Origin of the sequence: Christiangramia gaetbulicola (assembly GCF_003054225.1) — a bacterium.
GTDB lineage: Bacteria > Bacteroidota > Bacteroidia > Flavobacteriales > Flavobacteriaceae > Christiangramia > Christiangramia gaetbulicola.
On sequence record NZ_QBKQ01000001.1, the window covers coordinates 461,372 to 519,042 of the forward strand.

Here is a 57,671-nt window from a genome sequence, read left to right on the forward strand (position 1 = left end):
CCCGAAAGTTCATTAGGCAAATGTCCAGACCAGTCGGCAAGACCAACTTTTTCAAGATAGCTCATTGCCCTGTCTGTTCTTTCACCGCGGGATAAGCCTTGATAATACAAAGGCAAGGCTACATTATCCAAAGCATTCTTGTATCCAATAAGGTTGAATGACTGAAAAATAAAGCCAAGAAATTTATTTCTATATTTAGCTGCAATCTTCTCATTAAGATTTTTGATGGGTACACCGTCCAGCACATAAGAACCTTCGTCTGCTTCATCGAGCATTCCAAGGATGTTCAGCAAGGTTGATTTCCCGGATCCTGAAGAACCCATAATGGAAAGTAATTCGCCTTCGGCGACCTTTAAATTGATGCCCTTCAATACGTGCAATGAATTGGCACCCATTTTATAGGACTTGTGAAGGTTTGAAATTTCAATCATGATTGATGGTTATTAAAGAGGGAAAATGACTCCCTATTAAATAAGACTGCTTAAAAATTAAATTGTTACATTAATCACATAAAAAATACAAAATCATTAGATAAAATCTCGTGATTTATATTTTAAGATTATATCAAATAACTTTTTCCAATATTATTTCCGGTCAAATAAGACCCCTTCCTGATCTATGCAAAAAGCTTTTTCTCTACTTTTTTTGATATTAGGTTTTAATTTATGTTTTGCTTTTCAAGAGGCAGAAAAAAATAATTCTATTGAAAACCTATATCTATCGGCCAGTTTCGGTGCTATTAATTATGATTACTCTAGCGAATTATTAAATGATAATTTTCAAACTACAGGAATTACAGGCACTAATACCTTTGCAGCCAGGTTCTCGGTTGGCTACCACCTTACAAGGAAATGGGATATTGAATTCAGCGTAATGCGTCCCAGAGCATGGGTGCAATATAATTTTGAATCACCTAATAAATTTGATAAGTCTGTTTGGACAAATATCTGGGCAATAAGCAGCAGAAGGAATTTTAAATTATTTGAAAGGACTACCCTTTATTTAGAGGGAGGGGTTAGCAATGTAGCTAGAAAAGGCTTTAACCTAAATGATGAAGTGGCTGTGCCTTCAGTTAGATATATATACCCAATCTTATCTACGGGGATATTACATCCTATTTCCTCTAAAATAGATGCCGCCGTAAATTTTACATTTTCACCAGCTAACAGCAATTATAAGCAACCTGCGACCCATTTTTTCGCCACGGGAATTGTATACCATGTTAGAGAACCTTCAGAACAGGTTAAAAAATCATATTCTAATACATCCCATTATTTCCCGAATCACTTATTCAACATAGGCTATGCTTCAGATTATGTAGGCTTTGATGCAAACAGGCAATTTTCGAAGGGATTAGACACAAGCATCCCTATCTTCTGGCTAGGAGACGTCTATGTAGAAGACGGATTTAATGCCTCCTATCAAAAAAATATCTTTCATACCAGGAAAAATTTCTCTCTGGACGCTGGAGCAAATATTTCCTATTACAACACGCAGGAGGACGAATCGTTTTTTGCTATTTCAGTATTTCCAGTTATCAAATGGTGGTTCTTAAGGACTAAGCCCGCTGACGTATATTTCAACTACTCCATCATAGGCCCGGCATATATTTCCTCCAGCGTTTTAGACAACCTGGACACAGGGGAAGAGTTTACTTTTCAGGATTTTATGGGAATAGGGTTTATATTCGGAAAAGAAAGAAATTATAACCTGGATCTAAAGATCGCACACTACTCCAATGGAAACATTTTTACGCAAAATCCAGGAGTTGCGGTACCTTTAAGTATCAATTTTGGGTATGCTATTTATTAAGAGATATCAGTTCTCTGAAGCTGATCCAGGCTTATTTTTTCTAGATCTGTAAATAAAGTAGCCAACACCCCCAATCAACAAATAAGGGAATATCATTAGATAGATAATGCCGTCATTAATCCCTTTCGCAGTACTTTGATCTGCTTCACTTTCCAAGACGGCCCTGCACATTGAGCATTGAGCTTCGGCAAGTTCAGGCACGAACAAAAGAATTAAAAGGATTAATCCCGCATATTTTAAATTCTCTCTCTTCATTTCCATCTAATTTAACCGACTCAAAATTAATCAATTATGACGAATTTTAATAATAAGGCATCATAAATAAAAATACCAGAACCCCCGTAACGGCAACATACAACCAAATTGGGAAGGTCCACCTGGCGATTTTAGCGTGTTTCCTATACTCGCCGCTTAAGCCTCTATACATGGTGAAAAGCACCAAAGGCACGATAATGCCCGATAATACAATATGGGTAATAAGAATAAAGAAATATACATATCTAAGCGTCCCTTCACCACCATAAGGAACCGGCTCATTACTTATTTTTGAAAGCACGTAACTCACCAGGAATATAGCAGATAGACCAAATGCCGCTATCATAGTATTTCTATGCTGAACATATTTTTCAGCTTTCATAAAGAAATAACCAAGGATCAATAAGATCGCCGTTAGAAAATTCAGGACGCCATGAAACAATGGAAAAGTCATGGAATCTGTACCAAAAATATTATATCGTTCTGGTAATAACATAAGCACCAAAACGATCACAGGAACGGCAATAGACAAGGCAATGATCACCGGCACTGCAACCTTATCCGAACTTTTTAAAGCTGTCTTCACAGTAATTTATTTATATCTTCTATTAATATCTCTATCTGTGGCCCTTCTTCTCCCTTAGCCACACTCTTGTTCTTTTCTACTGAACCGCGGTAATAGATCATAGGATTTCCAAACTGATCTTTTCTGGACCTTATATAACCTTCCTGATCTATCAGTGCAAACATGCCCTGATGAGCAAATCCACCTGCAGCATTGGCATCCTCCCCTGCATACAAACCAAAGCCCTGGTTCGCCAAAGCATAGATCTTTTCCCGGTCTCCCGTCATCAGGTTCCAGTTAGAACCATCAATCCCATAATTCTTAGCGTATTCAGCCAAAACTTCAGGAGTATCGTGGGTAGGATCTATCGTAAAGGAAGCGATAGCAAAATCGTCCTCTCCCTTGAATTCTTCCTGTATCTCTACAAGATTTTTATTCATGATAGGGCAAATTGTTGGGCAGGTAGTAAAAAAGAACTCTACCAGGTAAACTTTCCCTTTATAATCCTCATTAGAAATAGTATCTCCTTCCTGATTTACAAACTCGAATTGCGGAGCCTTTTTCTTTTCACCATCCAAAACTATATACGAAAGTGGTTCGCCTTTGTCTTTTGCAGAGTTTTCCCTTTTCTGATTAAGCCTGTCTGAAGTAACAACTTCATTATCGCTTATTCGGTCTACGATCTTTGGAATAAAGATGATCCCGAAGATCAGGATGACCAGAGAGATTCCTACGTATGAATAATTTTTCATTTCTATTATTTCTTTCGTTCAGGATTATTCCTTTTCAAGGCAAGACGATATTCGGCCAATATCACCTTGACATCATCATTCATTTTATTATTAAGCTCTGCTACATCCCTGGAATCATATCCATAAAGTTTCCCATACTCCTCATCATCATCCCTGCCACGAAGATTAGCATCTTTGTCAACTATAAACACATAAGGTGTATGACCACTTTCATCTAGTTTATGTGGAGTTTTAAAGCTTTCGAATACTTCCTGGATATTATCAATATCTGAATAAGCTATTTTCCACTTAGAAGATTCACTTATCTTTTTAAATTCCTCAACAAAAGCACTAGTTTCATCTTTCGCATCTTTTGGAAGAATGATCACGAATTGAAAATCATCAAAATCGTAATATTTCTCCAGTATCTTTTTATCGAGGTTAAAGGTATTGCCTTTGATGTTTTCAAGATCTGAACCAAAGAAGGCTACAACACTTATATGATCTTTAAAGCTAATAGGATCGCCCGTGTTGGATTCAAAGGCGGTGATATCCTGTACATTTTCAGTTAGCACAGGTAGCTTGGCAAAATTGTTCTTTCCAGAAGCAAAAAACAAGTATGCAGTGATAGGCAGAGCAAACAGTATTCCTAGTACCAGAAACTTTTTCATAAGCAGAAAAACCAGTTTTACAGGGGGCTACAAAAATAAAAAGACGGTTTAACAAAACCGTCTTTTCCAATGCTTTTAACTTTTGTTAAAAATCCCAGGCAACGTGGCCGGTCTGGTAAATATCGTGTATATATCCACCTTCAGTAAGAAGGATAAAGATCAAGTAAGAAATCAAAAAGATCGATGTCCAAACGATCGCTCTTCTTAGACCTTTTGTTTCATGCTCAAGGTGCATGAAAGCCCAGGCAATATAATAAGCTTTGTAAATAGTTAAGATTATAAAGATCCAGTTAAGCAATCTCATTCCTAAAAGATAAGTATCTGTTAAGAATGCTGGTTTAAGTATACCAAAGACAACCTCTACAATTGTTACTACCGAAAGTATTGCGAAAACTGTCCAGATCCTTTTAGTTGCTGATCCGTGTTGATGCGTAGTATCGTGAGCCATAATAGTTTATTTCTGAATTATACCAGGTAAAAGAATGTAAATACAAATACCCATACAAGGTCTACAAAGTGCCAGTAAAGTCCAACTTTTTCAACCATCTCATAACTTCCACGTCTCTCATAGGTCCCTATGATCACGTTAAAGAAGATAATGATGTTGATGATCACACCAGAAAATACGTGGAATCCGTGGAAACCTGTAATAAAGAAAAAGAAGTCTGCGAATAAAGGAGCTCCGTATTCATTCTGTACAAGGTTTGCACCTTCAACTGTACCAACAGCTTCGTTATTAAGTTTCATTAAGGATTCTTCACGGGAGAGAATTGTCTTCTGCCCGTCCTCTGTTAACTTCTGAGTTCTTATAAGAAGATCTTCATTCTGAATAAATCCTGCTTTAACTTCTTCAAGGCTGTATGTTGGAAGATCTTTCCCGGCATCAAACCAGATACCGTTATTAGCTTCATGCTCTACTCGCTCACCAGCAATAGGCACCGCGATCTCTGAAAGAGCTACGCGCTCGCCTTCAGCATCGATGAACTGAAGAATATTTCCTCCCTTGGTTGTTACAGCTCCATATTCTCCGCTAATGAAGTTTTTCCACTCCCAGGCTTGAGATCCTACGAAAACAAGACCACCAAGAATGGTAAGGAACATATAGATTGTAACTTTTCCTTTCTTCATATGATGACCTGCATCTACTGCAAGTACCATAGTTACCGAAGAAAAAATAAGGATAAATGTCATCAACGCCACATAGTACATAGGAGCATCTACTCCATGCAGAAATGGGAAGTGAGTAAACACCTCATCGGCAATTGGCCATGAATCGATGAATTTAAATCTTGAAAAACCGTAAGCTGCAAGGAATCCTGAAAATGTTAAAGCATCGGAAAGGATGAAAAACCACATCATCATTTTTCCGTAACTTGCTTTTAGTGGTTCATTACCACCACCCCAGGTTTTCCCTTCTGTGCCTGTTCTAACGACAGTCGCCTCCATAGAAGTATTTTAATGTTAAAGGATGCGCAAAAATACGCAATTTTATTATCTATAGAAATAGAAAAACAAAATCAAAAATATCCAAAGCGCATCTACAAAATGCCAGAATGTCTCACCGAGCTCAAACCCAAGCATTTGCCCCGCTTTGTAACGTTGTTTAAAATGGTTATAAATTAGCACCAAAAGCACTATAATACCTGCGAATAGGTGCGCTAAGTGCACACAAACAAGGATATATATAAAAGATGTAGTTACTGTACTTTCTGCCCCGGTAAACCAATATCCCTGGCTAAGTATATCACTAAACCCGTAAAATTGAAAAACAATAAAAAGTATCGCCAGGATCAATGTTCCTATTAAAAATGCACTGGCATTCTTCCTATTCCCGGCTAAGATCATTCGTTTGCTCAAAAAAAGCGTAACACTGCTGGCAATGATCACGATCGTACTCCAAAGGAATGCCATAGGAAGCTCAAAATCGTTCAGCCAGTCTGGCCTGTTCTTACTCACCACATAAGCACTGGTAAGACCAGCGAAGGTCATGGTCATACTTATAATCCCGAACCAGAGCATCATTTTCTTAGCCCGGCCATATTTCTTTTCGTCAGATCCCTGAGTTAAATCCATTGTCTAATAAATTTATCTAATACGTATACTATTTGCAGCAGCGTGATATAGGAAACACTGGCAAACATTAATTTTTTAGCAGCCTCGGCTGTCTTTTCTTTAAATAATCTTATCGCGTAATAAAGCATCCCCAATCCTAAAAGCAGGATGATAAGACCAGATACCGGTGTGAGATAAAGTTTCCCGGTAACTCCAAATACTGGGATCAGTGAAACCAGGATCGTCCAGCAGGTGTATAAAATTATCTGAATCGCAGTCCCACGGTCTCTTTTTCCTGTTGGCAACATAAAGAATCCGCCCTTTTTATAATCATCGAACAGCCACCAGCCAATAGCCCAGAAATGTGGGAATTGCCAGAAGAACTGTATCATGAATAAAGTTCCGGGTTCTATACTGAAGGTTCCCGTTGCCGCTACCCATCCTAACATGAAAGGAATAGCTCCAGGGAAGGCTCCCACAAAAACTGAAAGGGGAGTTTTTGTTTTTAGCGGAGTGTATATACTTACGTATAAAAATATGCTGATCGCCCCGAACATCGCTGTTTTTGGATTGATCACATAAAGCACCACCAAACCTAAAACGGTAAAGATACTTGCTATGGTAAAGGCCACTGTATTGGTCATTCGACCGGCAGGCAAAGGCCTGTTCTTGGTCCTGTCCATTAAGGCATCGAGATTCTTTTCGATGATCTGGTTATAGGCATTAGATGCTCCTACCATGAGGTAACCTCCAATTGCCAGCAAAGTAACCACTACGAAATCTATATTGTCTGCCCCCAGAAAATAACCCGCGACAGATGAAAAGACTACGCTAATAGCAAGCCTCATCTTGGTTATTTCCTTAAAATCTGACAGAATGGAAGCGCTGGAAGTATGTACGCGAGTGTTGCTCAAAAAAAGCTTTTTTTTAACTGGCGCAAAGATACTTCTTAATTAGGTTTTAACAAGGAAGGCAATGTGTTAATTTTCAGAGATAAAAATCACTAATAATCAAAGTACCAGTTAAAAATGTCGGTTCTCAAGCCAAAATTGATCCAGGTAGTGGAATTATCAAAGTTTGCCGTGGTTTTGGTCTGCACGTCAAAATCGCGATAAATAAAACTTGCGAACAACTTCAGGTTTGTGGTTGGATTAACTATATAACCTGCCTCTAATTCAGTATAAATTGAATTGGTTGTATTCCCCTGACCAATCTTCACCCCTGTATCGAAAGGACGATCCTCTTCATTTCTATAAATATCCTGACCGTAATAATCACCGGTTTCAGAAAAATCGAAACCACGTTCACCAAAGATCAGTTTTGCTGAACCATACATTCTGTCCTGCTTATACCGGGCAACACCAATGAACTCTCTGAAATTCGCACCCCAGAAATGAGCCATGGACTGGTTGTTATGCCCGTAATTAAGAGTGATAGAGTTATGTGAATAGGTATATGGCCTCACCTGATTATACTCTGCCTGTAAAAACAGATTCTCCACATTAAAGGCATTAAAATATTTTAAACCTGCCTGAAAGCCCAGTTTGTTTTTCCAGCTGCCTTCACCGCCAAAAACATCTCCCGATGAAAATTCATCGATAAGCCATTGCCCGTAAGCATACATTTGATTGGAGAACTTATACTTCCCGGTAAGACCTATAATAGCGTTACCCCCATCTGCTCCGGTGGCGAATTCGATCGCGCGGTAGAAAATAACCGGATTCAGATAATTGATATCAAAACCACGATCATTGTCATTTTCCCACATCACAGACTCAAAGAATCCTAAATTCAGTCTCTTGGTGACATTCAGGCTTAAGTAATGGTTTGCGATATATTTTGTTCTATATGAACCGCTATTAACCACCGCTGGCCTCACATCCCGCAAAGACATCCAGGTATTGGTGTATTTTAATTTCCAGAAATTAGTGTTCAGCTTTAAATAAGGATAAGGCGAAGCATTGTCACTTAAGATCAAAGACCTGTATCCATCTCCTATAAAATTTTTGCCATGTCCAAATTGAATATTTATAAATTCAGCGGGGGTAAATGACAAATATCCCTCGGCTACAGGATAATCGTAACCTTCATCCATAAAGGTTTTCGCCACTCCTCTTCCCGGAACAATCGCCGGATCACCGCCGGCCGGTCTTATCGATTCAGCATACCGGTTATAATATTCAGCAAATCTCCCCTGGCTTTCGTAGACCACAGAGTAAAAATTGAATTTTTTACCCAGTCCTCCCTGAACTATGAACTGACGACCATTGTTATAGGTAAAATCATGCTCTGTCTGCTCAAAATCTTTCCCGATCTGAAGGTCGAAACCAGGATCTATGGCAAACCAGTATTTATCTGTTTGAAATCTTACCAAATGCTCATTCCAGAGTTTTCTGCCTGCCCAGGTAGACCTGTCCTGCAACAATTCATCTCGCTGCTCCTCAAAATCGTAATACCTGTTCACTTCACTATAAATCAATGGCTTGGAAGCAGAATGTGTATTGGTCCCTATCTGGTTGAATTGAGCATCGAACCTGGCATAATATTCATGAGATAACGGAATATTTAGCTCACTGGAATATTCGGGACTGGTAAATTTATCTGATTTAATTTTTTCGTATTCGGTTAGGATATTTTCTTCTTCCGTCACTTCTACGGAAGAGCCTTCAACTTTAAGGGCAATCTCCTCTTCCTTCTCAAGGGGCTGCAAAACGACATTATCTTGCAGCGGAATCCTTAATGGCATTTTGAACTGCATATGGATGGGACGACCATTGTAAGTAGCCGGCTTAATAATTGGAAGACTTTCAAAGACTCTTTTTACCTCCTCTTTAAGCTCCTCATAGGCCGCGTCCAGATAAATTAACTGAAACTCACCTTCTTCATCTACCTCGAAAATGATCGTAAGCTGCCCTTTGTAGTTTTCGGTTATAACAATTTCAGGTAACTGAAAATTAGAAGTTATATAACTGATAAGGGTTCTGTCGAAACATTGCGCCTGATCCTGATAATCTACATTTTCACATTCAGGAAATTCAGGATATATCTCTGAAGATAAATTAACATCCTGTGCGGTGATCTGAAAACTTACATTTATAAAAAGAAGAAGTAAGATATACTTCATACGTTCGGGGGCCTATTATTTATTGGTGTAATATACAGTTTTTCAGAAAGTGAATTTACACAAAATAAAAAATCCCGACCAATTAATGGTCGGGATTTAAATATTATAATAAGGAAACCTAGTCCTGCACTTTGAAGGCAATAGGAAGAGAGTACATAACTCCTACCGGCTTACCACGCTGCTTACCTGGTTTCATTTTAGGCAGACTGTTGATCACTCTCGCAGCTTCCTGCTCAAGTCTAGGGTGTGGAGCACGAGCTCTTACCTGACCAATATTACCTTTTTCATCAATTCTAAACTGAACGATCACACGGTTAATTCCGCTTAATCCAAGTTCGGCTCCAAGATCTGTATCGAACTCTTTGTTCACATACTTAGAGATCTTTTCACTCATACACTTTTTACGCTCGTCATTATTTCTAAGATTCTCACAACCTGGGAAGATCGGCACATCTTCGATCACCGCGAACGGTACATCTGCAACCTCTTCTTCTTCAGGAGCCTCAACAACTTCTTCCACTTCCACGATCTCGTCAAGATTAGTTTCAGTAGACTGAATTTCGTCTTCTTCAACCTCTTCTTCATCTTCCACTACCTCGATAACCTCTGGTGCTGGTGGTGGTGGCGGTGGCGGTGGTGGCGTATTCTGCATTTCAGTAATCGGCACATCCTCTTCATCAAGGGCGTCCATATTTACCTGTCCTATATCTATATTGTCTGGGTCATAAGTTTTCCACTCAATCGCCCTCCAGGTAATAAATAGAACTACTACAAGACCAAGTTGAAGAAACAATACTCTGTTTCTATTCAAATTAGCCTTTGGATTTTTCTTAGGTTCCATAATACGTTATATTGTTAAGGGTTGCTAAAATAAAGATTTTTTCCAAAAAACTAAATTTATCTGGAATAATAAGTAATTAAAACTACGGTAAATTTCTAAACCTCTCACAATCATTCCTGAACTTTAAACCGAATAGGTATGGTATAAGATACAGGAACAGCCATTCCACCCTGTTTACCCGGTTTCATTTCGGGTAATTTCCCAATAACTCTTCTGGCTTCCTCTTCGAGTTTAGGGTGAGATGCTCTGGTTTGAATATTTTCAACCAGGCCATGCTTATTAACTACAAACATTACAAGCACAAGATTCGTACCAGTAAGACCAAGTTCAGCGCCTAATCCAGTATCGAACTCTCTATTTACAAAGTTACTGATTTTTGAACTCATGCATTTTTTACGCTCACTATTCCCGTTTAGATCTTCACAACCGGGAAACAAAGGCACTTCTTCTATAAAGTCGAAAGGAACATCTACAGGTTCCTCGGGTCTCTCCGGCTCCACGATATCATCGGGTTCGGGCAGGTCCTCGAGATCAAAATCTGTTGGAGCCACCGCATCTTCTATAATTTCCTTATCATCTGGAACCTCATCGATCTTATCTACGATGGTTTTTGGTGGTGGCGGAGGTGTTATTTCGGGAATAATAGTTATAGGTGGAGTCTCTTCTTCCAGGTTATCTACAACGATCTTATCATCTTCTGATGGTTTTGCATCATAGGTTTTCCACTGAAAGGCCTGGAACGTTAAAAATAGTACAAGGATAAGTCCGATTTGAAGAAAAAGGACCCATTTCCGGCGAAGGTCTGCCTTCGGGTTTTTCTTAGGTTTCATAAATTAGATAGTTAATAAAGGTTATAATTTAGCTAGGCAACTTTCTGTTTTAGCTTTTTCACCGTCGGCGCCATGACCATGAAAAATAAAACAGCAAGTACTACACCAGTAGAATTTGCCAGAACATCCCACCAATCGGGTGTCCTGTAACTGGTTAGGGTTCCCTGCAAAACCTCAATTAACATACCAAAAAGAAAAGAAGCGAATGCCACCCATAATAAATTAGAGGTATATCGCTGAAAATCAGAGTTCTTAAATAAGAAATATAGCTTCCACAAGAAAGCTAAAAACAAATATGCTCCGGCATGGAGCATTTTGTCTGTTGGATCAAATCCAGCTACACTAACCTTAAAGTCCATTACAATCAAAGAGAAATACGTAATGGCACTGGTATAGATCAGCGCAATAAAAAGTAAAATCTTAGCTACCAACTACTTCTTTATATTCGTCTGCAGATAAAAGATCTTCTACTTCTGAAGTATCTGAAAGTTTGATTTTGATCATCCAGCCTTCACCATAAGGATCGTTATTAACTTTTTCCGGCTCGTCTTCCAGGCTGTCGTTAAATTCGATGATCTCTCCTGAAAGCGGCATATATAGATCTGAAACTGTTTTTACAGCCTCTACCGTTCCAAAAACTTCTTCTTTCTCAAGGGTCTCATCAAGAGTTTCTACCTCAACATATACGATATCCCCAAGCTCACCCTGGGCAAAATCTGTAACTCCAATAATTGCGGTATCGCCTTCTACTTTAACCCACTCGTGGTCTTTTGTGTATTTTAATTCTTGTGGAATATTCATTAGTATAGTTTTAATAAGACCGCAAAGTTAGTTTTTTAGACGGATTGTTCAAATAGGGCGTGATTAATTTCCGAAATTATATATAAGCGTAAAACCAGATCTTATAGTTGTTTGAGGAAATGCGGTTGAAACTGCATATTCAGAGAAGGTATGATCATAATAGAACCTGGCTGTTAGATTCCTGGTAAAGGCATAATCTGCCTTGAAATTAATAGACCAGATATCCTGCCCCGATATAGTTTGCGCATTGGCCAGGTCCAGATATCTTACTATGGTGCGGTTCTTCCGGTAAGAAACATCTGCCCTGAAATTAAGATCACTACTCAATACTCTTCTTCTACCTCCCAGAGCCGTGGCGATTTTAAGATCCTTGATCCTGTATCCCGTCCCCAGGGTATATTCATTTCCGCTGTATTCGGTTAAAAGGTTATTGTCAAAACTAAATGCCAGCGAACGGTCTTTTTGCATTTCAGCCAGGATCTGGATATTTCCTTTAGTCTCGAAATCGATCCTCGCTAAAGGTGTGAAAAGTTCTGTAAGCACAAGATTCGAAAAGAGCACAGGATTTTTAAAATCTCCAGCCTGGTTCAGCTCTTCCGGATTCTCCGGATCATAATCCAGGTTGGTCTGGAACTGGTTCAAAGTATAATCTGATCTATAACCGTGATTAAGCGAAAATCTTCTGAAATTCTCTCGGAACCATTCGATCCTCATTAGCCCGGTATACTTGATGTTCCAGTTAGGAACCGGGAAATCCCTAAATGCTCCTAATTTCACTTTTCCGGCATCCTTACCGGAATATGCCGCAATGAATGCAGGCAGCAATACCGCCTGATTGGTTTTACCAATACCACGCGGATATCCTTCCTCATCCACATCTGTTGGATCCAGTCCTCTATCTGCAGCTACTCTTCGAGCTACTTCCAGCCTGTTTTCCCTGAATCTTTCAAAGGTTTCTGAACTGGCTTCCGTAGAATTATTAAAGGCCGTTCCTATAAGAATAGTGGAAATATTAAAATTCCCGTAAGTATATGGTGTTAGTGACTGATACTCCAGAGTGTTTGGGTCTACCCTATAGTTTTCAGAGTAATTCTCTGAAAAATTCTTTCTACCCGTTAGTTCTATCGTAAGATCTGGAAGGAAATCGAGTCCTGCCTGGTAATCCAGCTGTTCGTTTTTAAGAGCGGTATACTGCTGGTTAAAATTCTGAAAAAGGGTTAACCAGCCTCTTTCTGCCGCCATATACCTTATATCATCCTGGAAACCGAAAGTAAAACCTGCAGTTGGTTTAAAAGTCCCCATAAAACCAATACTTTCAGTATATCCCGGTAAGAAAATTCCGCGGGTGTTCCTGTAGTTCATTTGAAGGGTCTTAACCCCGGTGACTATATTCACGAAAGTATTATAACCCTTATTGGTTTTTACCTTAACCTCTGTTTCCTGCTTTTCATTATTTGCATCTGGCGGACCAAGTGTTGGAACTCCCTGACTTCTCTCCTGAATACTTTTGCCCTTATCTTCAGATTTCTTTTCAACCAGACCTACATAATTATACAGATCCTGCATATTTAAACTGGCATTTATCTGGTGGGTATTTGAGTTCTGTACGCTGTTACCAATGGCCGGTATGCCTTCGAGTTGTTGAAAGATCCTTGAACCACGTTGCCACTGGAAATCACCGGTGTAAGAATAGGTAGCGTTTACAAAACGCAATACCGGTATCTTCTCAAAAGGTAACTGGTAATTTACCTGCAGGGTTTGGAAATGAAGGTTTGGATCTCCAACATTAAAAAAGTCGTCCCATAGACCTATGCTATTATCGGCGAATCCTTCTTCATCTATATAATTCCTGATGATCCTGTTATTACTGGCGTTAAAGGAAAAATTCAAGGACCTAGTAAGATTATAATTTACTCCGTATTGCCAGTCGAAAAGATAATTGCGCTGATACAAAGTTGGTATCCCTATATCATTTTCACTAAGGTCCAGCGACCTGAACTTTTGTTCATTATACTGCCTGAAAATATTTGAACTGGCATTGATATTAGATGGCAGTATATTAAAATTGAAATCTCTGAAAAGCGCGAAGTAATCACTGCTATCCAGCACCGCGACGTTCTTTAATGGCTCCACAGTTTTTTCAGGAAAATTGAACTCATAGGTTCCACCCACCCTTACGCTTTGGTCCAGGCTTTCTTCAACTTCAAAATCCCTGTGATCTATCTGATTATAAGAAGTAGAAAATGCGAAATTCTCAATATCATATGGCATTGGTTTTTTCTCACCAACTCTTTCCTTACGCAAGCCGATTACGTTAATACTTTGTCTTTTGGTATAAGACTGGGATTGCTTTTTAATTCGGTCTTTTTCTTCCGGGTCCTGGATATTTGCCAGCCTCGTATCGAGGTCGACATCTAAAAACTCCTGGTCGAATTTAGGAGTTATCAGTTCTTCGCCCCTACTATAATTCACGGGAACCTTTACTCCCCATGTTTTTGGTAATAACTGACCCATATTAACATTGGTCACGACGTCATACTGCTGAAGATCCTCACGGCTTCTCTGATTAGGCCCCTGCTCTATACCTCCAAATCCTACGGTACTTCTTCTTCCGGTAGCCGATACATTGGCAAAATCTGCCAGGTTGCTATCCATACTAACCACTCCGGCCCAACCGCCTTCATTTTTAAGGTCTGATAATCTAAGTTCGTTGAACCATACTTCACCGCAAAGATCTGCGACTCCGTCTACCCTGGTTCCGTTTTTCACACCTACCATCAATAACCTGATGTTACCAAAACTTGGATTACCCTTTACCCCCAGCCTAAGCCTACCCAAATCGTAAGGAGCTTCGGCATCTACCTGTGCTAGCTCCTCTGTAAAGAAATTAAGCTCTGTAGCATTCAGCGTTGGGTCGCCAAGAACTGCGGTCTTTATCTGTTGCAGCAGGTCCAGCTCAAGGTTTAATCTGTTCACTTCTGGCCAGATCTCTTCTGGAGTTGTTGCTCCAAATAAGGTAGTGGCAAGCGGGATCTCTATCTGATAAAAGTTATCGCTAAAATCTGTCCCCATCCTTATAAACGCCACCAACTGACCATCTTTTAACGGAGGTTTGTTCACCCAGGATTCGGCATGCAGGAACATTTCCAGGTTTTTATACTGGCGCATATCGATCTGGAAGTTCTTATAAACTGCACGAGCGTCCTGTGGTTCCAGCTCACAAACTCTTAAAGATAAAGACTGCTCATTCTGCCTGATGTTGGAGTTGGTCTGGAATAATTCTTCACGCTCAACTCCCGGAGGCAATACATATGGGATCGGCTGGCGGTTTTCATTCTCTTCGATATTCACCGCGTTTACTTCAAACAAAGTATTTGGGTTCTCTATTTGCCCTTCATCTTCAAACAGGCTCTGGTTATATCTTCTGTAATCACCTCTTACCAGGTCCATGGTTCCAAATCTCAATACGGTTGGATCCTGAAAACCTGTAAGGAACATTCTAATGAATCTTATAGATCGAAAATCTGCTATTCCGCCGACAGCCCTGGTAGGTTCAAAAATAGGTATTTTGAACTGCAGCCATCTTACCGGAAGCTCCTGCCCGTTTCTAAGTGTGGTGGTAAGCTCCTTAACATCTGTGATATACTGGTTATTATCAATATTCATTCCCTGGAAGAAAGGAATCTCATATTCAAAATAACTATTAATGGTGTTCATGGTATTATCACGGTTCATATCCTCTGCGGTTGGCAGAGTAGTGTTCCCGCGATTGGTATCTGTAACATCTGTAGGAGAGTTACCTTCGGTACCGTTGTAGTTGCGGTAACGCTGAAGAACACTTCCTTCAGTATTCAGGAAATACTCATAGTTATCTGCAGATGGATCTGGAAGATTCGCGAAATCACTGAATTTTGCAGCTTCTGCCTGATCCTGGAGACCATCGAAACCTACATCCTGCAAGGCTCTTGCCGCACCTTCAGTATCGAATGCGTAAACCAGCGAGTTATCTGCCGGTACAGATCCAAAGGCAGTGTTAATGGTATTGGCCTCTCCCTCGCCTTCGGGAAGTCCGTTCTCGTATTGCTTTCGACCATCTTTTAGAACATCCTCAGAAATATTACCAAGGTTAAAATTGATGCTACCACCTGCCCTTCCAGAATTCTCGGGATAGATATAAGGGTCCATCACCCAAAATTGAATGTACTCCACATTGGATTGTTCAAAATTGGTGGTATTGATGGATCTCATGATACCTCCAAAATTACTTGCCGGATTTGGTAAATTATTACCACCTGCCGCCGCAGGATTATAATTATAAGGTCCTCTTTCAGCCGGGTTATAGGCCACATCCATGGTATACACTACCTGCGGCTGCCCCTGAACCACATCTATGTTCGGGAATATCTCATTTAGGGCTACCCGTCTCGCCGCATAGGTAGAAATATCTGAATCACTGATGCCGGCAGGACGATTATTACTGTAAAAGATAGGATCTATGGTATACCAGGCCATTTTCGCCCTTTTGTAACCTGCTCCAAGATCCCCGTTAGACAATTCCCCACCATAACCAATTGGCACACTGGAAAGCTCCCAGCTCAAAGGGTTATTAATATCTATCGCTGTTTGTGCAGCTTCAAAGTCATCGATATAAGTAGTCGCTTTTCCTCCAAAATCATCTGAAGCCGGGGAGCCCGGAATTAAATAAGCGAATTCACCACGAACCGAAACATTCGATTTTACGTCGGTATCAATATTCGGTAGTTTATTGACCAGTCTGGTTAGGAAAGGAACCTCTGTACTGTAATTGAAATTAAGACCGAGAATAGTGTTATTTATAGGCTCGTATCCATAATTCGCCTTCTGGGTAAGCGGGCGTTCTTTTAGATTCAGAAATGTACCTCCGATTAAAAAGTTTTCATTGAACTGGTGTTCTACATTGATACCGGTAAACCTCTTTGTTTGCTGACCAAACAGCGCGTTATTCTCCGTATTTACCTGAATAGGGATATCTGAAGCCAGTAAAGCCTCGTCCAGGATCTGCACCCTTCCCAATTCATAATTCACCACGTAATCAACCCCTTCCTGAAGAATTCTACCACCAGCAGTTACGGTAACCGATCCCGGAGGAAGATTGAATCCAATTGGAATTCCTTCCACCTCAGCCGATTTATACCTTCCTTTTAATTGAAATTTATTCTTGTCTGCCTCTTCCTGTTCTGCCTGTATCTTGGTAGTTCGATACATCGCCCGGAAAACATATCTCTGCTGATTCTCATTCCAGGTTTCCGGAATATTATAATCTTCTGTTCCACTGTTTGGTGTCTCATCCAGTTTTCTGAATAAATGACTACCAAAAGGTTCCACCGTAGTAAAAATGATATTCCCGTTCTGAGGATCTATGGTCATTTGAGGGACATAATCAAAAAATCCATCTCCTCCATTGATCGGGTCGCCGTTCACGTTAAGGTTATCCAGGTTAAAAACTCGAAGTAAAGGAGTCTCAAGAACATCATCTGGAAATGTAGTCCCTTCAACGGGTCTTATATAGTTAAGCGGCTGAGGATCTGTATAAAGAATATTCATTCTGAAATCCTGTCGCTCCAATTGGTATGCACCCAGGCTGTAAATGTTCTTCATCATAAGATCCCAGATAGGCTCATTTACATTTATCACCGTACTTCTTAGAAGCTTTACTATCAGGTTCTGACTCGCTCTCGTATTTGTACCGGTATTGGGATCTTCGTTTTGATTCTCATTGATGGCATTTACTCCATCATTGGCAAATTCTCCTACCTGATAAACTTCTCCATTGATGGTATATTGAAAAGCCACCCCAAGAACTTCGTCGTTACTTAACCTCTGGTTCAGGGTAATATATCCTAACTGCGTATTGACGGTATATTCATTAGGTTTTAATTGCCTCGCATTCTCCAGCTTGGCATAATCTGTACCTTCAGAAACGGTCACACCGCCAAATCCCTGATCAACGGTTGAAATATCACGAATGGCTGGCGTAAGCACAGATTCGGCAGGACCGGTAATTCCAAAAGGGTTAAAATCGTTATTCGGGTTATCTGGGAAAGCTCCCGGAGGTTGATTAAAAAATCCTGCCGGCGGGGTATCCAGACCTATATTTCCCTGGATGTTGGTTTCCCCAAGGTCCTGGATCGCTACAATATTTCTTGTATCCTGGATATTCTGAACATTATTGGTACGGTTAGTAACCCAAACCTGAATTCGCTTTACCTGAATATTGGTATTTATAAAGGGATAGTTCTCCAGGGCTTCGTCATAGGTATCACGAAAATAATGCGCGAGGAAGAAGTGTTTATCCTGATCGTAATCCAGGGCGAATTTTTCAAAATCTTCTACAGTAGCTCCACCTTCAACATTCACGGTCCGTCTTTCTGATCTCTGCTCAGAAAAAACACCGGTAATCCTGGTCTTCCCAAACTGAAGTTCCGTTTTAAAACCAAACAACGTCTGGGCTCCCTGGATGAGGGAGTTATTAAGCGCCATATTCACATTACCCACCTCGATCTTTTGAACAATATCGTCTTCGTTGGGAGTATATTCCAGTTTTAACTGGTTTTGAAAATCGAAAGTAGATTCAGTATCATAATTTGCGATGATCTGCAGCCGTTCACCTACCTGCCCCAATAAGCTCAGACTTATTCGCTGGTCGAAATCGAAGGAATAATTCTGTCTGTTCCTGGGAGATAGTGCGGGATTATCCTGTTTTGTATATAATAACCCCAGGTCCATTTCTACTGAACCCTGCGGAACAATATTGATCTCTGAGCCGCCAAAAATGGTCTCAAAGAAATTACTGTTTACATAAAAGTCAGGTAAAAGATCCTTTTGTATATCTTCTGCTCCCTCTTTCCTGCCCGAAAGGGCATCATTCTTCAGTTTGAAATAATTCCGCATCTCTTCCTGAAGCACCAGGTCTTCAAATTCCTTTGGAGTAAGCACCAGAGGTAACCCCAAATTTATTTCACCCAGATTTTGCTTATAGAAATAACGGTTAAGAACAGGATCGTATTCGTATTTAGAGATTATACTTTCGGGATCGGGAAGACTTATTTCGCCGAGGGCAAATCCTGTTGCCGTGGTATCCTGAGGCGTCTCCTGCGCCAATGAATCCACTGAAAACACCAGTATCATCAGGCAGGTAAGACATACCGGTACAGACAATTTTAAGTAATTGTTCCTCAATTTACTTATAGCTTTTTAAGAGCCAGTTTGATTATAGCTTCAACGGTGGAATCAGGATCATCTTTAAGGATCTTTTCAACAACTTTGCCGGCCTGGCGCCTGTTATATCCCAAGATCTCTAATGCTGATAACGCTTCTTCCTTATTTGTATTGTTCTGTGAGATGAAAACTTCATCGTCACCAAGGACTTTCAGTACCTTATCTTTAAGGTCTAAAATTACTCTTTGAGCTGTTTTTGCACCAATCCCCTTAACGCTCTGAATGGTTGGAACATCACCCGATGCGATCGCATCTATAACCTCTCTTGGCTGCAGCGATGACAACATCATCCTGGCTGTACTTGTACCCACCCCTGAAACAGAGATCAGCAATTTAAAGATCTCCCTTTCAGACTTTTCAACAAAACCATATAGCGTATGCGAATCTTCCTTTACCTGGAGATAAGTAAACAAACTTATAGCTTCAGATTCCGGAATAAGCGAAAATGTATGCAGTGAAATATTTACGGTATATCCAATTCCGTTGCATTCGATAACAACGTAAGTTGGATTTTTTTCAATTAATTGCCCCTTTAAGTGATGGATCATGAAAAAAACTTGTGTTCGAACTCAAATGTAATAAAATAAAGTAAAGGCAGAAATTGACCTTCTGCCTTTTGATTTGAGCGTATTTAATAATTATTTTTTGAGCTTCTTTTCTTTTTCCTGTGCATCTACAACCGCTACAGCCGCCATGTTCACCATCTCCTCTACACTCGCCCCGAGCTGTAAAATATGAACTGGTTTCTTCATCCCCATCATGATTGGACCAATTGAATCTACATCATTCAGCTCCTTGATAAGCTTATAAGTACTGTTCGCAGAATCAAGATCTGGATAAATTAAAGTATTCACCTTTTTACCAGCTAGTTTAGAGAAAGGGAATTTCCCCTGAAGCATTTCCCGGTTTAACGCGAAATCTACCTGTAGCTCTCCATCTACGCTTAATTCTGGATGGAACCTGTGTAAATAAGAAACCGCATCCTTAACCTTTCTTGCCCTTGGATCTTTTGATGAGCCAAAGTTGGCGTATGAGATCATTGCGATCACCGGCTCCATTCCAAATAGCTGTACTGTTCTAGCCGTCATTTGAGCGATCTTAGCCAGATCTTTCGCCGGCGGATCTATATTTATGGAGGTATCACTAATAAATAGGGGTCCTCTTGAAGTATTCATTACGTTGGTTGCAGCCACCCTGGTAACGCCTTTAGCCATTCCAACTAGCTCCAGCATTGGTTTCACCACTGTTGGGTAGGCGCGGGAATATCCCGAAAGTAAGGCATCTGCATCTCCTTCATTTACCATCATTGCCGCGAAATAATTACGCTCACGCATTAATTTTTCCGCATCGTATTTGGTAACTCCGCTTCTATGCCTGGTCTCCCAGTATTTATGAGCATAATTTTTACGGTGCTCTTCTTCCTCGTCAGATTTTGGATCGATGATCAAAACATCTTCGTCTTCAAAATCTATTTCACCCATTAATTCGATGATCACCTCTCTTCTTCCCAAAAGAATTGGAGTCCCTATTCCTTCATCTTTTACGATCTGCGCAGCCTTAAGCACATCAAGGTGATCTGCTTCAGCAAACACGATACGTTTAGGATTCGTCTTGGCACGGTTAATCAACAATCGGGTAATCTTATTTTCATTACCCATTCTTTCTAGAAGTTCTTCTTCATACTTCTGCCAGTCCTGAATATCCTGCCTGGCTACACCGCTATCCATGGCAGCTTTGGCAACTGCAGGTGGTACTTTTGCGATAAGTCTTGGATCGAATGGCTTCGGAATAATATAATCTGGCCCGAAATTAAGACGGGTTTCACCATAAGCGATATTAACCTGTTCTGGCACTGCCTCTTTTGCAAGTTCAGCAAGAGCCTTTACCGCGGCCTTCTTCATTTCCTCATTGATCTTTGAAGCTCTTACATCTAAAGCTCCACGGAAGATGAATGGAAAACCAAGCACATTATTCACCTGGTTAGGATGGTCACTACGACCGGTAGCCATAATGATATCTTTCCTGGTTTTCATGGCCAGGTCGTAATCTATTTCAGGGTTTGGATTAGCCATAGCGAAGACGATAGGCCTCTTGGCCATACTCTTAAGCATCTCTGGAGAAACGATATTGGCAATAGAAAGTCCAACGAATACGTCGGCATTTTTCATTGCCTCCTCCAGGGTATCGATTTTCCTGGCTGTAGCAAATTCTTCTTTTTCTTCGGAAAGGTTATCCCTGTCCTTTCTAATAACGCCTTTACTATCCAGCATTACTATATTTTCAGCCTTGGCGCCAAATGCCTTATAAAGCTTAGTACAGGAAACTGCGGCAGCACCGGCTCCACTGATCACTATTTTAACCTTTTCGATCTTCTTTTTTGCCAGTTCAAGGGCATTTAGCAATGCCGCTGCAGAAATGATCGCGGTTCCATGCTGATCATCGTGCATAACAGGAATATCCAGTTCAGCCTTTAAACGTTGTTCGATCTCAAAAGCTTCGGGAGCTTTAATATCTTCAAGGTTAATACCTCCAAAAGTAGGAGCGATATTTTTTACCGTTTCTATGAATTTATCTACATCTTTAGTGTCCACCTCAATATCGAAAACATCGATATCGGCGAAAATCTTAAAGAGCAGACCTTTACCTTCCATAACCGGTTTTGAAGCCTCGGGACCAATATCCCCAAGTCCCAAAACAGCAGTTCCATTGGAGATCACGGCAACAAGATTTCCCTTGGTAGTATACTTATATGCGTTCTCTTTATCCTTTTCAATTTCCAGACAGGGCTCGGCTACACCGGGAGAATATGCCAGAGAGAGATCTCTTTGGGTGGCGTATTTTTTTGTTGGTACAACTTCAATTTTTCCAGGCTTAGGTTTTGCATGATAAACCAGTGCCTCTCTTCTCTTTCTGGAAGTGTTACTCATAATTCAATTTTTTGGCTGAGTAGCAAAGGTAGTAAGCTAACTTTAAATAAGAATCTATTCTTTTAAAAAGCTGATATTTCTTTTTAAACCTTCAAATTTAGTCCGCTTCACCGCAGATTTCCGGAATATCTCATTGAAAGTCTCACGGGTGATCTCTTCCCAGTCCTTTTTCTCATTAGAGAGAAGGTCTGGATGTGGATTAAATAATGGTTCGTTATGGGGTTTAGAAAAGCGGTTCCAGGGACAAACATCCTGGCAAACATCGCAGCCAAACATCCAGTCGTCAAACTTATCTTTATAGGAATTCGGCAATTCGTCCTTTAACTCTATAGTGAAATAAGATATGCATTTGCTGCCATCAACCTTATAAGGCTCTACGATCGCATTCGTAGGGCAGGCATCTATGCAGGCGGTGCAACTACCACAATGATCGGTTACCGGGGTATCATATTCCAGGTCAAGATCTACGATCAATTCTGCGATAAAATAGAAGGAGCCGGTTTGCTTTGAGAGTAAATTTGAATGCTTGCCAATCCAGCCGAGTCCGCTTTTCGCAGCCCAGGCTTTATCCAGAACGGGCGCGGAATCTACAAAAGCCCGTCCATGAAAATCTCCAATTTCATCCTGAAGAGTAGATAATAATTCTTTTAGTTTATCCTTGATCACAAAATGGTAATCCCGGCCATAGGCATATTTACTGATCTTGTATGAATCCTGATTCTGAAATTCATGGGGATAATAATTAAACAAAAGGGAGATCACACTTTTTGAACCGGGAACCAGCTTGGTGGGATCGAGGCGCTTATCGAAATAGTTTTCCATATAGCGCATTTCCCCATGCATATTATTGTTTAGCCAGCTCTCCAGTCTTGGTGCTTCTTCTTCTAGAAATTCAGCTTTGGAGATACCGCATGAAAGAAAACCGAGGCGTTTAGCTTCAGCTTTAATTAATTCTGTATTTGAACGTTTATTCCCATTCATTATAGCAGCAAAGATATAGGAATAGTGAATACAGGAAAATCTAACTCAATTGTTTTAAAATAGAAAGCCCGCTGAAGCAGGCTTTCCAACAAAATTCTGGTTGGTTAGGTTCTAATTCTTTCCATATGGAGGTGCACTAATATTATCTACGGTCCAGATATCACCCATAAGAGTCACGATATAAGCCTTATTATGAACGATCTCCATGGAGGTAGGCCTGTCCAGACCATCGGCTACTATACTAAAGGTTCCATCATCCTGTACCTGAACTAGAGATCCTGTATCGGGAAATGCTGGCGATCCTTCACCTTCTTCATTCCAGATTCCCTGGGAAAGTGCAAAAAGACTTCTGCCTCTACCAAATTCAACATCTACTAATAATCGAGCACCTGATGCGATTGTTGTGACGTCAGATGAATTCGGACCAAAAGCAACTACCTTTCCATCTTCAGGATTATGTGGAACCGGTCCTGCTTCTGCCATATAAACTGTATGTCCTAAAACATCAAGACCCGTAGGAACTATATTTCCAAATTCCTGAAATACTGAGATATCTCCCTCAGTCGTGACTTCTAAAACGCGATTATGATGGCCATCTGCCACAAGGAAGCCACCTCTATAGAATTCGATAGAATACTGCACTCCCATAGTAACGAAGAAATCGGTTTTTGGTGGGTTCTCAACGGAGAATGCTCCGATATCAGCTATTACAGTGAAGGTCTCGGGTCCATCTATACGGTAAATACCTACGATATCTTCAGTTCCAAATTGAGGTCCAACTAGCGTTACAATCACGTAAGCTGTATCGTCTATAAAAACAATATCATTTGCACCACCTATACCTATGATCGATGGTGGTAATCCGGTGGCAAAGGTTGAAATATCCCCTGTTTTAAGATCTACTCTGGAAATAGTTCCAGTTGCACCTTCAGTCACAAATAGATCACCTCCGGGACCAATGGTGCTACCTGATGCACCCTGAAAACCGGATAAAAATAATTCCGGTTCTCCCGGTTCTGAAAGTTTAGCGCTGGCATTTACCAGGTATTCAGAAGGTAACTCTCCCAAGCCCGGCTCCGGGCTACAAGATGTAAACATCAAAAAAATCAAAAAGATTGCTGATGTCAGGAACTTTAAGGGGGCAGCATGAATTGGATGGTTGATTTTTTTCATAATAAAGAGATTAAAAATTTCAATTATTAAAAAATAAGCCAGGTTCTGGAATGGTTTACCAGTTCAGATTCTCATGCTACTCAGTATTTTTTTAAAGAACAAAAATAAAACCTGGTAAATCAAAGGAAGAATAAGGGCGAGGAGGGTGCTAAAAAATCTAACAAATCGCTTTTAAATGAAGCCAGTATGAAAATAAAGTGACCTTTAAAATTAGAAAATAATTCTAAGGTAGTAACAAAGGGAAATCCCTACTTATTTCTTTTGGAAAAGGATAAGCGGTAACAAAAATGGAATAATTAAACTACCTGTAATGATTTTAATTATAAATCGTGGCAGGACTAATCATTTCTGAAACCACCACTATTGAATTAATTTGAAAAGCTCCTATTCTGTTCTTTTCTCAAATTTCAATATTGCATTCTTGGGTTTCAGGGTAATGAGAGGTTTTATTTCAATTGGCGTGGTGACCTTTGAGATCTTATATTGAGACATTAGTTCGGTAATGGCAATGATCATCTCGAACATGGCGAAATTGTTCCCTATGCATTTCCTGGGACCGGCACCAAAGGGAAAATATTGCGAAGAATACTTCCTGCTGTTTCCTTCAAATCTCTCCGGTTTAAAATCCTCGGGGTCTTCCCAAAGATCTGGATGGCGATGAATTTCAAATAATGAGAACAACAAATTAGAACCTGGTTCAAAATTCTTTCCATCGAATTCATCTGCCTCTACATTCACGCGGTCTATAAAATAAGCCGGCGGATAAAGACGCATAGACTCTTCTATTACCTGCTGGGTAATTTCAGTTTTGGTCACAATCGCCATAAGATCATCATGCTCTTTATTAAGCGATGTGATCTCCTGAAATATCTTCTCCTGCCATTCTGGATTCCTGGCTAAAAGTTCACAGGTAAAAGTAAGCGCATTGGAGGTCGTCTCATGACCCGCAGTGAAAAGGATCAGGATCTCATCTATCAATTGCTCCTCATCCATAAAATTACCATCATCATATTTCGACTCCAGCAACATATCCAGAAGATCATCGAATCTCTCCTGTGACTCTCTTCTTTCCTTTACAATGCCTTTAAGGATCTCTCTGGCTTCCGCGGTTAGTTCCAGGTAACTATCTATTTTCCCACTAGCCTTGAACCACCAACCTAAATATGGCTGCCTAAGTTCCTTTACCAGCATTTTCTGGGTCTCCTCTGTGATGAACTGAAGCCTGTTGATCTCTTCCTGGTTCGCCGCGCTGCTGAAAAGTGATTTCACCACGGTTTGAAAAGCAAGGTCATTAAAGATTGGAAATATGTCTATTTCCTTGCCAGGAGTGATCTTTTCATATTCCAGAAGTATTGCTTCTTTAATGGCATCGAGCAAATTGGCGAGTTGCTTTTTATGGAATGCCGGCTGAATAAGTTTACGCTGTTTCTTCCAGTGTTCGCCTTCTGAAGTTAGTAAACCTTCTCCAACGTATTTCACGAGATCCTTGGTCTGTATCTCTGACTTAACAAAATTCTTCTGGTTCTTTTGAAGAGCATATTCCAAAAGACCTGCATCCCTTGAAAATATAACCGATTTACTGAAGCCGATATTCAGTCGGAAAGTATCTCCTTTTTCCTCGAAATTCCGGGAATGAAAAGGCAACGGATTCTTAAGAATATTAGCGGAATGCTTTAGAAATTTCAATAGGGAAACTTCAGGGATATTTGTATTCTTACTCATGTTGCTTTTTCTTTTTTATTCTGTATTCCTGGGCTTAATACCGATGGTCTTTGACATAAAAATTATTCAGAAATCAAAATCTGTATTTTAAATAAATATCTCAATTCTCAAAACTAACCATTGTCACACTGAGCGCAGTCGAAGTGTCTATTTATCTGGCTTGTATTTATAATGGGTAGCATTTCTGCATTCTGATAAAATCTTTAATCTATCAAAATCACCATTGATCAATGCTTCTTTCTTGGATCTGGACCATCCTTTTAACTTCTTTTCAAAATATATAGCCTGCAATACATCATTGAATTCCTGACTAAATTTTAATTCAATGGGTCTCCGCTGGAATGTATAACATTCTTTATTAATTCCTCTGAGATGCTCCCACACTCTTCTTTCCAAATCATTGGTTATTCCCACGTAGTAGGAATTGTCTGAGCATTCAAGAACATATACAAAATAAAAAAACATACTCCGCTATTATGGGCTTCGACTGCGCTCAGCCGGACATCCCTTTCAAATCAAACTCCAAATTGTGCCTGGATTTTTTTTCAATTTAAAGCTTCGACTGCGCTCAGCCTGACATTTTCTAAGCGATGAATTCCGCGAATAGTTTCCATCAAAATTCCCGATGATAATATCATTGAAATCCTGAAACATGGCCAGTCCAAAATTTAGGATACTAATCGTAATCTCTCCAGAAACTAAACTTAAAACAGTCCTCCCTGGGTGCTACCTTTGATCCTGCCAAGATGCTTATAGGCATGTTCGGTTACTTCCCTACCTCGAGGAGTTCTATAAATAAATCCTTGCTGAATAAGGAATGGTTCATACACCTCCTCGATGGTTTCGGCACTTTCGCTTACAGCGGTGGCCAGAGTAGTAATACCAACCGGTCCTCCCTTGAATTTATCTATGATCGTAGCCAGGATCTTATTATCCATTTCATCAAGACCATGCGCGTCCACATTCAGAGCCTTTAGTCCAAACCTGGCAATTTCGATATCTATTTTTCCATTTCCCTTTATCTGAGCGAAATCACGAACTCTCCTTAAAAGCGCATTGGCAATTCTGGGAGTACCACGGCTTCTACCGGCAATTTCGATTGCCGCATCCTGGGTAATTGGAACTTTTAGAATATCTGAACTACGCTCCACAATTCCTGATAGCAATTCGGTTGTATAATATTGCAGCCTGCTGGAGATACCAAACCTCGCCCTCATAGGAGCTGTTAGGAGTCCAGACCTGGTAGTTGCACCTATCAGTGTGAAAGGATTCAAATTGATCTGTACCGTACGCGCATTTGGCCCGGTTTCGATCATAATGTCTATACGGTAATCTTCCATAGCAGAATACAGGTACTCCTCTACGATGGGGCTTAATCTATGTATCTCGTCTATAAAAAGTATATCTCTCTCGTCCAGGTTGGTCAAAAGACCGGCAAGATCTCCTGGTTTATCCAGAACGGGACCCGAAGTGATCTTGATGCCGACATTAAGTTCATTGGCCAAAATATGTGCTAATGTAGTTTTACCTAATCCCGGAGGGCCATGAAACAAAGTATGATCCAGCGCCTCTCCCCTTAGGTTAGCCGCCTGTACGAATACCTGAAGATTTTCAAGGACCTGCTCCTGCCCCGCAAAGTCATCAAAACTAAGCGGTCTTAAAGCTCTTTCTATATCAAATTCTTCCGGAGAAAAACTATCTCCACTGGCATCAAGGTTTTCGTTCATCATAAGATCTGTTGTACGGAATAATATAAGGAAAAATACACTGAAATTCCGGTATAATATGAACTCAAAGATAATTAAAAAAGCCTCTTCCGGTTGGGAAAAGGCTTTTGAAAAATCTTATATGTTAAGGTCTTGCTTAATGATTGAGCTCTTCCTCTCCTTCTTGCAGAGGTGTGATCTGCGAAACAAAATCCTGTCCCTTGATCACATACTCTCCATCTTCACCAGTCTTAGAGTAATCGTAAGCCCAACGGTATACTGCTGGAATCTTACCAGGCCAGTTTCCGTGGATGTGTTCTACCGGGGTAGTCCACTCTAGAGTATTCGATTTCCATGGGTTCTGAACTGCTTTCTTTCCGAAGAAAATAGAGTTGAAGAAGTTATAAAGGAATACCAACTGAACCAATGCAGTGATGATCGCGGCAACCGTAATAATTACGTTCACATCTGCATAATCATCAAAGTATGGGAAGTTCGTATTTGTGTAATAACGTCTTGGAAGACCCGCAATACCAATAAAGTGCATTGGGAAGAAAACCCCGTAAGCACCCACGGCAGTTACCCAGAAGTGAACATAACCAAGGTTCTTGTTCATCATTCTTCCAAACATTTTTGGGAACCAGTGATACACCCCGGCGAATAGTCCATAAAGTGCAGAGATACCCATTACAAGGTGGAAGTGAGCAACCACGAAGTAAGTATCGTGTACGTTAATATCCAGGGTAGAATCCCCAAGGATAATACCTGTAAGACCACCAGTGATGAAAGTTGAAACCAGACCTATCGAGAACAACATTCCAGGGTTCATCTGCAGGTTACCCTTCCATAAAGTGGTGATATAGTTAAATGATTTTACTGCTGAAGGGATCGCGATCAATAATGTAGTAAAGGTAAACACAGATCCAAGGAATGGGTTCATTCCTGAAATAAACATGTGGTGACCCCAAACAATTGTTGAAAGGAAAGCGATCGCTAATATAGATGCAACCATCGCACGGTAACCAAAAATTGGTTTACGTGAGTTAGTAGCAATAACTTCTGATGTGATACCTAGGGCCGGAAGAAGTACAATATATACCTCTGGGTGACCAAGGAACCAGAATAGGTGTTCGAATAATACCGGAGAACCTCCCTGGTGACTTAAAACCTCTCCTTTGATGAAGATATCACTAAGGAAGAATGAAGTACCAAAACTACGGTCCATGATCAATAGTAAAGCTGCAGATAATAGTACCGGGAAAGATACCACACCAATAATAGCGGTTACAAAGAATGCCCAGATAGTTAGCGGAAGTCTGGTCATTGACATTCCTTCAGTTCTTAGGTTTATTACAGTTACAATGTAGTTAAGAGATCCAAGCAAAGAAGATGCGATAAAGATAGCCATAGAAACCAACCAAAGCGTCATCCCAGTTCCTGAACCACTAATAGCTTCAGGCAGGGCACTCAATGGAGGGTAGATCGTCCAACCGGCCATTGCAGGACCAGATTCAACGAAAAGAGAAGCTAACATGATCACACTAGATAAGAAAAACAACCAGTAAGAAACCATGTTAAGGAATCCAGAGGCCATATCTCGTGCACCAATTTGCAACGGAATCAGTAAGTTTGAGAACGTACCACTTAACCCAGCGGTAAGCACAAAGAATACCATGATTGTACCGTGAATGGTCACCAATGCAAGGTAAATACTTGGAGACATTACTCCATCTGGAGCCCATCTGTCACCCAATAATGCTTCAAATACCCAGAAAGATTGTTCCGGCCAGGCAAGCTGGATACGGAACAGGATCGACATTGCGATACCTATAATCCCCATAATAAGCCCGGTAATAAGATATTGCTTAGCAATCATCTTATGATCCTGACTAAAGATATATTTCGTTATAAAAGTCTCCTTATGATGATGTCCGTGATCATCATGGTGATCGTGTGCCGGTGCGTTTGCAATTGCTGACATATCTCTTATTCTTTAGCTTATTTTTTTTATTCTTTATCTAGTACAGCCACCGCTTCACTCTCCTGTGGCTCTTCTGTTTCATTTCCATCCTCTGCCGGAGCTTCTTCAGTCTCTGCAGGGGCATTGCTATCTTCTATCGTGCTGCCAAAAGTAGGCTGCTCTTCTAACCATGCGTTGAAATCTTCTTCAGACTCCACGATGATTTTCATTTGCATGTTATAGTGTGCCTGTCCGCAGATCTTATTACATAGAAGGAAATAGTCGAATTCATAACTATCCAGAGTAGGTTCTCCCTGGGCAATTAGATCTTCATTTCTTTCTTTTCTTACATCATTTACACTTTCTACCTTGTCTACCATGTACTCGCTAGCACGCATCTCTTCAGTAGTAATCGTTGGAGTGAATCCAAACTGGGTGATCATACCTGGTACAACGTTCATCTGTGCTCTAAAGAATGGGAAGTATGCCGAGTGCAATACATCCTGAGAACGGAACTTGAACAATACCGGTTTACCAACAGGTAAGTGTAATTCTGTTACGATCTTGTCATCTTCACCATAAGAATCAGATTCATCTACTCCTAACTGGTTAACACCTTCGATAAAACGAACATTCGCTTTACCTAAAGTATTATCTTCTCCAGAATATCTCGCTCTCCAGTCGAACTGATAAGCGTAGATCTCGATAACCATAGGATCTTCTTCCTCGTTGATATTCATAATATCACTCCAGGTGAATAATCCGTAGATAATAAGACCGGCAAGAGTGATCACCGGGATAATGGTCCAGATGAATTCAAGTTTATCATTATCTGCGTAGAATAAAGCCTTCTGAGTCTTCTTCCCTTTGTATTTAAAGGCAAAGTAATGAAGTAATCCCTGGGTAATGATCTGTACGAACATGATCAAACCAATAGAGATAAACATTAAAGTATCATATTCTCCTCCATGTTCTGAAGCAGCTTCAGGCAGGTAAAATCTTCCATATTCCCAGAAGCAGTAAACGGTAATTACATAAATGAAAATTACGAAAGCTAACATCAGGATTCCGTTGGACTTGTTATCCTTATCGTTTGCAATCTGAGAAGTATCGGCATCGGACCTCTGAGACAATTGAAATATCTTAGAGATCTGCCAACCTGTAACGGCCAGAAGTGCTAGTACTATGATTACTAAAAATACGGTCATTTTATAAGTTCTTCTTTAAACAATCAATCTTAATTAATAATGGTAATGCTTACTCTCCTTGATAAAAGGATTCCCTTTCACCAGTAAAGGTGCCTTTGTAAGCGCATTAAATACTATGAAGGTGAACAATCCACCAAACAACAATACTGCACTTATCTCAGGGATTCCAATGAACCATGACTCTCCTACCGTAGCCGGCATCACCATCACATATACATTCAGGTAATGACCACATAAGATAACAATTCCTGTCATGATTACGAACCAGTTCACTCTCTTATAATCACTATTCATTAATAGCAATACAGGGAACAGGAAGTTAGTGATCAGCATTCCGAAGAATGGCAATTGATAATCTTCTATTCTCTGGATGAAGTATACCACCTCTTCAGGAATATTGGAGTACCAGATCAACATGAACTGAGAGAACCATAAGTAGGTCCAGAAAATACTGATCCCAAACATGAACTTCGCAAGGTCATGAATATGGCTGTCGTTCACGAATTCAAGATATCCTCTTGACTTAAGGTAGATACTGATAATTGCAATTGTAGTAATACCAGATACGAACAAACTCGCAAATACGAACCATCCAAATAAAGTACTAAACCAGTGCGGATCTAAACTCATGATCCAGTCCCATGACATCATAGATTCAGTCACGATAAAGAACACAAGAAATCCTGCAGAAAGTTTAAAGTTCTTTTTAAAGATCTTATTATCGGTTGCACTATCCATCTTGATAGAGTTCTTTCTAAGAAGTTGTCTGAATAGCATCCAACCACCTAAATAGATCGCAGCTCTAATAAGGAAGAATGGCACATTTAGGTATGCTGTTTTATTCTGAATGATCTCATCATGTGCAACTACTTCAGGATCCATCCACACGAAAAGGTGGTTTAAATGCAGACCTGAAAGTACAAGCAACACAAATACAATGATCCCACCAGGAACCAGGTAAGCAGTAATCGCTTCCATTACTCTAAAAAGCACCGGAGACCATCCAGCCTGCGCTGCATATTGAATAGCATAGAAAGCCAAAACTCCAAGAGATATCATAAAGAAAAAGAAAGCAGCTACATAAAGTGCAGCCCAGGGCTTATTCTGCAACTGGTGCAGGATGTGCTCATAATGCTCATCTCCGTGACCAGCCTCTTCACCATGTCCTGCTTCGGCATGAGCCTCATCCCCATGAGCGGTTTCACTTTCGTATCCTTCTATATTTTCAACGGTTACATTCTCACCAGGAAGCTGTTCTACATTAATTTCTTCTCCATGCTCTTCACCATGATGTTCTGAGGCCATCATTTCCTTAACATCCTCAACAGTTTCTGGTGCAGCGATGAATCCATAAATGAGACCTACAGCCCCAACAATCATAAAAATGATTGCTGTTAATTTTAATTTACTGGATAGCGTATACATATCGATAGATCTAAATCTTTATTCTTGAGTTTCGGTTTGGTTGTTTTCGTTAGCCTGCTCAGACTCCACATCATCTGCGTCGTCATATAGATTTGCATCAGCTCTTGAAGGCAGTAAACTTGTCTGCACTTCAGATTCTTCTTCAAATTCTCTTTCAGGCTTACCTTCCAACTTATTTTTCAGGTTCATCACATAGTGATCTATCTGCCAACGTTCCTTAATGGTCGTTTGAGAAGCATAAGACCCCATGTTATTGATTCCGTAATACATTACGTGGTATACACTACCTTCAGTGATCGCACGTCCAGCATCATCATAAGATGGAACACCAAGAATCTTTTCTCTTTCAACCAGGATTCCTTTACCTGCACCTTTGTCTCCGTGGCAAACCGCGCAATAAATAGTGTAAAGGGCTTTTCCTTCTGCAAGGTTCTCCTCTGTATAAGGAATTGGATTGTTCAGGTTAGCTTTTGCCGCCTGATATCCCTGAGGGTTATTCTCGTAGTCGTAAGGCAACCATCCGCGAGGAACAGATCCTTCTACAGGCAATTTGGCCTCCTGACCATTTTCGAATACCTCGTACTCACCATAGGCTTCGTAACCAACCGGCTCATACATATCTGGCATGTACTGATAGTTTGGATCCCCCTTGTCATGGCAGGAAACAACTGCAAATCCAAGCAGACAAAATCCTATAGTTTTATGGAACAAACTTCTCATTATCACTATTTATTATTCTATTAATTTAATTTCTGATGCTCCGGTCTTGTATAAGAAATCCGTTAAGTCATCTATATTATGATTGGCGGCATCAACCTCCATTAAGAACAGGTCATCTGTTGTTCTTACATCTGGATTTTCAGCTTTCTTGAATGGCCATAATTTACTTCTCATATAGAAAGTAATAACCATAAGGTGAGCCGCAAAGAATACAGTTAATTCGAACATAATTGGCACAAATGCCGGCATGTTCTCTATAAAACTGAAACTTGGTTTACCACCAATATCCTGTGGCCAGTCTTCTATCATGATGAAATTCATCATAGCTACTGCTACAGATAGACCTACTAAACCATACAAGAAAGATGTGATGGCTAATCTGGTTGGAGCAAGTCCCATTGCTTTATCAAGTCCGTGAACCGGGAATGGGCAATAGATCTCACCAATGTGATAGCGTGCCTCGCGAATTTGCTTTACAGCCTGTAAAAGCAAATCGTCATCTCGGTAAATAGCGTGTAATACTTTAGATGCCATCCTGATTATTTATTTTTTAGTTTGTTTGCCTGCTCAACCCATCCTTCTCTATTCTCCTGGATAGGGAAATTTTCGATCACTTCATCAAGCAATTCAAAATCCTGTTCTGTTAATTTACTTACCTGATCGAACAAGTAGATACCTACCTGATGTAAATGCTGCTGAAGTAGCGGTCCTACATTCTTCAATTTGGTAAGATCTGATGCTTCCTGAGTCTTAGGATCATAAGTTCCAATTCTAGACAACATCTCATCGATACGATCTTTCATCACTTCAGAAACCACCATACCATCTGCATTCACAGTATCCTCATGAGGATGATCTGCTTCTTTCTTCTTAGTATGCTCGGTATCTTCAATTTTATGGTGTACTCCCTCTTCTTCATTACGAACAGGGTTTCTACCTACTGTTTCAGGGTTATAATGCAATACATCATCACCGTGCTCAGCTCTTAGTTTCTTATATTTTTCTCCGGAAGCCTTCAGGATTGTCTTTACCTCTGCCTGAGCGATCACTGGGAACGAACGTGCATAAAGAAGGAACAACACAAAGAAGAATCCAATAGTACCAATGAAGATCCCGATATCTACAAATGTTGGAGAGAACATCGTCCATGAAGATGGAAGGTAATCACGGTGAAGCGAAGTCACGATAATTACAAAACGCTCGAACCACATCCCGATGTTTACCACGATCGAAATAAAGAAAGAGAACATGATACTTGTACGAAGCTTCTTGAACCACATGAACTGTGGAGAGAACACGTTACAGGTCATCATACTCCAGTATGCCCACCAGTAAGGTCCGGTAGCCCTGTTAAGGAATGCATACTGTTCGTATTCTACACCAGAATACCATGCGATCACCAACTCGGTAATATAAGCAGTACCTACGATAGACCCCGTGATCATGATCACGATGTTCATCAATTCGATATGCTGAATAGTAATATAGTCTTCAAGATTAGAAACCTTTCTCATGATGATAAGCAAGGTGTTAACCATGGCAAATCCAGAGAAGATCGCACCCGCAACGAAGTAAGGAGGGAAAATGGTGGTATGCCATCCCGGGATTACCGAAGTTGCGAAGTCAAAAGATACGATGGTGTGTACAGAAAGTACAAGTGGTGTTGCCAAACCGGCAAGTACCAGAGATACCTCTTCAAAACGCTGCCAGTCTTTAGCACGTCCACTCCATCCAAATGATAATATTCCGTAAACTCTTTTTGTGAAAGGAGTAATTGCCCTGTCACGTATCATCGCGAAATCTGGTAACAATCCAGTCCACCAGAAAACAAGTGAAACCGAAAGATAAGTCGAGATCGCAAATACATCCCATAGAAGCGGTGAGTTAAAGTTCACCCAAAGAGATCCAAACTGGTTAGGGATTGGAAGTACCCAATATGCCAACCATGGACGCCCCATGTGAATTAAAGGGAAAAGACCCGCCTGCATAACCGAGAAGATCGTCATAGCCTCTGCAGACCTGTTGATCGCCATTCTCCATTTTTGGCGGAATAAAAGTAATACGGCAGAAATTAGCGTACCGGCGTGACCAATACCTACCCACCATACGAAGTTGGTAATATCCCAGGCCCAACCTACTGTTTTGTTTAATCCCCAGGTACCTATACCTGTAGAAATTGTGTAAACTATACATCCAACACCCCAAAGAAAGGCCACAAGGGAGATAGCAAAAACTATCCACCAGGTTTTATTCGCCCTTCCTTCCACCGGAGCAGCAACATCCACAGTCACATCGTGATAGCTTTTGTTCCCGGTAACTAGAGGCTTTCGTATAGGTGCTTCGTAATGAGACATATCCTTATCTGATTGATTCTTAGTTATTCGTTATTTTAAGCTTCGGTTGTATTTCTAACTTTTGTCTGGTACATCACATTTGGTTTTGTACCTACATACTCAAGCAGATGATACATCCTGTCATCATTTTTCTTTTCAAGAATTTTTGATTCCTTGTCGTTTACATCTCCAAAGACCATCGCTCCTTTATCACAAGCTGCAGAACAGGCAGTATGGAATTCACCATCCTTGATCGTTCTACCTTCACGCTTAGCATCAAGGATCGTTTTCTGAGTCTTCTGGATACACATAGAACATTTTTCCATAACCCCTCTTGAACGTACAGTAACATCTGGGTTAAGTACCATTCTTCCAAGGTCATTGTTCAAGTGGTAATCGAATTCATCGTTCTGTGCATAGTTGAACCAGTTGAAACGACGAACTTTGTAAGGACAGTTGTTAGCACAATATCTCGTACCAACACATCTGTTATAGATCATCTGGTTTTGTCCCTGTCTACCGTGTGAAGTTGCCGCTACAGGACATACAGTTTCACAAGGCGCATGGTTACAATGCTGACACATTACAGGCTGGAATACAACCTGAGGATTGTCTGCAGGCTCTTCTAACTCTCCAAATTCTGAAAGAGAGCTTCCAAGACCACCAATATTTTCTTTTTTCTCAAGATCGTTCGTGAAGGTATCTTCAGAAGAGAAATAACGGTCTATACGCAACCAGTGCATATCTCTAGATTTTCTCACTTCATCTTTACCTACTACAGGAACGTTATTTTCTGAATGACAAGCGATCACACAAGCTCCACAACCAGTACAGGCGTTAAGGTCTATACTTAAGTTGAAGTGTGGCCCGGTAGTCCTGTCGAAGCTTTCCCAGATATCAACCTCTGGAGAAGTTACAGGAGTTTCCTGGTGATCTAATGAAACTTCAGGAGTAGAGTTCCAGACATGAGCGTCTTTTGTATTAAATACCTCAAGGCTTGTTTCCTTGATGATATCACCTCTACCCATTAAGGTATTATGAAGCTGAACACATGCAAATTCATGCACTCCAGCAACCTTTTCAATTTTTACTTTCTGTACCGAGCTAAAGTTCTTATACAAAGGATAAGCATTTACCCCTGTTTGCATTTCTTCCTGAACTCCAGCCTTTCTACCATAACCAAGCGCAAGACCAACAGATCCTTTAGCCTGACCAGGCATAATGTAAACCGGTACACTCTTAACTACAGTATCACCAACAGTTAGATTCACATAACTTCCGTTAAGCCCACCATTAGCAACATTCTCATTTTCCAATCCTAGCTCTTCAGCATCGGCTTTAGAAACTGTTACGTAGTTATCCCAGCTCGCTCTTGTAAGCGGATCTGGCATTTCCTGCAACCATGGGTTATTAGCCTGCTGGCCGTCACCAATTGCAGTGTTGGTATAAAGAGTTAATTCATAACCTTCACCTTCCAGCTCATCCATATTGAATGAAATTGAAGAAGAGCTTGAATTATTAGAAGCTGGCAGAGCTACAGGAGAAGAAGCTTCAAAAACTCCATCATGCAGTACTTCGCTCCAGTTTCTATCCCCAAGTCCAGCAGACCAGGTCTCTTTGATATATTCGTAATAAGAAGCATTGTTACCAGACCATTTTAGAAGTGTATCCTGAAATTGTCTCGTATCGAACAACGGTCTTATCGTTGGCTGCATTAAGCTGAAAGATTTCTCACTAAATTGGATATCTCCCCAGCTCTCCAGGTAATGCGGAGTAGCAGCAACGTATTTACTTAGTTTTGATGTTTCGTCTGTTCTCGTAGTGAAATCTACCACAGTTTCAACCTGCTTAAGACCTTCTACGAATTCATCTCCATTTGGAAGTGTATGAACCGGGTTAAGACCAGCGATCAATAGAGCGCCAACACTACCGTTATTCATATCCTTTACCAACTGAGCAACCTCACTAGCGTTACCTTGACGAATAACTCTTGCGTTAGATGTATCCATCACGCGGCTACCAAGAGCCTCGTTGATCTCCAACACCCATGATTGAACTTCCTGATCCGGAACTCCACTAACAACTACAGCACCACTACCAGCTTTTCTTAACTGACTAGCAGCTTTCACTACAGCGTCATCAATATTAGAAGGAAGATCACTTGTAGAAGAACCACCAGCGATGTAACCTCTTAAGGCAGCCATAACAGCTTTTTGCTGAGAAGGCTTCAATGGAACACGCTTATCTGCGTTCGCCCCGGTTAGAGACATATTAGATTCGAACTGAATATGACGAGACATTTTACCATTCTTAGGAATTCTTGTCTTCGCGAAAGCAGCATCGAATCCACCTCCATGCCAGTCTGCAAGGAAATCTGCACCAACACTAACTACGGTCTTCACTTTAGAGAAGTCATAGTTTGGCAATGCACGTCTTCCATATTTAGACTGAAATGCATTAAGAGCAGCATCTTCAGAAACCGTATCATACACTACGTGGCGTACGTTACCATATTTTGAAGAGAACTCCTGAATAAGTTTTGAAGTCGAAGGACTGGCGAATGTCTGCGTAAGAAGAACGATCTCTCCACTAGCATTATCCAGTGCAGAAGAAACCTCACGGTCAAATTCTTCCCAGGAAACATTTCTTCCCTCGATCATTGGGCGCTTCACCCTTTTTGTATCATACAACGACAATACCGAAGCATTCACACGGGCATTAACCCCGCCTTTGAACTTCGAAAGGTCATTATTTTCAATTTTTATTGGTCGACCCTCACGAGTTTTTACCAAAACGCTTGCGAAGTCGAAACCATCAGCAATCGTAGATGCGTAATAATTCGCGATCCCAGGAACAATCCTTTCGGGTTGCACCACATAAGGAATGGATTTTACCACAGGGCCCTCGCAGGCAGCCAGTGATGCCGCTGCTGTACTGAACCCAACATACTTAAGGAAATCTCTTCTTGAAGTTTTAGAATCTCCAAGACTTTCTTTATCCCCAAGGAAGTCCTCTACCGGGATCTCCTCAGCGAATTCCTTCTGTTGGAGCGTCTCAACAACAGAGCTGTTTTCATTTAGCTCTTCAACACTTTTCCAGTATTTCTTGTTTGATGACATATTATATCTAGATATTAGCTTCTTAAATTATACCTGAATCTCAGGATTTTAGTAGTGACACTTACCGCATTCCAATCCGCCCATCTGAGCAGCAGTAAGCTCTTCTACACCATATTTTTTCGATAACTCCTCGTGGATCTTCTCGTAATACTCATTACCCTCGATCCTGATATTGGTTTCACGGTGACAGTTAATACACCATCCCATGGTTAAAGGAGCGTCTTGATATACAATCTCCATCTCCTGGATAGGACCGTGACATTTCTGACACTCGATCCCGGCAACACTTACGTGCTGAGAGTGGTTAAAGTAAGCAAAATCTGGAAGGTTATGGATACGCACCCACTTAACAGGTTTCTCCTCTCCAGAATAAGTTCTGGTAGCAGGATCCCATCCGGTAGCGTCGTATAACTTCGCGATCTCTTTATCGTAAAATTCTTTTGAATATTCTTCGGTAGCAGTTTCTGGAGCTACTTCAGCAATTGCTTTGTGACAGTTCATACAAACATTTAGAGAAGGAATCCCAGAATGCTTGGAAGTTCTTGCAGAAGAGTGACAGTACTTACACTCGATCTGGTTATCACCAGCGTGAATTCTGTGAGAATAGTGTATCGGTTGAATTGGCTGATAACCTTTATCAACCCCCACCTGCATTAAGAATCCGTAAGCGAAATAACCAACTGCTAAAAGCACGATTATAGAACTTACTAGTACAAGGAATTGATTTTCTACAAATGCCTTGTAGATCGGCTTTCTTTTTGGTTTCTCTGGAATCACGATTCCTGAAGCATCAGCAAAAGTTCTTAGGGTCTTGTTCACAAGGAAAAGAACCAGCAGAAGCATTGCTAATACAAAAACAAGGATACCAAGGATCACATCTGTAGAAACTCCACCAGATCCTCCGGCAGCACCAGCTTCTCCACCAGCAGAACCAGCAGCCGCTTGCGGCTCAGGTTTTGGCTGTTCAACGTAAGCAAGGATATTATCTATATCACCATTGCTTAACTGAGGAAATGCAGGCATCGCTGTTTGCCCCCACTCATTGTAAATTTCATTAGCCTGAGCATCTCCGCTAGCGATCAAAGCAGCAGAATTCTTTACCCACTCATGGATCCAGTCCATGTCACGTCTATCTGTCACCCCGTGAAGAGCAGGACCAATAGAGTTTGAGTACGGCTTATGACATGCAGCACATAAAGAATTAAACAATTCTTTACCGGCAGCAGGATCACCTAGATCTGAACCTCCAGTATCTGCAGCTGCAGCTTCCTGTTCAGGCTCAGCCTGGGCTGTCGCATCTTGCGCCGCCTGAGCTTGCGAAAACCCACTGAGGGTAAATGTCAATAAAAATGCTACGCTTAATAGTAGTTGTCGCGAAGTTGAATGGCGGAAAATCACCTTTTTCATATTATAAGTTCGATTAACGTCTAAACTTTGGTACGGTTTTTACACTCAGTATTTTAGGGCTAAAAACCTAAAAAGGTACCTTTAAATTCGTGCACAAAAGTAATACATACAGACGATTTTAGGAATGTTACATAAGTGTTAATGACTAATTTATATTAGTTCTAAATAATAAATTACAACCTGTTTAAGTTATTTAATTTTACATTTGTCAAAAGCCAAATTACTATGAGAAAACCAAAAAGCCTGCTTCTTTTCGCTTTCACAGCTTTTCTATGTGTTTTTAGCCTAAAAATGAGGGCTCAACAAGGAAACGTGAACATTCAACAAAATGAGAAGATAGAAAAATTAATGGAGGTGAAAACTGAGTTGAATAAAAACAACCAGATTAGGGATCGCTACGTTATACAATTGTTCTATGGAGATAATGGAGAAGCCAACGAGGTAATTAAGAAATACCGGGATCTTTACTCTTACAGCTCCCAAATAACTTATGAGGCTCCAAATTACAAAGTATGGGTAGGAAACTTTAGAAACCGCCTGGAAGCAGACAGAGCATTGCTTAAGATCAAAGAGAATTTTCCGGCAGCATTTATTCCTAAGCCACAGAGAAAATAACTTAAAACATCACCCAATAAAAAAAGCGACTCATCACTGAGTCGCTTTTTTTATTTTTATATGATATTCCCTATTACTTAAGGGTTTTCTTAACCTCAACTTCCCTGAAGGCTTCGATAACATCACCTTCTCTAATATCATTATAATTCTTAACCTGCATACCACAGTCGTAACCTTTCTTAACTTCTTTTACATCGTCTTTGAAACGTTTCAATGAAGCAAGTTCACCTGTGTAAACAACCACGCCATCTCTAATAAGGCGTATACCGGCGCTTCTGTAAATAGTTCCTGAAGTTACCATACAACCTGCAATAGTACCGATCTTGGATATCTTGAAGGTCTCTCTGATCTCTGCCGTACCGGTGATCTCCTCCTTCAATTCTGGAGAAAGCATACCTTCCATAGCATCTTTAAGATCATTGATCGCATCATAGATGATCGAGTAAGTTCTGATATCGATTTCTTCCTTATCGGCCACCTGTCTAGCATTTCCTGCAGGACGAACGTTAAATCCGATAATTACCGCATCAGATGCCGAAGCAAGTAACACATCACTTTCAGTAATTGCACCTACTCCTTTGTGTATGATATTCACCTGAATCTCTTCAGTAGAAAGTTTCTGGAAACTATCTGTAAGCGCTTCCACAGAACCATCCACATCACCTTTCAGGATAATGTTAAGTTCTTTAAAGTCTCCAAGAGCTATACGTCTACCAATTTCATCCAGCGTAATGTGACGCTGAGTTCTAACATTCTGCTCACGTTGTAACTGAGTTCGTCTTGCCGCGATGTCTTTCGCTTCACGCTCATCTTCCATTACCTTGAAGGTATCACCCGCTTGTGGCGCACCATCAAGACCAAGTATAGATACCGGTGTAGATGGACCAGCTTCTTTAACGTCATTACCACGCTCATCCTGCATCGCCTTCACCTTACCACTATTTCTACCGGCAAGTACATAGTCTCCAACTTTAAGCGTACCACCCTGAACCAAGATCGTAGCCACATATCCACGACCTTTGTCAAGGAATGCTTCTACTACGGTACCTTTAGCCAGTTTCTTAGGATTAGCTTTTAATTCCAGGATCTCAGCTTCAAGAAGTACTTTTTCAAGTAATTCCTTAACTCCTAATCCTGTTTTAGCTGAAATATCATGTGACTGTATCTTACCTCCCCAGTCTTCTACAAGAAGATCCATGGAAGCAAGTCTTTCTTTAATCTTCTCTGGATTTGCCGTTGGAAGGTCAGATTTGTTGATCGCAAAGATAATTGGCACTCCCGCCGCCTGAGCGTGAGAGATCGCCTCTTTTGTTTGCGGCATCACATCATCATCTGCCGCGATCACGATGATCGCGATATCTGTAACCTGTGCACCACGGGCACGCATCGCCGTAAAGGCCTCGTGACCAGGAGTATCCAGGAATGCAATTTTTTGACCGCCTTCGAGTTTAACCCCGTAAGCACCAATATGCTGTGTAATACCACCACTTTCTCCTGCGATCACATTCTCTTTACGAACGTAATCAAGAAGGGAAGTTTTACCGTGGTCAACGTGACCCATTACGGTTACGATCGGAGCTCTTGTCTCAAGATCTTCCGGATTTTCTTCTACTTCTTCAACAGTCTCTTCAACATCAGCTGTAGTAAACTCAACTTCATAACCGAATTCTTCCGCTACAATCGTTAAAGTTTCCGCATCCAGACGCTGGTTCATGGTTACCATCATTCCAAGTGACATACACGCTGAAATAATTTTAGTTACCGGAACATCCATCATGGTTGCAACCTCACTTACCGTTACAAATTCTGTAACCTTTAAGATCTTTTCGTCAGATTCCTGTTGTGCCAGATCGTCTGCAGAACGTTGTCTGTGTTCGTCTCGCTTCTGTCTTCTGTATTTTGCTCCTTTACCTTTAGAAGATTTACCCTGAAGTTTTTCAAGTGTTTCACGCACCTGCTTTTGTACTTCTTCTTCAGTAGGCTCCTCTTTAGTAATAGGTTTACTTCTTTTTCTTCCGCCTTTATTAGCTCCACCACGTGGGGCGTTTCCACCTCCACCTTTTACATCTTTACTGATGCGGCGACGACGCTTCTTACGCCTGTCATTGTCTTTCTTATCGTCCTCTTTCTTCTCATCCTTCTTCTTAACAGGCTTTTTGAATTGAGAAAGGTCGATCTTTTTACCAGTAAAGTTAGGACCACTAAGTTTGGTATACTTGGTCTCTATAGTAGTAGATTCTTCTTTAGCTTCTTCCTCTTTGGCAGCAACCTCTTCTTTCTTAGGCTCCTCCTTCTTAGGCTCTTCAGCTTTTTTCTCTTCTTTCTTAGGAGCTTCCTCCTGCTTAGGCTTTTCTTCCTTCTCTTCAGCTTTCGCTGCAGGTTTTTCAGTCGGCTTAGTCTCTTCAGCTTTTTTGACAGGCTCTTCAGCTGGAGTTTCTTTCGCTTCTTCTTTAGGGGCGGCTTCTTCCTCTTTCTTCGGCTTATCACCAGATTTATTATCCAGATCTATCTTACCGACAGGTTTAAGACCTTCGAGTTTCGCTCTGGCTGAGACAGACTCTTCCTCTTTCTCCTTCTTAACCTCTTCAGCCTTACGTTTTTCCTCAATTTCCTTGCGCAGCTCTTCCTTCTCTTTCTTCCTCTCTTCTCCAACTTCTTTGGAAGCTACCTTTTTACTCTTGTCGGTTTGGAACTCGTCAGAAAGCACCTCGTAGATTTCTCCCGAGATCTTGGTAGTTGGACGTGCGTCTATCTCGTAGCCTTTGGAATTAAGATATTCCACAGCCCTGTCTAACGAGATATTGAACTCACGTAGAACTTTATTTAATCGCGTTGTTTTCGCTTCTGCCATAAATTGCCCTCTAAATTAACCTCTTTTAATGTATTCTGTATTCTAAAAAATATTATTCTTCAAATTCTGAACGAAGTACAGCCATCACATCTTTAATGGTTTCTTCCTCCAGATCTGTACGACGAACAAGATCATCTACATCTTGCTCTAACACAGCTTTCGCTGTATCCAGACCAATTTTAGAAAATTCGGCGATCACCCAATCTTCAATTTCGTCTGTAAATTCTTTCAATTCAACATCTTCCTCAACACCTTCACGGTACACGTCTATCTCATAACCGGTCAACTGACCTGCTAATCTAATATTGTGCCCACCACGACCAATTGCTTTAGAAACTTCTTCTGGCTTCAGCATAACCTCTGCCGTTCTTGCTTCCTCATCCATTTTAATGGAAGTTATTTTCGCCGGACTCAATGCCCTGGTGATAAACAACTGCTCATTATTGGTGAAATTGATCACATCTATATTCTCATTCCCCAATTCACGTACAATACTATGAATTCTGGAACCTTTCATACCTACACAAGCACCCACAGGATCGATTCTATCATCATAAGAATCTACCGCTACTTTCGCTTTTTCACCAGGAACACGAACTACTTTCTTGATAGTAATTAAACCATCAAAAACCTCTGGGATCTCCTGTTCGAATAACTTCTCAAGGAAAGCCGGAGCGGTTCTGGACATTATGATCGTAGGCTTGTTACCTTTTAATTCGACGCTTTCTATGATTCCCCTTACATTTTCTCCTTTTCTGAAGAAATCTGAAGGAATCTGTCGGTCTTTTGGAAGCACAATCTCATTACCTTCATCATCAAGAAGAATAATGGCTCTGTGCCTTATATGATGAACTTCGGCAGTATAAATCTCTCCTTCAAGATCTTTAAACTGCTTGTAAATATTCGTGTTATCATGCTCATGAATCTTAGAGATCAAATTCTGACGAAGTGCCAAAATCGCTCTTCTACCAAGATCTACCAGCTTTACTTCTTCTGAAACATCTTCACCAACTTCAAAATCTGGCTCGATCTTTCTGGCCTGAGATAAAGAGATCTCCCTGTTAGAATCCTCAACTTCACCATCGGCAACAACAATTCGGTTTCTCCAGATCTCAAGATCCCCTTTATCAGGGTTTACAATAATATCAAAATTATCGTCTTCTCCATACTTTTTCTTTAAAGCATTTCTAAAAACATCCTCCAGGATCGCCATCAGCGTGACACGATCTATAAGTTTATCGTCTTTAAACTCCGAGAATGACTCAATCAACGCGATATTTTCCATATCAATTTGTGATTAAAATGTTATTTTAACTTTTGCTTCCACAATATCAGCATAAGGCAACACGGCCTCTTTCTGAACTGTAACCTTACCTTTACCTACCGGCTTAGGTTCCCTTGCTTTCCATGAAAGCTTTATTTCCTTATCGTCTGCAGATAGAAGATCTCCTTCGAACTTATCATCCTGAGTCTTCACCTTTAACCTGCGACCTAAATTCTTTTTGAATTGTCTCGGCATTAAAAGAGGTTCAGAGACCCCGGCCGAAGTAACTTCAAGAGAAAAATCCTCCTCTTCCCTGTCCAGGTTATGCTCTATGGCACGACTAACCATGATACAGTCATTTACTGATACGCCTTCATCACCGTCCAACACGATCTTGATATGGTTGGCGGAGTTTACTTCAAGGCTTATTAAAAATAAGGAATTATTTTCTTCAAAAACCTTCTCTGCTAACTTTTCTACCTTCTCCTTCAGCATATGTTTATAAAAAGAGGGGACTTTTGTCCCCTCGCTGTACTTTTTTTAGTTTCAACGCTGCAAATATAGCAATATTTTCCAAGTATAAAAACGTGAAAATAAATGAAATGAGGTAAAACCGAAATTCTCTTCCCCAGGCACTAACTATTGTCCGCCAGCAACCATCCATAAAAAAATAAATTAAAGACATCAGATAAAATATTCTTTGTAAATTTAATAATACATTAATTACTAAGCATTTAACTTCAATCATGAAAAATATCCTAGTCCCTACCGATTTCAGCGACCAGGCTGAAAAGGCATTGAAAGTTGCCGCCCAACTCGCAAAGAGATTTGATGGAGATATCTATTTACTTCATATGCTGGAATTACCCTTGCAATTAATTGATCCTGTAGGTGGTAGCAGCCAGAACCTTCCCGAAGCCATATTCTTTATGAAACTCGCCCACCAGCGTTTTAACAAGATCATGAAAGAGCCGTATCTCAAAGGAATCAAAGTACACGAAACGGTAGAGTTCCACCGTGCTTTCGACGGAATCATGGAAATAGGTAAAGAAAAAAAATGCGATCTTATTGTCATGGGGTCTCATGGCACCAGCGGATTCCAGGAAATGTTCATTGGATCTAATACTGAAAAAGTGGTGAGACATTCAGAGATCCCCGTCCTGGTGATCAAGAACGAGATCCCTGAGTTTGAAATAGACAATTTTGTCTTCGCTACAGATGCCAATGAATCTCATAAAAAAGTCCTGAGAAAGGCCATTAATTTTGCCGATACCCTGGGAGCCAAATTACACTTACTCTTTATTAATACACCAAACGATTTCGTAACCAGCAAAGAGGCACATAAGAGAATTGAGGAATTTATTGGTGATCTAGGATCCAAGGTTCATGAGGTACATATTTTCAACGATATAAGTGTAGAGCAGGGAATCATCAATTTTGGCAATAAAATTAATGCCGGGCTCATAGGTATTGCAACCCACGGAAGAAAAGGTATAGCCCATTTCTTTAACGGAAGCATCAGCGAAGACCTTGTAAATCACTCTAACAGGCCTGTGGTTACCTTCAAGATCTAAAGAAAGGACTTTAGAGCTCCATTCTTTATAAGATTCCAGACATAATTCCAGAAAGACTTGGTGGTATCCCTGGTGTAGCTGATCTCTTTATAATTAGCTTCTTTATTGATCGCTTTATTGCGAACTATAAGGTTGGCCAGTCCGGAAATTATCTTATTCTTCCTTTTCCCGTCCTTTCTTAATACTTCAACTTTAAAGTCCTTGTATTCCAGCCTCATTTCACCCTGAGCCTTATTCCCATTTCCGTAGAAATTGAAATACATTTTAAGGATCTCCCCCGAAGCTTCAATATTCATCCCGGCTTTGAAAAACGCATTCATCTGCGCCGCCGAGAGTCTTCCCATATCACCGGAGATCTGAAATTGATTTGAACGATCACTTACATCAAACTCCCAGTCTACATGTAAAGGAGCACCTTTCATAAAGTTTGAGTTGGAGACCACCCGCGTTTTTGGAAAATCCTCCCTGTCTAAATCTATATTGGTAAAATTCTTAATTCCCATATTCAGATCTGAAAATTCTACCATCCCATACTCGCGGTCTTCATGAATTTTTTCTTCATACTTTAAAAAACTATTTAAAACCCTTATCGAATCGAATTGAATCAGAATGGGCATCTTCCTGATCATTTCGCTATACATGGGTTTGAAGCTATTGTCGTCTGGCTGAAGTTTATCACGGTAAATTCTGAAATCGGCACGGTTAATTTCGGTATATGGGTTTTCAAATCTGAGAGAATCATTTTGTACCGACCAGTTTAGATCACTTAGTAAAATAGTATCTATAGAAAGTTCATACCTGTCCTTTTCTTTACTTATAGTCTTTTGAAACTCCTGCTTAGAATATTTGGGGATGATCTTGAGGTCTGCGATAGTTACCTTATTATTATCAATTTCGAGATCTCCAACCGCCAGTTCATGTTGTTCATTCAAATCATAAAAAAGACTATCGGCATTCAAAAGGATAAGGTCATAATTAAAAGGAATGGTCTCTTTAAGAGTTTGAGCATTGATGCGCACCTGTTCCATCTTAATGGCATTGATCGCAGCAAAAAGCCTGTGACTGTTACTATCCTTTTCAAAGATCTCAAAACTCCCTTTCTGGACCTTGACCTTTTTTATAAGGATCTTATTTTTGAAACGGGAAGATTTTTCCGATTTATCTATTTTTGAAGAATCCTGGGACTCCTCCTTAAAATTGTAGAATTTTACTACAGGTTTTGAGATCCTTAGTTCACCAACGACCACATCTTTCCTGGTGATATAATCCCAGAGATGGATATCATTCAGTTTTATAGTATCAACCTGGAGGGCCTTCCCTTTAATTTCTGCGAAGGGATTTATTATTTCGGCTTTGCGATCAAGTAATTTAACGTCAACTTTTTCAAAGCTCACCTGAGCTTTTTTCAGGTTATCTTCTATACCGGTTTTAATTCTTTTCTCCAGGTAATTATTTAGGAAGATAAGACCTATAGCCAAAAGGCCAATTCCGATTAAAATCCCGATCGCGAGTTTAGTAGTTTTCTTCAAGTTTAATTTTATTTCTAAAAACCAATTTACAATTCCGAAGGCTTACCAAGCCCGGTTTAAGAATTTTTAACTTAAAAGTTTGTGACCCAGAAGTTACCAAAGTTAAATTTCTGTCAAACTTGATTTTTTGCTTTCCTGGTCCGGTATTTGGATGTTATATTTGAACAAATTCAAATGAAAAAATGTTTTTAAAAGTTGGCATAAAGATTTTATTCGTGATCACCGAGATATTCCTTGGTTTTTACAGTTTGGTAGTGAGCGAAAGTTTACTAGTAAAGTTTATCTTTTTTGCCGTTACCGCAGCAATTATTGCTTTTGGTATGCTAAAAACGATCAATAAAATATTACCCGCAGACAAAAGCCTGGTACAATTACAGGCCGATGAAAAAGAAGAATAAATTTAAAGGACCATTGATAAAGATCCGTTGATAACCTCAACGGATTTTTTTTATTTAATTTGTCAACCAATTCAATCGAAATCTATGAGGCTTATTTGCCTGGCCGACACCCATAACAAACATAATGAAATCCCGATTCCAAAAGGGGATGTTCTTATACATGCAGGTGATTGTACAGACGGAGGCACAAGAAACGAAACCGAAAGTTTCCTAAAGTGGTTTTCTTCCCAGCCTCATAAACACAAGATCTTGGTACCAGGAAATCATGACTTCTATTTTGAAAAAGTAGAAAACCTTGCCAATATTCCAAAGAACATAGGTTTATTATTAGACCGGGGAATTGAAATAGAAGGAATAAAATTCTGGGGCTCCCCGGTTACACCCGGATTGGATAATTGGGCATTTAATCGGGAAAGGGGAAAAGCGATCAAAAAACACTGGGAGATGATCCCGGATGATACTCAAGTTTTAATTACCCATACTCCACCTTTCGGAATTCTGGATGAAATTGGAAGCGGAATTCATCTGGGATGTGAAGAATTATTAAAATCCTTACCAGTTGTTCAACCAATATATCATTTGTTTGGACATATTCACCACGCATCGGGATCCACAAAACGCTCGGAAACTAAATATTTTAACTTATCGATTCTTGATGAACGCCTGAGAATCATGCATTCTCCAATTATCCTGGATCTTTAATCTAAAGAGCTTCTTAAAGAATCTTCCTCGAAGTTAAAAATATATTAAGCATCCATTAATTAGACTTTTCTTAACAGCTTTTATGCTGTCTATTAGTAATTTAGCCAAGTCGATAATGATGAAATATTGAGTATGAACACAACTACTACCCCCGAGATAATTGACCAGGTTAAGGATCTCATTTCTTACAGCATAATAAATAAGAACATTGAAAAATCAAATTTTCAGATGTTTCACGAGGCTCTTGTCAAAAGATATTTTGACGCCAAGCATGTGCAAATAGATTACCAGGAGCAGAGCATAGATCTGAAACTTCCGGTAGGTCAGAATAAATATACCCAGATCACTTTTGAATGTCAGAATATAGAGCGATTCTTAAAATCCTGTTTGAAAAAGGATGATCAAAGTATTTTCTTTTACCAGGGATTGCTAAATCATTACGAAGTAACTTCTGCTGCATAAAGGATTTGAATACCCATACTAACCTAATCTAAACCTGTTCCCTAAACGGGTTTTTTTATGCCTTGTTTTCTCTATCTAACTGTTTATTAGTTATTACTTATTATCCATTGCTATTGTCATTTCGAAGGAGCCCCTAGTTATGATGACAAAGAAATCTCTTTGTGATTCCTGGACAGATTTCTCACTTCGTTCGAAATGACAATCTAAGTTAAATAGTGATTTGAAAAACAATAACTCCGAACTTCACGAGAGACTACCAATTAAGAACAACCCAAAACACACAACCTATAACCGAGAACATATGGCCCATACAAACAAAAAACCCGGCATAGGGCCGGATTGAAAATATTGTACTATGCAAATGGAAACTAGAACTGCCTGGATAGACTTATTCCGGCTCCAAAAACAGGTTTTTCCATCGAGTTAAGATCAAACCCAAAACTTAGATCTGCCTGCACGGGAAGATTTAAAACCCTCCATTTAGAATAAAAATTGAAAACATCTTCATCGAGACCTTCCGGATTTAATAATTCCCTAAAGGTTCCTTCATTATGGCGATAGGTTAAAAGTAATTTATAGGGGAAGTTTTGAGAATGATTAGAGAATTGGCCACCAATTCCAATATGATGCGCGTTGAATTTGTTGTTGATTACCTTACTGGTTTCAGGATCGTAAGTAAATAATGGCGATCCAAATACTTTTCCATTAAAAGCCCACCCTCTGGTATAGAATCCACTATTAAAATAATTATCTGCTCCCCAGGCGTTCACATCTTTACTTTGATCACGCGTGTTATAATATTCATAGATCAGTGAATTTACAAGTTTTTTCTCTTCATAAGATCGCCAAAACAAACCGTATCTGCCATCAGGAAAATTAGCCAATCTACTTCCCGAGCCATCTTCGAAAATTGAATTATAAATAAATTTTATGTCTGATTGTTTAAGTCTTTTAGTCAGGTAAAGTTCCCAAGAGCCCAAATGATTTCCTAAGGCGTTCTCCTGATCTCCCTGAACGGCTGTTTCACCACCTGCTCTTCCTCCAACTATTCGTAAATAATCTTTTATAGATTCAGGTTGATCTCCAAACCTTTCTGAGGTTCCTCCCCATTGTGCAAAATGTTGGATTCCTCCCTGTAAAGTAAAGCTTTCAGAGAAATTGAGAATCAATTGCAGCTTTTTGTGATGGGTAAAACGATTTGAAAACTCATGATCATTCTGATAATAATCTTCCCAGGCAAAGACCAAACCTATCTTTTTATTTGTAGAGAAATAGACCGGCTCATTGGTTTGAATCTGAAGACCAAATAGAGGCCTAGAATTTAATGACCATAAAATATTTTCGTTAGTTGCACTTAAACCATTATATAATTCGGGCTCGTGTTTTCTTCCGGCAATTACCTGAAGCCACTTATATTGGAAATTGGCATAAAGTTCATCTAAAAATACCTCGTCACTAAATGCATCCTGGTAGAAGATTCCTCCTCCGATTTCAAGATTTGAATTATCAGAAAGACTGTATTTCAATCTTCCGTTTATCCATCCATCAATGTTGGTATCTTCAGAAACCCTGCCTCGCTGATTGGAATAAAACCAAAAGGGCAAATCATCTTCAGAAGAAAAATATCCTTCTAAATTTACGCTTCCGGAAAAATCGGCCTGGGCAAAGACAATTTTAGAAGCGGTAAAAAAAACAAGCGAAAAAATTAGCTTAAATCTCATAAAAAAATAGCCCTGAATTAATTCAGGGCTGATATATTGAATAATAGTTTTTCCTAAAACATGGCCGCTTTACTGGTTAACCATTTTAAAAATGATTTTTTCTCTTCCCCATAGGCATAGCCATATTTATTACCATAACCGAAATTAGCCCACTTCACATCGTTTAAAACAAAGCTCAGATCACTAAATTTTCCATCATTTTTTGAATCTACGGCAAATTGCAGCAATTTCTTTTCAGTATAACCTGCCCTTACTACATATAAAGTAAGGTCTGCCCATTTATTTATAAGGAAGGTGTCTGTTACCAGAAGAGATGGGGCCGTGTCTACGATTACATAATCATACATGGTTTCCAGCTCTTCAAACATCTCCCCGGTCTTGTTTCTCCTCCATAACTCAGATGGATTCGGAGGTATGGTTCCTGAAGGTAACAACTGGAGATTTGGATTCCCGGTATTGGATTCCCTGATAAGATCTTTTAGTTTAAGATCTCCTTTTGCAAGGTAATCACTAACTCCTATATGCTCACGGGCATCTACCTCAAACCTCTGTAATTGAGGATTTCTAAGATCGGCTCCAACCAGCAATACTCTTTTATTGGTATTCGCCAACGTAACTGCGAGGTTAAATGAAACCAGGGTCTTACCTTCTCCTTTCACCGTGGAAGTAACAAAAATGGTATTTCCCCTTTGCTTATCTGCAGTATTAACAAGTAAATATTGCAGGTTGGTGTGTAAAATCCTGAAAGACTCAGCAAGCACGCTACGATCATTTTTAAGGATCATCTCACTGGCTTTCTTTTCAACCCTTGGGATCTCACCCACAACCGGAATCTGTTTAGCCTGTTTTTCCAGGTCTTCACGACTCTTAACTTTATTGCTTAATAAAGTCTTTAGGTAGATCGCCAGAAAAGGAATCAGAAGTCCTAAAATAAAAGCGGCCAGAAGAATGATCTTTGGTTTAGGTGACACCGCCCCTACAGAACTATAAGCCCTGTCCACGATCTTAGCTTTGGGAGCAGTTACCGCCAGGCTAAGGGAATTCTCTTCTCTTTTTTGAAGCAAGAATAAATAAAGAGATTCCTTGATATTCTGTTGCCTTTCAATACCACGATACTGCCTTTCCTTAGCGGGTACAGCAGATATCTTCGAATTTATTACTGAACCCTGTTTTTCCAGTTCCTGCTGTGAAACCTGCAGGTTCGATCTTAATCTTTCAAAACTAGCCAGCACGTTCCCTCTTATCTGTTCTATCTGGCTGTTCAGTCTTTTAACTACCGGGTTCTTCTCGGTAGATCCGCTCAGGATCCTGTTACGCTCCAATACCAGGTTATTGTATTCTTCAATACTGGCATTCACAGATTGTTCCTGTATTCCAAGATTTGCCGGCAAAAGATCTGATCCGGAATCACTCTTTAAATAACTGATCATGGTATTGGCCAGTTCCAGTTGGGTACCTATCTCCTGTTCCTTTTTATTATAGTCGCTCACATTCTCAATGAACATCTCAGATTCAGCCTCAATATTGGTCAGCTGATTCGCTTCTTTGAATTCTTCCTTGCCTGTTTCAACAGAGTCCAGTTCTTCATTAATGATCTGCAATCTCTCATCTATAAAAGTGGCGGTATTCCTGGCAACAAGATTTTTGTCTTCGATGGCTTCCTGGTTATATTCGAAGATCAGTTGATCTAATATATCCTGGGCTTTTTCTTTAACTGAATCGTCCAATCCTAATTCAATAAGGCTTGAATTCTTATCGGTTAAATTGATCTGAAGTTTAGACCGGTAATTTGAAACTACCGACTCTATATTAGAAAACTTAATAACCAGTTCCGGAAAGTCCGGATCTTCTCCTAATCCATATTCTGTATTTTCAACCAGAATTATATCGGCAAAAGGAATCTCCATGGGCTGCCCGATCTTCCCTTTATAAACCTCTTCGGTTTCAGTATTGATCAATTGAAATTCGTTCCCGGTTCCTTTTATAAATCTAAAATTATTTCCAGCCTCCCTGGAAAATTGCGAAAGTGCTTTTTCCTCCATTTTTAATACCTGCACAAAATATGGAGTGTTCCGGTAAAGCTCAGGGCTTTTGATGGCATCTTCGTTGAAATAGGTGACATTAAGATTTAGTGCCTTAACCACATTGGTCATCATTCTTTTAGAACGAAGAATACCGATCTCATTTTCTATGGAAGCTGCGCCCATTCCGCCTAAAAGGCCCAGGTCAGCAAAGGCTGCCATTTCAGAAGAAGGAGATTTTCCCTTTTCATCTTTAATGATGATACTGGCTAAAGTATGATAGGTTGGAGTGGTGACTTTTAAGTAGGTAAAGGCCAATACGACGCATACCAGCACCCCTAAAACGAACCAGGGCCAGTGCTTTAAATATCTTTCCAGTTCTTCCCGTAGATCTATTTCCTCTTCCTGTGGACGATTATTATGATTGGATTGTGACATGACTAATTGGTAATTAAAACTGCTAATGAAATTAAAACTGACGCGATAGAGATATAAACCCCGGCATTACGGTTATAGCTGGCAGATTGCATCTGCGCGCCATTAGGCTCTACATAGACCACATCGTTTTGCTGTAAATAATAAAATGATGAATTGATCACGTTCGGGTCTGTAAGATCAAGATATTCATGGATCTTCTTGCCATTCTCTTCCCGCATCACCAGGACATTATCCCGTCTCCCATAAATACTAAGATCCCCTGCAAATCCCAGCGCCTTGGGAAGGCTTAAATATTCATCACGTATATCAAAGGTTCCCGGCCTGTTCACTTCTCCCAAAACACTCACCTGGAAGTTTACGATGCGTACATTCACTATGGGATCCTGAACATACTCGGTAATTTCAGTTTTCAATTTTGCTGCGAGTTGCTGTCGGTTGAGTCCAGCGACATTTACAGTTCCCAGTACAGGAAATTCAATATTCCCATCTGAATCTACCAGGTAAGTCTGTAATTGCTGTCTTCCATTAACCGAAAGGCCGCCAAGTTCAGCTCCCCCCTGTGGAACACCAATAACAGGAAGATTAAAAGGCAGTGCTGCCTCCTGTTCGGGAGCAGAGACACTTATTGTTAAAAGATCATTGCTCTTTATTTGTAGGCCGGTCTTTTTAGTTTTATCTATAACGGCCTCTGCTTTTTCCAGTCCCTGGAAATAAACGATCTCTTTGCGGGATACACAAGAAGTACTTAGTACAGAAGCCAAAAATATGATGATAAGTGGTCTGAAAAATTTGGGGTATTTCATTTCCATAAAATTTGTGCGAATATAAAGTTTTTAAATTGTTAAAAAAATGTGAAATATCAATTAAGCAAATGAATTCAGAGCTTTATGATCATTTGCTTTTTTTCGTAAAAAACCGAATAAAGCAACGATTAAAATAGCAATCAAAAGCATGGCCAGAATCAAAAGATTATGTTTCAGATAATGACTCAAAACAATAAAACTTGTTATGACCAGAACATTTAAAATTGCCAGACTAAAACTGGCTTTAAAATGAGACAGTCCAAGGTCTAGCAAAATATGATGTATATGGTTTCTATCTGCCTCAAAGGGACTTCTACCATCAAGGATCCTCAATATCATAACCCTTACAGTATCGAATAGCGGTAGGAATAAAACAGATGCCAGATAGACCAGCCTGGCGTTATTAAGGTAGGTCACTTTAGAATCGAATGGTAAAGCAATGATCTTTAAGGTGAGGCAGGCGATCACCAGCCCTATAATAAGAGAGCCTGAATCCCCCATAAAGATCTTATTTTTTCCCCGGGAAAAATTAAATCTTAAATAGGCGAAAAGAATTCCTGCCACGCAAATACTTATCAAAACAAAATAAGGATTTCCAGATTGATAGAAGGCCAGAGCAAAGGCGAGGGTGATCACGATACCGGCCATGGAAGCCAGTCCATCTATCCCATCAATAAGGTTAAAGGCATTAATAACGGCTACCACTATAAAAGCGCTTATAAAATATCCTACCGTATCTGGTATCTCATAGAATCCCAAAAATCCGTGCAAACTGGTTAATTGTAATTCCGGTGAAAAGACCAGAAAAAAAGCAGCACTTAATTGTCCAAAGAGCTTAACCCTGGCTGTAGAAATAACCAGGTCATCTTTAAGTCCAACCATAAACAACAAAGTGGCGGCGACAATAAGATGATTGCCGGTAAAAGTAGTCTTTACACTTTGGAGCATGGAGATGATCAATACCAGCACGATAAAAAAGGCCACTCCTCCAAAATTGGGAGTCTCTAAGGTATGAGAACTACGCTCATTGACCGATTTCATCAAGTTCTTCTCTTTAGATACCCAGAGAACTTTAGGTATAAAGTACCAGGTCGCGCAAAAAGCAATACCAAAAACACAAAAAACAAAGAACAGGTAATTACTGCGAAATAATCCCAGGATTACCTCATGGTCTAGAATATTCATTTAAAAAAGTAGATTAGGTTAATATTGAAAAAACCTACTGGTAGGGCAATAAGTATAATTATACTTGAATTCCAGAATTGGAATATAAATTTAATAGTCTTTCTATAATTCTTTCAGATGTTTTACCATCCCAGAGTGGAATCTCGCCACCTTTTTTCCATTCCCCGGCCATCAATTTATCCAGGTAAGGTTTGAGTCTTTTTGGATCGGTTCCCACCAGCTCATTAGTTCCCATAGTAATGGTTTCCGGGCGCTCTGTATTATCTCTTAAAGTAAGGCAAGGCACCCCCATCACTGTGGTTTCTTCGGTAATCCCTCCAGAATCAGTTATTACCGCTTTGGCATTCTTTACAATAAAGTTGAATTCAAGATAGGAAAGAGGCTCTACATAGTGCAGTCTTTCATGCTCTATTCCAAGGTTCTGCAAGATCTTTGCCGTTCTGGGATGAACAGGAAATATAACCGGAAGATATCCCGTTCCGTCTATGATCGCCTGCATCATGTCCTTCAACTTTTCCTCTTCATCTACATTTGCAGGACGGTGGAGGGTAAGGACGAAATATTCTTTTTCCCTTAATTTTCCCCCATTGATCCTGATGTCAGGATCAATGAATTTCTCCATATTGGCTAGTAGGGTGTCGATCATGGTATTTCCTACAAAATGCACCCTGTCTTCGTCAATTCCTGCTTTCCGAAGATTCTCATTGGCAATCTCTGAAGTGGTAAAAAAATGATCGGTTATTGAATCGGTGACCATTCGATTGATCTCTTCAGGCATACTAAGGTCACCTGACCTAATTCCCGCCTCCACATGAACTACTTCAGTATTCAGCTTTTTAGCAGTTATACTGCATGCCATCGTTGAAGTAACGTCTCCCACTACCAAAACAACATCTGCAGGATTTTCAATTAGTTCCTTTTCAAACCTTATCATGATATTGGCGGTTTGCTCTGCCTGGCTTCCTCCGCCAGCCTCAAGATTAGAATGAGGTTCGGGAATACCAAGTTGGTCAAAAAAACTTCCAGACATTTTTTTGTCGTAATGCTGGCCCGTATGTACCAATCGAAATTCTATTTCCTCTCCATCCGACTTAGCTTTTTGTATCGCTTCGATAATAGGCGCGATCTTCATAAAATTTGGCCGAGCTCCAGCAATAATTGTTATTTTAAGCATATATTATATTTAAAGAACGTCATGCTGAACTTGTTTCAGCATCTAATTATTTAAAACTTATTCATCTTTAACAAATACAAAAACCTTACTAGATGTATTTGCCTCTTAATTCGGGAAGGCTGCTTAACAAGTCGATAAGCCCATTCCAAATTATTCTTTACCCACCAATCTGGAGCTCTCTCAACATTTCCAGTAAAGACATCAAAACTTCCTCCTAAACCCTGATATAATGCTGGATGTAATTTCTGCATCTCTTCCATTAGTAACTCCTGTTTAGGTGATCCCATAGCCACGAAAACAACATCAGGTTTTTTCAGAAGAATATCCTTGATCAGTTCTTGTCTTTCTTCTTCAGATTTAATATAACCATTGCGAAAATTAACAATTTTAATACCTGCAAATTGCCTTTTAAGCTCACTAACAGTCTCTTGTATGATTTCTTGTTTCCCTCCTACCAGGTAAAAGGTTTTCTCTTTATGAAAGGTTTTAATGATATCTAACCAAAGTTCGCAACCGGGTATCTTAACCACATCTTTCACTCCCTTTTGTTTCAATGCCATCACCGCACCAATTCCGTCTGGATAACCAAGGTTCCGGTTTATAATATCCCTTGAGGTATCTGTAGCATGAAGGATTTTTTCCGCATTGACTGCAACTAGGATCTTTTTTCCTTTTGCAGCAAATTCTATTAGTGAATCTCTTGATTCTGGAGCAAAGGTTTGTACCCCGTTAAGTATTTGCGATTGCATTTTGTAATTTTTGCTCTTCAAGTAAATAATGGCTCATTGCATTGAACATAAAGGCATTGCTCCACCTCATATAAGAAATCTTCGAACTGACACCTTTTTTCAACTGGTAGTAAAAATATCCTCTTTTATCCTGCATATATTGAATAGACCAATTAAGAACCTTTGCAGAAAGCTGCTTGCACTCATCGAACTTATTCAGTTTTGATAGTGTCACAAAAAGTTGGGCAGGACAGTGAATATCTATAGGATATTTCTTGTCGTGATAATATTTTGGAGTTCCATCCCCCTCAAAAAAATTATTTATATAAAAATTAAATCCTTTTTTAATATTCTCTTTAAAAGAAGTATCTCCAGTATTTTCCTGGTAATATTGAATAGCCTCGAGGTTATAGCCCGTATGGAAGCTATCTATCCAGGATTGAACAGGCAGTAAACCATAAACCCAGGAGCCATCTTCTTTTTGACCTTCACAGGCGGCCAGAACAGATAACCTAGCTAAATCTTTATATTCTTCCTTCGAGGTATACTTATAGCAAATACTTAGCAGCTTAGCACCAAGCAATGA

47 protein-coding genes (2 of these 47 running past the window's edge) are annotated in these 57,671 nt (G+C 40.0%); 6 read left to right on the forward strand and 41 right to left on the reverse strand.

Going from position 1 to position 57,671, the window contains the following annotated elements; translation table 11 throughout:
- Window positions 1-431, reverse strand: the 5' portion of a protein-coding gene (locus tag C8P64_RS02035; RefSeq protein WP_108170389.1) for an ABC transporter ATP-binding protein. Its footprint begins 271 nt before the window's first position; 431 of the gene's 702 nt are visible here — the first part of the coding sequence; its start codon is at window positions 429-431; the stop codon falls past the left edge of the window.
- A gap of 187 nt (window positions 432-618) precedes the next feature.
- Here C8P64_RS02035 and C8P64_RS02040 point away from each other — a divergent pair, with 187 nt between their 5' ends.
- Window positions 619-1,812, forward strand: a complete 1,194-nt coding sequence (locus C8P64_RS02040; protein WP_108170390.1) for an acyloxyacyl hydrolase — start codon at window positions 619-621, stop codon at window positions 1,810-1,812.
- A 6-nt stretch (window positions 1,813-1,818) separates the two neighbouring features.
- On the opposite strand, the gene C8P64_RS02045 is transcribed toward C8P64_RS02040, so the two are convergent.
- The 29 genes from C8P64_RS02045 to C8P64_RS02185 form a co-directional block, all read right to left on the reverse strand.
- Window positions 1,819-2,073 (reverse strand): hypothetical protein, encoded by a 255-nt coding sequence (locus C8P64_RS02045; protein WP_108170391.1) that lies wholly within the window; start codon window positions 2,071-2,073, stop codon window positions 1,819-1,821.
- Between the two features lie 40 nt (window positions 2,074-2,113).
- A complete protein-coding gene (locus C8P64_RS02050) occupies window positions 2,114-2,653 on the reverse strand; it encodes a DUF420 domain-containing protein (protein ID WP_108170392.1) in 540 nt (179 codons plus the stop codon).
- Complete coding sequence (locus C8P64_RS02055; protein WP_108170393.1) at window positions 2,650-3,384, reverse strand: SCO family protein; 735 nt, start codon at window positions 3,382-3,384, stop codon at window positions 2,650-2,652. The genes C8P64_RS02050 and C8P64_RS02055 overlap by 4 nt, the downstream gene beginning before the upstream one ends.
- A 5-nt stretch (window positions 3,385-3,389) precedes the next feature.
- Window positions 3,390-4,034 carry a hypothetical protein gene (locus C8P64_RS02060; protein ID WP_108170394.1) on the reverse strand — a complete coding sequence of 215 codons (645 nt, stop codon included), beginning with the start codon at window positions 4,032-4,034 and terminating at the stop codon, window positions 3,390-3,392.
- 85 nt (window positions 4,035-4,119) lie between these two features.
- Window positions 4,120-4,482 (reverse strand): cytochrome C oxidase subunit IV family protein, encoded by a 363-nt coding sequence (locus C8P64_RS02065; RefSeq protein WP_108170395.1) that lies wholly within the window; start codon window positions 4,480-4,482, stop codon window positions 4,120-4,122.
- A 17-nt stretch (window positions 4,483-4,499) separates the two neighbouring features.
- On the reverse strand, window positions 4,500-5,480 hold the full coding sequence (locus C8P64_RS02070; protein ID WP_108170396.1) for a cytochrome c oxidase subunit 3: 981 nt from the start codon (window positions 5,478-5,480) through the stop codon (window positions 4,500-4,502).
- 45 nt (window positions 5,481-5,525) lie between these two features.
- A complete protein-coding gene (locus C8P64_RS02075) occupies window positions 5,526-6,107 on the reverse strand; it encodes a cytochrome c oxidase subunit 3 (RefSeq protein WP_108170397.1) in 582 nt (193 codons plus the stop codon).
- A complete protein-coding gene (gene cyoE, locus C8P64_RS02080; protein ID WP_108170398.1) occupies window positions 6,098-7,000 on the reverse strand; it encodes a heme o synthase in 903 nt (300 codons plus the stop codon). The genes C8P64_RS02075 and cyoE overlap by 10 nt, the downstream gene beginning before the upstream one ends.
- An 89-nt stretch (window positions 7,001-7,089) precedes the next feature.
- The gene (locus C8P64_RS02085) at window positions 7,090-9,210 is read right to left on the reverse strand and encodes a gliding motility protein RemB (protein WP_108170399.1); all 2,121 of its coding nucleotides are present in this window, start codon (window positions 9,208-9,210) and stop codon (window positions 7,090-7,092) included.
- A 118-nt stretch (window positions 9,211-9,328) separates the two neighbouring features.
- Complete coding sequence (locus tag C8P64_RS02090; RefSeq protein WP_108170400.1) at window positions 9,329-10,051, reverse strand: energy transducer TonB; 723 nt, start codon at window positions 10,049-10,051, stop codon at window positions 9,329-9,331.
- 110 nt (window positions 10,052-10,161) lie between these two features.
- Window positions 10,162-10,881 carry an energy transducer TonB gene (locus C8P64_RS02095; RefSeq protein ID WP_108170401.1) on the reverse strand — a complete coding sequence of 240 codons (720 nt, stop codon included), beginning with the start codon at window positions 10,879-10,881 and terminating at the stop codon, window positions 10,162-10,164.
- 32 nt (window positions 10,882-10,913) lie between these two features.
- Window positions 10,914-11,312, reverse strand: coding sequence for a VanZ family protein (locus C8P64_RS02100; RefSeq protein WP_245889640.1), 399 nt, complete (start codon window positions 11,310-11,312; stop codon window positions 10,914-10,916).
- Window positions 11,302-11,682, reverse strand: coding sequence for a glycine cleavage system protein GcvH (gcvH, locus tag C8P64_RS02105; RefSeq protein WP_108170402.1), 381 nt, complete (start codon window positions 11,680-11,682; stop codon window positions 11,302-11,304). The genes C8P64_RS02100 and gcvH overlap by 11 nt, the downstream gene beginning before the upstream one ends.
- A gap of 63 nt (window positions 11,683-11,745) precedes the next feature.
- The gene (sov, locus tag C8P64_RS02110) at window positions 11,746-18,849 is read right to left on the reverse strand and encodes a T9SS outer membrane translocon Sov/SprA (RefSeq protein ID WP_108170403.1); all 7,104 of its coding nucleotides are present in this window, start codon (window positions 18,847-18,849) and stop codon (window positions 11,746-11,748) included.
- Window positions 18,850-18,905: 56 nt separating this feature from the next.
- Window positions 18,906-19,487, reverse strand: coding sequence for a Holliday junction branch migration protein RuvA (ruvA, locus tag C8P64_RS02115; protein ID WP_108170404.1), 582 nt, complete (start codon window positions 19,485-19,487; stop codon window positions 18,906-18,908).
- Between the two features lie 90 nt (window positions 19,488-19,577).
- Window positions 19,578-21,866 (reverse strand): NADP-dependent malic enzyme, encoded by a 2,289-nt coding sequence (locus C8P64_RS02120; protein ID WP_108170405.1) that lies wholly within the window; start codon window positions 21,864-21,866, stop codon window positions 19,578-19,580.
- Between the two features lie 54 nt (window positions 21,867-21,920).
- A complete protein-coding gene (gene queG, locus C8P64_RS02125) occupies window positions 21,921-22,847 on the reverse strand; it encodes a tRNA epoxyqueuosine(34) reductase QueG (protein WP_108170406.1) in 927 nt (308 codons plus the stop codon).
- A gap of 111 nt (window positions 22,848-22,958) precedes the next feature.
- Window positions 22,959-23,945 carry a ScyD/ScyE family protein gene (locus C8P64_RS02130; protein WP_170106617.1) on the reverse strand — a complete coding sequence of 329 codons (987 nt, stop codon included), beginning with the start codon at window positions 23,943-23,945 and terminating at the stop codon, window positions 22,959-22,961.
- Between the two features lie 459 nt (window positions 23,946-24,404).
- Window positions 24,405-25,742 (reverse strand): cytochrome P450, encoded by a 1,338-nt coding sequence (locus tag C8P64_RS02135; protein ID WP_108170408.1) that lies wholly within the window; start codon window positions 25,740-25,742, stop codon window positions 24,405-24,407.
- A 147-nt stretch (window positions 25,743-25,889) separates the two neighbouring features.
- A complete protein-coding gene (locus C8P64_RS02140; protein ID WP_108170409.1) occupies window positions 25,890-26,207 on the reverse strand; it encodes a GIY-YIG nuclease family protein in 318 nt (105 codons plus the stop codon).
- Between the two features lie 239 nt (window positions 26,208-26,446).
- Window positions 26,447-27,469 (reverse strand): Holliday junction branch migration DNA helicase RuvB, encoded by a 1,023-nt coding sequence (gene ruvB / locus C8P64_RS02145; protein ID WP_108171247.1) that lies wholly within the window; start codon window positions 27,467-27,469, stop codon window positions 26,447-26,449.
- Window positions 27,470-27,605: 136 nt separating this feature from the next.
- Window positions 27,606-29,429, reverse strand: coding sequence for a cytochrome c oxidase subunit I (locus C8P64_RS02150; protein WP_108170410.1), 1,824 nt, complete (start codon window positions 29,427-29,429; stop codon window positions 27,606-27,608).
- A gap of 26 nt (window positions 29,430-29,455) precedes the next feature.
- Window positions 29,456-30,616, reverse strand: coding sequence for a cytochrome c oxidase subunit II (locus C8P64_RS02155; protein ID WP_108170411.1), 1,161 nt, complete (start codon window positions 30,614-30,616; stop codon window positions 29,456-29,458).
- Window positions 30,617-30,649: 33 nt separating this feature from the next.
- A complete protein-coding gene (locus C8P64_RS02160; RefSeq protein ID WP_108170412.1) occupies window positions 30,650-32,041 on the reverse strand; it encodes a quinol:cytochrome C oxidoreductase in 1,392 nt (463 codons plus the stop codon).
- 18 nt (window positions 32,042-32,059) lie between these two features.
- Window positions 32,060-32,761, reverse strand: a complete 702-nt coding sequence (locus C8P64_RS02165) for a c-type cytochrome (RefSeq protein WP_108170413.1) — start codon at window positions 32,759-32,761, stop codon at window positions 32,060-32,062.
- 12 nt (window positions 32,762-32,773) lie between these two features.
- A complete protein-coding gene (locus tag C8P64_RS02170; RefSeq protein WP_108170414.1) occupies window positions 32,774-33,295 on the reverse strand; it encodes a DUF3341 domain-containing protein in 522 nt (173 codons plus the stop codon).
- 5 nt (window positions 33,296-33,300) lie between these two features.
- Window positions 33,301-35,115 carry an NrfD/PsrC family molybdoenzyme membrane anchor subunit gene (gene nrfD / locus C8P64_RS02175; RefSeq protein ID WP_108170415.1) on the reverse strand — a complete coding sequence of 605 codons (1,815 nt, stop codon included), beginning with the start codon at window positions 35,113-35,115 and terminating at the stop codon, window positions 33,301-33,303.
- A gap of 35 nt (window positions 35,116-35,150) precedes the next feature.
- A complete protein-coding gene (locus C8P64_RS02180) occupies window positions 35,151-38,213 on the reverse strand; it encodes a TAT-variant-translocated molybdopterin oxidoreductase (RefSeq protein WP_108170416.1) in 3,063 nt (1,020 codons plus the stop codon).
- A gap of 48 nt (window positions 38,214-38,261) precedes the next feature.
- Window positions 38,262-39,620, reverse strand: coding sequence for a c-type cytochrome (locus C8P64_RS02185; RefSeq protein ID WP_108170417.1), 1,359 nt, complete (start codon window positions 39,618-39,620; stop codon window positions 38,262-38,264).
- A 225-nt stretch (window positions 39,621-39,845) separates the two neighbouring features.
- Here C8P64_RS02185 and C8P64_RS02190 point away from each other — a divergent pair, with 225 nt between their 5' ends.
- Window positions 39,846-40,235, forward strand: coding sequence for an SPOR domain-containing protein (locus C8P64_RS02190; RefSeq protein ID WP_108170418.1), 390 nt, complete (start codon window positions 39,846-39,848; stop codon window positions 40,233-40,235).
- Between the two features lie 73 nt (window positions 40,236-40,308).
- Here the strand turns inward: C8P64_RS02190 and infB are convergent, their stop codons facing one another.
- From infB to rimP, 3 genes are read right to left on the reverse strand one after another with little or no spacing between them, the layout of a single operon-like run.
- Window positions 40,309-43,086 (reverse strand): translation initiation factor IF-2, encoded by a 2,778-nt coding sequence (gene infB / locus C8P64_RS02195; RefSeq protein WP_108170419.1) that lies wholly within the window; start codon window positions 43,084-43,086, stop codon window positions 40,309-40,311.
- 52 nt (window positions 43,087-43,138) lie between these two features.
- Complete coding sequence (gene nusA, locus C8P64_RS02200; protein ID WP_108170420.1) at window positions 43,139-44,371, reverse strand: transcription termination factor NusA; 1,233 nt, start codon at window positions 44,369-44,371, stop codon at window positions 43,139-43,141.
- Window positions 44,372-44,383: 12 nt separating this feature from the next.
- Entirely contained in the window at window positions 44,384-44,845 is a 462-nt protein-coding gene (rimP, locus tag C8P64_RS02205; RefSeq protein ID WP_108170421.1) for a ribosome assembly cofactor RimP, read from the reverse strand.
- A gap of 251 nt (window positions 44,846-45,096) precedes the next feature.
- On the opposite strand from rimP, the gene C8P64_RS02215 reads away from it, so the two are divergent.
- A complete protein-coding gene (locus C8P64_RS02215) occupies window positions 45,097-45,924 on the forward strand; it encodes a universal stress protein (RefSeq protein ID WP_108170423.1) in 828 nt (275 codons plus the stop codon).
- Here the strand turns inward: C8P64_RS02215 and C8P64_RS02220 are convergent.
- The gene (locus C8P64_RS02220; RefSeq protein ID WP_108170424.1) at window positions 45,921-47,453 is read right to left on the reverse strand and encodes a hypothetical protein; all 1,533 of its coding nucleotides are present in this window, start codon (window positions 47,451-47,453) and stop codon (window positions 45,921-45,923) included. The genes C8P64_RS02215 and C8P64_RS02220 overlap by 4 nt on opposite strands.
- 182 nt (window positions 47,454-47,635) lie before the next feature.
- Between C8P64_RS02220 and C8P64_RS02225 the strand changes: the two genes are divergently transcribed.
- The 3 genes from C8P64_RS02225 (at window position 47,636) to C8P64_RS02235 (ending at window position 49,015) form a co-directional block, all read left to right on the forward strand.
- Complete coding sequence (locus C8P64_RS02225; RefSeq protein WP_108170425.1) at window positions 47,636-47,851, forward strand: hypothetical protein; 216 nt, start codon at window positions 47,636-47,638, stop codon at window positions 47,849-47,851.
- An 84-nt stretch (window positions 47,852-47,935) separates the two neighbouring features.
- Window positions 47,936-48,553 (forward strand): metallophosphatase domain-containing protein, encoded by a 618-nt coding sequence (locus C8P64_RS02230; protein WP_108170426.1) that lies wholly within the window; start codon window positions 47,936-47,938, stop codon window positions 48,551-48,553.
- Between the two features lie 132 nt (window positions 48,554-48,685).
- Window positions 48,686-49,015: a hypothetical protein gene (locus C8P64_RS02235; RefSeq protein WP_108170427.1), complete on the forward strand. Its 330-nt coding sequence runs from the start codon at window positions 48,686-48,688 to the stop codon at window positions 49,013-49,015.
- Between the two features lie 368 nt (window positions 49,016-49,383).
- Here the strand turns inward: C8P64_RS02235 and C8P64_RS02240 are convergent, their stop codons facing one another.
- The 7 genes in view from C8P64_RS02240 to C8P64_RS02270 are tightly spaced (at most 60 nt apart) and all read right to left on the reverse strand, a layout consistent with a single transcriptional unit that may run on beyond the window.
- Window positions 49,384-50,736 carry a capsule assembly Wzi family protein gene (locus C8P64_RS02240; protein ID WP_108170428.1) on the reverse strand — a complete coding sequence of 451 codons (1,353 nt, stop codon included), beginning with the start codon at window positions 50,734-50,736 and terminating at the stop codon, window positions 49,384-49,386.
- Between the two features lie 53 nt (window positions 50,737-50,789).
- A complete protein-coding gene (locus C8P64_RS02245; protein WP_108170429.1) occupies window positions 50,790-53,195 on the reverse strand; it encodes a GumC family protein in 2,406 nt (801 codons plus the stop codon).
- 2 nt (window positions 53,196-53,197) lie between these two features.
- Window positions 53,198-53,998, reverse strand: coding sequence for a polysaccharide biosynthesis/export family protein (locus tag C8P64_RS02250; protein WP_108171248.1), 801 nt, complete (start codon window positions 53,996-53,998; stop codon window positions 53,198-53,200).
- 60 nt (window positions 53,999-54,058) lie between these two features.
- Complete coding sequence (locus C8P64_RS02255; RefSeq protein WP_108170430.1) at window positions 54,059-55,183, reverse strand: glycosyltransferase family 4 protein; 1,125 nt, start codon at window positions 55,181-55,183, stop codon at window positions 54,059-54,061.
- 58 nt (window positions 55,184-55,241) lie between these two features.
- Window positions 55,242-56,357 carry a non-hydrolyzing UDP-N-acetylglucosamine 2-epimerase gene (wecB, locus tag C8P64_RS02260; RefSeq protein ID WP_108170431.1) on the reverse strand — a complete coding sequence of 372 codons (1,116 nt, stop codon included), beginning with the start codon at window positions 56,355-56,357 and terminating at the stop codon, window positions 55,242-55,244.
- 50 nt (window positions 56,358-56,407) lie between these two features.
- Window positions 56,408-57,106, reverse strand: coding sequence for a WecB/TagA/CpsF family glycosyltransferase (locus C8P64_RS02265; protein WP_108170432.1), 699 nt, complete (start codon window positions 57,104-57,106; stop codon window positions 56,408-56,410).
- Window positions 57,087-57,671 carry the 3' portion of a glycoside hydrolase family protein gene (locus tag C8P64_RS02270; protein WP_108170433.1) on the reverse strand. 645 nt of this gene lie beyond the right edge of the window, so 585 of the gene's 1,230 nt are visible here — the last part of the coding sequence; the start codon falls outside the window, past its right edge; it ends in the stop codon at window positions 57,087-57,089. The genes C8P64_RS02265 and C8P64_RS02270 overlap by 20 nt, the downstream gene beginning before the upstream one ends.

What these genes read in the sequence shown, in the direction of transcription:
- C8P64_RS02040 (WP_108170390.1), top strand. Translation starts at nt 619, where the DNA reads ATGCAAAAAGCTTTTTCTCTACTTTTTTTGATATTAGGTTTTAATTTA.
- C8P64_RS02045 (WP_108170391.1), bottom strand. Translation starts at nt 2,073, where the DNA reads ATGGAAATGAAGAGAGAGAATTTAAAATATGCGGGATTAATCCTTTTA.
- C8P64_RS02055 (WP_108170393.1), bottom strand. Translation starts at nt 3,384, where the DNA reads ATGAAAAATTATTCATACGTAGGAATCTCTCTGGTCATCCTGATCTTC.
- C8P64_RS02060 (WP_108170394.1), bottom strand. Translation starts at nt 4,034, where the DNA reads ATGAAAAAGTTTCTGGTACTAGGAATACTGTTTGCTCTGCCTATCACT.
- C8P64_RS02065 (WP_108170395.1), bottom strand. Translation starts at nt 4,482, where the DNA reads ATGGCTCACGATACTACGCATCAACACGGATCAGCAACTAAAAGGATC.
- C8P64_RS02070 (WP_108170396.1), bottom strand. Translation starts at nt 5,480, where the DNA reads ATGGAGGCGACTGTCGTTAGAACAGGCACAGAAGGGAAAACCTGGGGT.
- C8P64_RS02075 (WP_108170397.1), bottom strand. Translation starts at nt 6,107, where the DNA reads ATGGATTTAACTCAGGGATCTGACGAAAAGAAATATGGCCGGGCTAAG.
- C8P64_RS02085 (WP_108170399.1), bottom strand. Translation starts at nt 9,210, where the DNA reads ATGAAGTATATCTTACTTCTTCTTTTTATAAATGTAAGTTTTCAGATC.
- C8P64_RS02090 (WP_108170400.1), bottom strand. Translation starts at nt 10,051, where the DNA reads ATGGAACCTAAGAAAAATCCAAAGGCTAATTTGAATAGAAACAGAGTA.
- C8P64_RS02095 (WP_108170401.1), bottom strand. Translation starts at nt 10,881, where the DNA reads ATGAAACCTAAGAAAAACCCGAAGGCAGACCTTCGCCGGAAATGGGTC.
- gcvH (WP_108170402.1), bottom strand. Translation starts at nt 11,682, where the DNA reads ATGAATATTCCACAAGAATTAAAATACACAAAAGACCACGAGTGGGTT.
- sov (WP_108170403.1), bottom strand. Translation starts at nt 18,849, where the DNA reads ATGATACTGGTGTTTTCAGTGGATTCATTGGCGCAGGAGACGCCTCAG.
- ruvA (WP_108170404.1), bottom strand. Translation starts at nt 19,487, where the DNA reads ATGATCCATCACTTAAAGGGGCAATTAATTGAAAAAAATCCAACTTAC.
- C8P64_RS02120 (WP_108170405.1), bottom strand. Translation starts at nt 21,866, where the DNA reads ATGAGTAACACTTCCAGAAAGAGAAGAGAGGCACTGGTTTATCATGCA.
- queG (WP_108170406.1), bottom strand. Translation starts at nt 22,847, where the DNA reads ATGAATGGGAATAAACGTTCAAATACAGAATTAATTAAAGCTGAAGCT.
- C8P64_RS02130 (WP_170106617.1), bottom strand. Translation starts at nt 23,945, where the DNA reads ATGTTTACATCTTGTAGCCCGGAGCCGGGCTTGGGAGAGTTACCTTCT.
- C8P64_RS02135 (WP_108170408.1), bottom strand. Translation starts at nt 25,742, where the DNA reads ATGAGTAAGAATACAAATATCCCTGAAGTTTCCCTATTGAAATTTCTA.
- C8P64_RS02140 (WP_108170409.1), bottom strand. Translation starts at nt 26,207, where the DNA reads ATGTTTTTTTATTTTGTATATGTTCTTGAATGCTCAGACAATTCCTAC.
- ruvB (WP_108171247.1), bottom strand. Translation starts at nt 27,469, where the DNA reads ATGAACGAAAACCTTGATGCCAGTGGAGATAGTTTTTCTCCGGAAGAA.
- C8P64_RS02150 (WP_108170410.1), bottom strand. Translation starts at nt 29,429, where the DNA reads ATGTCAGCAATTGCAAACGCACCGGCACACGATCACCATGATGATCAC.
- C8P64_RS02155 (WP_108170411.1), bottom strand. Translation starts at nt 30,616, where the DNA reads ATGACCGTATTTTTAGTAATCATAGTACTAGCACTTCTGGCCGTTACA.
- C8P64_RS02160 (WP_108170412.1), bottom strand. Translation starts at nt 32,041, where the DNA reads ATGTATACGCTATCCAGTAAATTAAAATTAACAGCAATCATTTTTATG.
- C8P64_RS02165 (WP_108170413.1), bottom strand. Translation starts at nt 32,761, where the DNA reads ATGAGAAGTTTGTTCCATAAAACTATAGGATTTTGTCTGCTTGGATTT.
- C8P64_RS02170 (WP_108170414.1), bottom strand. Translation starts at nt 33,295, where the DNA reads ATGGCATCTAAAGTATTACACGCTATTTACCGAGATGACGATTTGCTT.
- nrfD (WP_108170415.1), bottom strand. Translation starts at nt 35,115, where the DNA reads ATGTCTCATTACGAAGCACCTATACGAAAGCCTCTAGTTACCGGGAAC.
- C8P64_RS02180 (WP_108170416.1), bottom strand. Translation starts at nt 38,213, where the DNA reads ATGTCATCAAACAAGAAATACTGGAAAAGTGTTGAAGAGCTAAATGAA.
- C8P64_RS02185 (WP_108170417.1), bottom strand. Translation starts at nt 39,620, where the DNA reads ATGAAAAAGGTGATTTTCCGCCATTCAACTTCGCGACAACTACTATTA.
- C8P64_RS02190 (WP_108170418.1), top strand. Translation starts at nt 39,846, where the DNA reads ATGAGAAAACCAAAAAGCCTGCTTCTTTTCGCTTTCACAGCTTTTCTA.
- infB (WP_108170419.1), bottom strand. Translation starts at nt 43,086, where the DNA reads ATGGCAGAAGCGAAAACAACGCGATTAAATAAAGTTCTACGTGAGTTC.
- nusA (WP_108170420.1), bottom strand. Translation starts at nt 44,371, where the DNA reads ATGGAAAATATCGCGTTGATTGAGTCATTCTCGGAGTTTAAAGACGAT.
- rimP (WP_108170421.1), bottom strand. Translation starts at nt 44,845, where the DNA reads ATGCTGAAGGAGAAGGTAGAAAAGTTAGCAGAGAAGGTTTTTGAAGAA.
- C8P64_RS02215 (WP_108170423.1), top strand. Translation starts at nt 45,097, where the DNA reads ATGAAAAATATCCTAGTCCCTACCGATTTCAGCGACCAGGCTGAAAAG.
- C8P64_RS02225 (WP_108170425.1), top strand. Translation starts at nt 47,636, where the DNA reads ATGTTTTTAAAAGTTGGCATAAAGATTTTATTCGTGATCACCGAGATA.
- C8P64_RS02230 (WP_108170426.1), top strand. Translation starts at nt 47,936, where the DNA reads ATGAGGCTTATTTGCCTGGCCGACACCCATAACAAACATAATGAAATC.
- C8P64_RS02235 (WP_108170427.1), top strand. Translation starts at nt 48,686, where the DNA reads ATGAACACAACTACTACCCCCGAGATAATTGACCAGGTTAAGGATCTC.
- C8P64_RS02240 (WP_108170428.1), bottom strand. Translation starts at nt 50,736, where the DNA reads ATGAGATTTAAGCTAATTTTTTCGCTTGTTTTTTTTACCGCTTCTAAA.
- C8P64_RS02245 (WP_108170429.1), bottom strand. Translation starts at nt 53,195, where the DNA reads ATGTCACAATCCAATCATAATAATCGTCCACAGGAAGAGGAAATAGAT.
- C8P64_RS02250 (WP_108171248.1), bottom strand. Translation starts at nt 53,998, where the DNA reads ATGAAATACCCCAAATTTTTCAGACCACTTATCATCATATTTTTGGCT.
- C8P64_RS02255 (WP_108170430.1), bottom strand. Translation starts at nt 55,183, where the DNA reads ATGAATATTCTAGACCATGAGGTAATCCTGGGATTATTTCGCAGTAAT.
- wecB (WP_108170431.1), bottom strand. Translation starts at nt 56,357, where the DNA reads ATGCTTAAAATAACAATTATTGCTGGAGCTCGGCCAAATTTTATGAAG.
- C8P64_RS02265 (WP_108170432.1), bottom strand. Translation starts at nt 57,106, where the DNA reads ATGCAATCGCAAATACTTAACGGGGTACAAACCTTTGCTCCAGAATCA.